A 57,671-nucleotide genomic window follows, 5' to 3' on the forward strand; every position below is an offset into this window, starting at 1 on the left:
TCGATTTTTTCGCAGCAGCACCCGTGGCAGCGGTTCCGGAAATACCGACAGCGACGGGTGTCGAGATCCGGCCGTTCTCCACCCGGGCAACCCGGAACCGCGAATCGACTCCGGCATACGGCGTGTAAATATAAATTTCCTTCACGTAGGCAGGAAGCGCCAGCGGTTGGTTGTAGGAGCCTTTGGAATCCGTAAAGCCCTTTTCGATAGGTTCAACGCCCTTTTTCAGAACTGCCTGGCCATCGCCATCGGTTTCAAAGGGGTTCTCAGCATAGACCTCAAAACCGACGACATAGCCCGCAGGCGTATCGTAGCTGAAGTTCAGATTGGAAGTCGAGACAGTCTCAAAATTGAAGACAGGACCATTTACTTTTTCGGACGGGCCTGTGCCGACCGAATTGTCCTTCACACAGCCGAATTGTACAAAAGCGGCCGCTAAAAGCGACAGTAGAGACGCAACTCTCATAAATAATTAGTTTTTAGTAAATAACGCCACGTCGATAATACGATATCGACCGGGCAAATGTAAATATAATTTTGCCAATTCCGCTCTTTTTCTGATCACATCCGATAAATATTTTTACCGATAGCGCTATCAATTTTACTTATACCCCGCTGCAATGCATTCCGGGGCAGAAAACTCCGATTCTGAGCCATATCCGCGATCTATACCTGCCGACGGTACGAAATAAATGCGGCTGACAGGGTCCGAATCCTCAATTTAGGCCTTTGGGCCGCACTTTTTGCCAAAAAATTCCGTTATCTTTGAACAATGTTCGTTCGGTTTTGCATATTCGTTCTGATCCTGGCTGTTACGGAAACCGTTGTTTTTGCCCGCACAGCAGGTCCCGGTATGCACACGCCCGACCGTTTTACGCCGGACAGCGCGCGCGTGGCGAATCCCGACGCATCGGCACGCAACCAGCGCCTGTACGACAGTATCCAGTCGAAAACCAGCCGCCGTGCCGTACCCCGCATGCTCTACCGGATGCTCTTCGTAAAGCCCGTGCTCGACACGACGATGAGCGGTCGCGTAACCGACGAAAGCCGCCTGCTGGAGCCCTACACCGGGAAAACCATCGGCGACATCACCATCGAGCGGGAACAGATCTTCGAACCCGGCGGCAACTGGCTCGAACGCACGGCCAACAAAACCCACATGCTCACACGCGACCGCGTCATCCGGCGCGACCTGCTGTTCAGTCCCGGCGACACGCTCAATCCGCAGCTCATCGTGCGCAACAAGCAGTTGATCCGCTCACGCGGCTACATCGCCGACATCGACGTGACGGTGCTCCCCGATTCGCTGGACTCGACGCGTGTAAACCTCCACATTACCACACGCGACAGTTGGACCATCTCCGTCGACGGAGGAATCCACTCCGAAGGACGCACGATGGTCGGCCTCTCGGACGCCAACATCTTCGGCTCGGGCAACAAACTCAAATTCATGACCAACTTCAGCCGCAAGGACTTCTCCTACGGCGGCAACATGGTCGAATACGAAATCCCCAACCTGCTCGGAACCTTCTACACCGCAGAGTTCGGCGCCGGGCGCGATTTTTACAACTCGACGCTCAACATGGGGCTGCGCAAGGAGTTCCTCAAGCCCACGGACTACGAAATCGGCCTTACGTACAGCGACATCAAGGCCAAGCGTTACATGATCGAGCAGGACACGTCGCTGCTGGTGAAGGAGCGCAACCTCGACGCCTGGGGCGGCTATTCGCATTACCTGCGAAGGATCAAATCGAGCGTTTACCTCTCGGGACGCTACAACTACCGCCGCGTCAGCCGCAGGCCGCTCGTGGCCCCGGATTTCAACCCCGCGCTGCACGACCAGGACGCCCTGCTGGTCAGCGGAGGTCTCTACCGCGAGAAATTCTACACAGCCAACATGATCTACGGATTCGGTACGCGCGAGTACCTCGCGGCGGGTTACAAAGCCGAACTGACGACGGGCTATTCGTGGGGCGAATTCAACGACGCCCTGTACCTCGGCACAAGTTATGAAACGGGCGGATTCAGCAAACTGGGGTACATCATGGGCGGCTTCACGCTCGGAAGCTACATCGACCTCGACAACGGCATGTGGCAGCGCAGCGCCATCGATATCGACCTGAGGTGGTTCTCGAACCTGTTCCTGTTCAAACGCAGCCGTATCCGCCAGTTCCTCGCCTTCAACTACACGCAGGGCTGGAACCGTTCGACGGGCAGCGACGAGAGCATCCGCTTCACGCGCGTCGACGGACTGCAGGCCCTCAAAGAGTATATCATCGGAACCAACCGCATGATCCTCAACACCGAAACGGTGGTATTCACCCCCTATCAACCGTTGGGATTCCGCATCGCCGTCTTCGGATTCGCCGACTTCGGACTGATCGGCTACTCGCCCAACATCTTCAAGAACGACTTCTTCACCTCGTTCGGACTGGGCGTGCGGCTCAGAAACGAACGGTTGGTGTTCAACACCATCCAGATACGCCTGGGCGTGGCCTTCGGCAAACGCGGGCTGGTCGAGAGCGAGTATTTCCGGCTCTCGAACTCGACGCGCATGGAACAATACCGCTACCGCCCGACGCGGCCCGAAATCGTCGAATTCAAATAAAAAGGCACAAAAAAGGGGAGGGATCAAAATTTGATCCCTCCCCTTTCGTGAACTTTTTATTTTGCTTATGGTATTGGTTATAAGCCTTTCCTATTTGCGGGCGCGAATCTCGACTACGCCCTTATGCCCCTTTTCGCCGTAACGTTTCACGGCCTCATCGCCTTTATAGACGGTCATCCGCTTGATCCGGCCCGGCTTCAAAGCGTCGACATCGGCCTGCGCGGCCTCCTTGCCATTGATGTAGATCAGCGCGCCTTCGGGGAAAGCGCCGCTGACCGTTACCCGGCCCGTGGTGACCGAAACCGAATTCTCCGGTTTCCCCTGGACGGTTATCTTTTCGACACTCCCGGCGGTTTCATCCAGGGCTTTCCGCGTTTCGGACAACTGCGAGGCTGTCTCTTTTTGGGCCGCTTCGAGTTCCTTCTGGGCCTGGTCCAAAGCTTTCTGAGCCTGCTTCCAAGCGTCCGAATCCATGTACTTGCGGGCTTGCTTCAGCCCCTCACGGGCGGCTTCTATTCCGGCGGTCCCGGTAGAGAGGGCGGCATTTGCCGTTCGCACAGACATCTCCTTTGCATCGGCGGCACGCTTGGTCGTAATCGTTATTACGCCGTCGTAGCCCATGTCCGCATATTTCGAAGGCATCGAGTTCTCCTTAAGTACGGAGATATTTTCGATCTCATTCGGATCGACCGAGTCGATCTCATAAACCTGCACGCCGTCGACAATATAAGCCGGATTCGATTTCAGCGACGAGTTGCTTTTAACCGTAAACTGATACGACTTCGCAATTCCGTCGGTATTCAGTTCGACCGTTCCGCCTTTCGGCCTCGTACCGTAACCGATCACCCGCACGCCGTCCGCCCTGTCCTTTCCGGCAGTATCCGTCCGGATGATCTTCACGACTTTGCCCTTCAGCCCCGCAGCCTGCACCGCACCGCCCGGTTCGCCCGTTTTTTTGAGTTCTACAAGAATCACGCCGTCTTTGCCTTTATCGCCGTAAGTCGCTACAGCCGTCGAATCCTTGAGCACGGAAATCGACTCGATACGGTTGGCATCGAGGCTGTCGAGCGTCTTCACCTCCCGACCGTCGACCAGAATCAACGGCTGTTTCCCGTCGCCCGAAAATTTTACCCCCGAAACGCGGACCGTAACGGTTTCTTTTTTACCTTTGTCTTCCGGAAAGACATACGCGGTTCGGGCGAAGGCCCCGAGGGCGACGCCCATTAACGGCAGGAGAAGGAGCGCTTTGGCTCCGGCCCACCGCGACGATTTTTTGCACAACATCATGGTAATACGATTTTTAAGTTTACTGTGATTGAAGCTGTTGGCGACTGAGTACCACCTCCCGCCGGCAGCTTTCTTTATTAATAACAACTGATAACTCCGGGCATCGACGCCGCTGTCGAGCACGGCCTCGTCGGCTTCGTATTCGTGGATGGCCCGCAGTTCGCGGCGCAGCAGCCACATCGCCGGGTTGAACCATTGCAGGCAGCCCGCAACGTCGGTCACGATCAGGTCGAACGAATGACGCAGCCGCAGGTGGGCCCGCTCGTGGAGCAGGATCGCATCGCCGTTCTCGGCCAGGTCTTTTTCGGACATCACGATATAGCGTCCCCAACTGAAAGGCATTACGGCCTGTTCCGTACGCACCAGCACGGCCTTGTCCTCCAGCCGTTCACGGCGTCCGCTGCGGATCAGGCGCAGCACCCCGACGAGCGAACAGAGCGTCCACAGCAATGTTGCGGCGGCCCCGACAAGGAATGCCGCCCCGGCCAGCAGTTCCCACGGAAAAGGTTCGGGAAGCGGCTCCGCCACGGTTGTAGCCACAACCCCTTCTTCTGCCGGGAGTTCCGGGAGGACGGGCATTTCGCGATAGACCGTAATCACACACAGCGGCAGGACGAACGAAAGAACCATTGCCCCCAACACCACGATCCGGTTGAAGCGGTGGAATGTCTCACGGCTCAGCAGCAACTTGAAAAAGAGGTAGAAAACAGCCAGGCAAACGCCGACTTTCAGGCTGTAAATCATCAGGTCGTACATGGCTTTACCGGTTTTGGTTTTCGATACGGTCGATCAGTTCGCGCAGTTCACGGACCGAAATCTTCTCCTCTTCGACCAAGGCCGAGACGGCTCCGAGATAGGAATTTTCGAAATAACGGTTGATCACGCTGCCGAGCGTCGAACGCGAAAACTCCTCTTCGCTCACCACCGGGTAGTACTGGTAGGTGCTGCCGAACGAATTATGGCCGACGTAACCTTTGGTTTCGAGCGCGCGAACCATCGTCGAAAGAGTATTGAAATGGGGTTTGGGATCGGGAGAAAGAGCGACCAGTTCGCGTACGAACAGCGGTCCGTGCTCCCAGAAGCAGCGCATCAGTTCTTCTTCCCTGCGTGTCAGTTTTTCCATAGCGTCATACCGTTAATCTTGCATCGGGAAAGGGCGCATATCCGGCCCGGAAACCCGGAAACCTCCCATTACCCCCGTAACCCAACTCTTACATGAGCAAAGGTAACTAAAAAATATTCACATGCAACTATTCGACATAGTTTTTTAACTAAAAAATTTAGTTAATCTGTTTTTTCCGGATTTTCAAGATTAATACGTATATTTGAATCATGGTACTCATAGCAGACAGCGGATCGACCAAATGTTCGTGGATAGCCGGCGACGGCGCACACCCGGCGCAACTGCGCACGCGGGGAATCAACGCCGTGCAGCACACGGCCGAACAAATACGCGAAGTCCTCGGGGAACTGCCCCCATGCGACGGCGTGACGGCCGTGCGGTTTTACGGCGCGGGATGCGGCCCGACCTTTCCGGAAGCCAGCGAGAAATTGCGCCGGGAGTTGGAAGCACACTTCAAAACGGACGACATTGCGATCGAATCGGACCTGCTGGGCGCCGCACGGGCGCTCTGGGGCCACGGGGAGGGCATCGCCTGCATCCTCGGCACAGGGTCCAACTCCTGCTGGTACAGGGACGACCGGATCGTGCAGTACGTCTCCCCGCTGGGTTACGTGCTGGGCGACGAAGGCGGCGGAGCCGTATTGGGGCGTAACCTGGTGAACGGCATCTTCAAGGGGCACATTCCCCTGAAAGAGGAGTTCCTTGCGGCACACGGGCTGAGTTACGAGGAGATCATCCGCCGGGTCTACCGCGAACCTTACGCCAATCGTTTCCTGGCCTCGTTCGCACCTTTTATATATGCACACATAACCCGTCCCGATATCCGGGAGATGGTACTCGCATCGTTCCGCGACTTTGCGGCCCGCAACCTGAGCCGTTATCCGGCAGGACTCCCGGTATCGTTCGTAGGCGGCGTGGCGGCCCATTTCGAAGCGTTGCTGCGCGAAGCGCTGGAAGCGGAGGGTTACCGCGTGGAAACCATCGTAGAATCGCCCGCCGAAGGGCTTTTGAAATACCATCATGGAACATAGAATTACGGAACAGGCCTCGGTTTACGACGACCTGCAGCAGATGTCGGTACACGACATCCTCACGGGTATCAATCGCGAGGACGCCCGCGTGCACGAAGCCGTGCGACAAACCATTCCCGTCATGGAACAACTCGTCGAACGCATCGTCGAACGCATGCAGCGCGGCGGCCGGATATTTTACATCGGCGCCGGGACGAGCGGCCGGCTGGGCGTCACCGACGCTTCGGAACTGCCTCCGACCTACGGCGTGCCGTTCGATTTGGTGATCGGGCTGATCGCCGGAGGCGACGGAGCCCTGCGGCGGGCCGTGGAACATGCCGAGGACGACACCGAAGGAGCCTGGCGCGACATGGCGCCCTACCGCCCCACGGCCGACGATACGCTGATCGGCATTGCGGCATCGGGAACGACGCCCTACGTAATCGGCGGCCTGCGCGAAGCGCGTCGTCACGGGCTGCTGACGGGATCGGTCACCTGCAACCCCGCTTCGCCCGTAGCAGCCGAAGCGGAATATGCGCTCGAAGCGGTCGTAGGACCGGAGTTCGTGACCGGTTCGACCCGCATGAAGGCCGGAACGGCCCAAAAGTTGATGCTCAACATGCTGTCCACTGCCGTGATGATCCGCCTGGGACGCGTCGAGGGCAACCGCATGGTAAACATGCAGTTGACGAACGACAAACTCGTGGCGCGCGGCACGCGGATGGTGGCCGAGGCTTCGGGGCTCGACGAAGCCGAATCCCGGAAACTGCTGCTCCGCTGGGGCTCGGTGAAACGGGCATTGGAACACGTAACGGAATAGGTTAAAATGGCAAACCTCTTTTCCAACCGCGAAATACGCGCGATAGCGGTATTCCTGCCGCTGGCCGGGCTGCTGATCGCAGCCCTGCAACTCGTGCGCCCGGCGGCCGATCCGGCTGCGGCACGCCTCGCCGAAGCGGAGATGGAAGAGGCAATGCCCGCAGACAGCGTCGTAATGACGCACTTCGACCCCAACACAGCCTCGCTCGACGAACTGCGCCGGCTGGGGCTGACCAAACACGAAGCGGTAAGCCTGCTGAAATACCGCGCAGCGGGGAAGGTATTCCGCATTCCCGAAGACCTGACGCTCTGCTACGGCATCAGCGACTCGCTCTACCGGAAACTCGAACCGTGGGTCCGCATCGGCCGCAAATATGCCATTGCGCCCCACGAATACCGCACCGAACGCATCCTCCCCGAGCCGTTGGCTCCCCGTCCGTTCCGCATCGACACCGTGAGCGCCCGTTACCTGCGGGCCATCGGAGCCCTGTCGAAACGACAGGCCGACGTGTTCATCCGCTGGCGGGACCTGAGCGGCATTTACGACATGGAGGACCTGCGTGAATGCTATGTCGTGAGCGATTCCGTGGCCACGGCGCTGGAACCTTACGTCATCTTCCCCGAACGGAAGGTCTCCCCGATCGAACAGCCCGTCGAACTGAACACGGCCGATTCGGCGGCGCTGCGGTCGGTTACGGGCATCGGACCCAAAACCGTGGTGGCGATCATGCACTACCGCGAACGGCTCGGCGGATTCGTCCGCGCGGAGCAACTCGCAGAGGTTCCGGGAGTCAGGGAACGTAACTACGAAAGAATTTTGAAACAAATTTACTGCGATAGTTGCAAAATTCGGAAAATTGATATTAACTTTGCAAGCCCGAAAGTGTTGGGGAGACACCCCTATATAGCACCGCAGGCATTACGAAAATTGCTGAAAGCAAGACAGTTGAAAGGAGGTTGGAGTACCGCTGAAGAATTAGTAGAACAGAACATATTGACCCGCGGGGAGGCAGCACGGCTGGCTCCGTACCTGCAATTCGGGTCAGACAGCGGACCTGCCGACGAGTAAAACGACCATTTTCGGGGAAGATGCATCCAGGATGTACACCCCGCAATTTTCAGACGAAAAAACGAATTTAAAACAATAAAAAACAAAGAATATTATGATTATCATGCCGGTAAAAGAGGGCGAAAACATCGAGCGTGCCCTGAAGAAGTTCAAACGTAAATACGAGCGCACGGGCGTCCTGAAGGAGCTCCGCCGCCGCCAGTACTTCACCAAGCCTTCGATTGCGAAGCGCGAGGCGATGCAGCACGCCGTATACGTGGAACACATGTACCGCGACGAGGAATAGGCCCTACGGGCTTCCAAAAACGGACGACTCTTTTCTGAGTCGTCCGTTTTTCTTTGCGGCAGGATATCCCGACACCGGGAATCGGGAAGGCCTTACTTCAAAAAATCGGCCCGCAGGGGCGAAAAGATGTCGAGGATCGTCCCGGCTTCGAGACAAAGCAGTTCATGCGGCTCGTCCGGGGCGACATAATATCCGTCGCCGGGACCGAGCAGCCGCCGGTCCTCTCCGACACAGGCTTCGAAACGCCCGCTCACGACATAGGTAGCCTGGGAGTGGTAATGCGTGTGCCGCGCACCGACGGCGCCTTTTTCAAAAGCCACTTTCACCACCATAAGGTGCGGATCGTAGCCCATAATCTGGCGGCGGAGTCCTTCGCCGCAGGATTCCCACGCCGTTTCGCTTTCGGGAATAAAGGTGTTGCTTCGGGTTTTCATCGGTCTTGGTTATTTGCGAGCGATGCGATCAGCGTCGCCATGTTATCGATATAAGTCTTCAGGCAGACGCCTTCCACCGGTTCGGCGACCAGCGAAGCCGTGTTGTGCGGATCGCCGAGGGTCTGCTCGTAGGTATCGGGAACCGGATCGTCGGCATGCCCCGGTCCGATATAGGGGACCAGCACCCAGTTCAGCGGTCCGATCCAACGGCCCTCGCCGTCGAGCGAGGAGAGGATGTCGCCCACGCGCGCTACATCGGCGGCGGCAATGGCCGGGGTATGGTAGCGCGGCAGTTCCAGACGGCCGTTGCCCAGCAGCGGGGAGTCTTTGGTGGCTTCGGCGACGGGAAGTGCGCAAAGCGCATCGTACTGCCGCTGGAGATCGTCGATATTGATTACGACGAGCGCGGCGTAATGACCGATGACGTTGTGCGGATTCTGGTCGATATAGTAAGTTCCGTTATCCACGTGTAACCCTTTGCGGTGCATGTACAGCGGCGTAAGCGTCCCGGGCTTGACGAAACGCGGACAGAGCAGGCGTCCCTTCCCCGGCTTGCGGCCCAGATCGGCCGCCGAAGCCTCGTCGAGCGCTGCGGCACGCAGGAAATCAAACGCCGCGGGAATGCCGTCGAGGAATTTACGATCGCCGGTCAGGCGGTAGAAATCCATCAGCAGGCGGATGCAGTCGCGGGTGCGGACGGTGGAGACCGCCGCCGGCTCGAAGTCGCGCGCCTTGGCAGGCGTGAGGTCGAGGTAGTACTGATCGGCCCAGCCCGCCGCGGGGGTTCCCTGCTGAAGGGTCCGCACGCAGTTCATGGCGCGGATCAGCGGCTCCGTGGCCCGGGCGTCGCCCATCACATAGGCCACGTGCATCAGAATCTCGATGTTATTGGGAATTACGTCGTCGTTAAACGTGATGCAGGCCGAATAGTCGGGCGTGCCGTCAGCATCGGGATGGTCGTCCATCAACGGCCAGCGCTGGGGCCATCCCCCGACGGGATACTGGCTTTCGAAGATCATCCCGATAGCCTTGTCGAGGGCCGGCTTGAACTGCGGGTCGTACTTTTCGAGGTAGATACGCATCAGGAAATTAAGCGCCGAGGCTGTCACGTCGTCATCGAAGGTGGCATTGCCGTAATAATGGCCATGCTCGCCCATGCCCCACGCATTGCGGCCAATGGTCTCGAACCACCGCCGCTCGGAGGCCGCCCCGGCCAGATCGAACTTGTAGTTCCAGCCTCCGCAGGGAAGCTGCCCCCGGATAAGGATACGGGCCGAACGCACCGCCATGTCGTAATAGAATTCGTCGCCCGTAGCGTGATAGGCGTCGATCATCAACTGCCCCACTTCAGGCGTGCCCTTCTCGACCCAGACCATGGTGGGATAAGCCTCCAGTTCGCCCCAGCGGCGCGAAAGGTCCGTGGTGTAGTTCCAGACGAACCCGCCGTCGGTACTCACACGGTCGTACATGAATCGGGTGGCTTTTTTCATAGCCGGAAGCACCTTTCCGGAGTCGTTTTTCGGCGCAGCGACAACAGCCGACAGTCCGGCCGATAATAGGATCGACAATAGAATACGTTTCATTCGGTTCAGAGTTTTGCTTGGTTGTTCTGTGCATTGGCAATCGTTTCGACCAGGCTGTTCAGGTAACATTCGAGCCAGGTATAGCCGCTTTCGGAGTCAATTTTCGCAGCATCCGCAGGATCGGCTGGATCGAGTCCGTGCTGCTGCTCCCAGGCATCGGGAATACCGTCGCCGTCGCTGTCTTCCGGGACGGACGACTGCCGGTACTCGGGCCAGCCGCCGACGGCACGCTGCGTATCGACGAAGCCGCCCGTACTGCCGTTGCCGCCGTCCGTCACGGCAGCCGTTCCGGTACGCACGTCGCGGACAATGCGTTCGTCTACGGCGTCCCTCACATGCGAAGCTCCGGCCCACGCCAGCACGAGCGTATAGGCACGCTGCGCGTCATGCGTCGTGGTATGGCCTTCGCCGAGGCCATTGACGGGCATCGGTTCATCCAGCAACGCTCCCTTCTCGCCGCCGGTCTTCGCATAACGAACCCCGTCATAGTTCGACCGCGTGATCTCGCGGTTGCCCTCCATGACATTCCCGGACATGTAGAGCGCGGGATAAGCCGATTCGTAATAGACTTGTTCCTCCTTGTTATGAAGGTCCGGCGTACGTCCGTAAGCGGTGATAAATGCCGCCGGACCCTTAGCCGGGGTCGCCGGACCGGGCTTGTAATAGTTGCCTACCATGTTGAAACGCCCGCCTTCGCCGCCGTAGGTATTGTTGGAGCCCCAGTTGTAGACGACGTTGTTCCGGAAATCCACCACGCCGCGGAAATCGTCCAACGCTACGTTGGGCAGGTACAACAGCGGATGGTCGAAACGCGGATTGCGGCTGTCGTGCGAAGCGAGGAGATTATGGTGGAACGAGGCGTTCTTACCGCCCCAGATACCGCCGTAACCGTGACTGCCCTTGGCGTGCAGCGAGCGGCGCAGGCTCTCGGAGAGGATGCACCACTGCATCGTGAAGTTTTCGTTGGCATAAAAGGAGGCGCATTCGTCGGTGCTCCAACTGATCGAACAATGGTCGATGAGGATATTGCGGTGGTAACGGCCGCCGAGGGCATCTTCGTCGTGCGCAGCAACCCCCATTTCATCCCCCATACGGAAACGCAGGTAACGCAGGATAACATTGTCGGCCCGCACGGCCACACCGAAACCCGCGATGCAGATTCCATCGCCGGGAGCGCTCTGCCCGGCAATCGTCACATCGTTACCCGTGATATTCAATCGCTTCTGGAGACGGATGACACCGGAGACCCTGAACAGAATCGTCCGGGGATATTTGCGGGTCACGGCCCAGCGCAGCGATCCCTCCCGGTCGTCGTCATCCAGGCGCGTTACATAGAGCACGCGACCGCCGCGGCCGCCCGTGGTATACATGCCGCCGCCCTCCGCACCGGGAAAAGCCGGAAGCGACACGGCCGGCTGCGGAGATTCCGCAGCCGGAACGCCAGGCACGCAAACGGCCGGGGAGTCCGTCCGGGAATGCGACGAAGTCCGCCCGACAGCCTGCGGACCGATATCTTCCATGTGCCGCCACGAAATACCGGCCATCGAAACAACCGGAACGGTAAGCAGCAGGAACAGAAACAGTTTTTTCATATTTTTATCGGTTTTTCAGGTAGTTTCAGGCCTTTCGCGTCTTCGTTAACGTTAACGAAACAGGAAAACAAAAATACGACAATAAATCCGGTTTCCAAAAAATTCGGACCGGAACAGCTTTTTTTTTACTCTTCGGCGAGGTAGAAATCGACATTATAGCGTGTCAGGATATCGATCGTGCTGAAATTGTCGCGGCGACGCGGACGCTGCCGCAACACCAGAAAGTCGATCAATGACTTTACAGCTTTAAACGCCTCTGTATCTGTACGCTCTGCGATAAGCACAGAGATCGTACCATTCTTCAGAGCCCGTATATTTGCCTGAAGCATATCGAAGCCCAGCAACTTTTTGTCCCGGATTCCACGAATTTCCATCCAGTCCGAAATCAAATGCGCACGCGAATTGAACGTGATGATATGCTTTACATCGGGGTGTTCCTCGAAAAAAGCATCGAACAACCGCATGTTATAGAGGAAATCAAAGGGCGACATCGAACAGTCGGTGAGTGTGCAGCCGGGATTGTTGTCTTTCAAATAGGCCAAAAACCCCCGATGGCGGTTGAGCGTCGAATCGTTGGGAGGCGCCTCTCCGCGGTCGATATTGAAGCTGACAACCTCTTTTACGGCCGAATCATTACCCACAAGCAGGTCTGCGGCCAAATAGCCGCTCTCGAAAAGCGGCATGCCGAAATAAGCGAGGTAGTCGGTATTTTCCGGCTTCGTGTCGATATATGCGACCGGAATCGATAACGATGTCAACTGATGCACCAGACGGATGGTCTCTTCCTTATAAATAGGTGCAATGAAAAGGGCGTCGGGCTGCACGCCGATCGTATTGCGGCAGGCCCCGCGAAACGACTCCAACTCGAACTGGTTGTAGTAAAAAATCTTCAGGTCGATATTGAGCCCCTGCGACTGTTTTACGGCCCTGGTTATCCCATTATAGACCAGTTCCCAATACTCGCCGGTCTGGAAATAAGGGATGATGGCAACGATAGTGAACTCTTTCCTGCGCGACAGGATAGAAGCGTATATATTTGGTTTATAGCCTATTTCGTTAATTACTTTGAAGACCTTCTCCCGGGTTTTTTCCGAGACGCCCTCGCGGTTGTGCAACACGCGGTCCACCGTACCGATCGACACTCCGGCCGCCTGCGCGACCTGCTCCATCGTTGCTGTTTTATCCGATTCAATCATAGCCGACAACCTGATAGATTTGGGTTGAAAAAGTAGATTCTTTGAGTTTAACGAGTGTAAATATATCATTTTTTTTACGAAAAATTTGCATCTGGACTGAATAAATTATAGATTTGTAAACGTTAAAATATTCCAAAAAGCCTTTTACGCCCGACCACCAAAAAATCAACATATTTACAACCAACAATTTACACCACAATTAAACTCTAGAATAAAAACCGTGTACGTTAACGAAAATAAACCGAAAGAAACTTCAGTTCTATGAAAACCTCCCGATATTTCGGAATTCTCTTCGCCGCAGCCCTGCTATTTTCCGCAGGCGCATCCCGCGCCCAACAACGAATGCGGCTGTTCACCATCGGCGACTCGACCATGTCCTATAATAACAGGCCTTATGATCCGGCCTACGACCGGGGTTACGGCTGGGGCGACGCACTCAAACGGGTATTCGACACGACACGCCTCGAAATCCATAACTGCGCCCGCTCGGGCCGCAGTTCGAAAAGTTTTATCGACGAAGGGCTTTGGGACAAAGTGCTCGCACAACTGATGCCGGGCGACTGGCTGCTGATCCAGTTCGGCGGCAATGACCAGAAAACCGATCCCAAGCGCCATACCGACGCCGAGACCTCGTTCCGCGACAATTTCCGCCGCTTTATCCGCGAGGCCCGCGAAAAAGGCGCCCGGCCCCTGCTGGCAACGTCGGTCGTACGCCGCCGCTTCGACAAGGAGGGAAAACTGATCGACACTTACGGCTCCTACATCACGGCTGTCGAGGCCGTCGGAGCCGAATGCAACGTTCCGGTCATAGACCTCAAAACGGCTACGTGGGAGCTGGTCGAACAGGCCGGCGTCGAAGGTTCGAAGCGCTATTTCAACCATATCGAACCGGGCATTACCGAACGTTTCCCCGAGGGCAACGCCGACAATTCGCACTGGAACTACGACGGGGCCTACGAGGTGGCCCGGCTTTTCAGCGCCGAACTTACCGAAACACGGCATCCGCTTGCCGCCTACCTGCAGAAATAAACCGTATACAACTATGAAAACTCTAAAACTTTTCCTCTGTGCATTGCTGCTGCTCCCGGCAGTGAAGGTCCTGGCCGAAGGCCCGGCGACGCTCTACACCATCGGCGACTCGACGATGGCCGAAAATACCAAGTGCGACGAAGACCCGGGCGATCCGGGCCGCGGCTGGGCCGAACCCCTGCAACGATTCTTCGATCCTTCGCAACTCGTCGTGCGCAACTGCGCCGTTTCGGGCCGCAGCACCAAGAGTTTTATCGACGAAGGCCGGTGGCAGAAGGTTCTCGACCGCATCGCCCCGGGCGACCTGCTGCTGATCCAGTTCGGGCACAACGACGCCAAGAAAAGCGACCCGAAACGTTACACCGACCCCGAAACAAACTTTAAGGAAAACCTGCGCCGTTTCGTCAGCGAAGCCCGTGAAAAAGGCGCGACCCCGATCCTTGCAACCTCCGTCGTACGGCGGCAGTTCAACAGGGACGGCACGCTGCGCGATTCCCACGGACGTTACGTTCCGGCCGCCGCCGAAGTGGCTGCCGAACTGAACGTTCCGCTGGTGGATATGAACCGCCTGACGGGCAAACTCGTCCAGAAATACGGTCCCGAGGAGTCCAAGAAACTCTATCTCTATGTCGAACCCAACGTCGCCGAACGCTTTCCCGACGGCAATGCCGACGATACGCATCTCTGCGTCCGCGGAGCCGAGGAGTTCGCAGCGCTCTTCGTCGAAGCCTGCGCCGCCTCGCACAACCCGCTGGGCAAATACGTGAACCCAACCCCCAACCGATAACCAACCCCCAACCTGAAACCGCTATGACCAAATTTTACCTGACCCTGTGCTGCCTGCTGTCCGCCCTTCTACCAGCGGCGGCCCAGCAGTTGACGGGCGTCGTGACCGACATCAACGGCGAACCGCTGCTCGGCGCCGTGGCGGCCCTCAAAGGCAAAACCACAGCTACGACGACCGGAGCCCGAGGCGAATACGCTTTGCAGGGCGTGGACCTGCGCAGGGATACGCTCGTCTTCACCTACGTCGGGATGAAGAAACTCGAAGTGCCCGTCGCAGGCCGCACGAAAATCGACGTACGGCTCGAAGAAATGAATACGTCCATCAACGAAGTGGTCGTGATCGGCTACGGAACCGTGCGCCGCGCCGACCTCACCGGGGCCGTTTCGTCGGTTTCGGCCGAGGACATCGTCCGCACTCCCGTCAACAACATCGCCGAGGCCATTTCGGGTAAACTGGCCGGCGTACAGGTGCTCACCACCGACGGAGCCCCGGACGCCGAGGTGTCGATGTATGTCCGCGGGCGTAACTCCATCACCCAAAGCAGTTCGCCGCTCTACATCGTGGACGGCTTCCCCGTCTCGTCGATCTCCGACATCTCGCCCTCGGACATTCAGTCGATCGACGTACTGAAAGACGCCTCTTCGACAGCCATCTACGGCTCGCGCGGCGCCAACGGCGTAATCATGATCACGACCAAAAGCGCCCACCAGAACGGCGTCAAGGTGTCGTTCAACGCCTATGCGGGCCTGAAATACGTGACCCCGATGCCCGACATGCTCGATCCGTACGAGTACGCCCTCTGGCAGTACGAACAATCGGTCTACCGGAACGCCGTCGGTTCGATGTACGAGCCCTATTTCGGTGTCTACGAAGACATGCACCTCTATAAGAACTATGCAGGCAACGACTGGAAGAAGATCGTCTTCGGGCGCTCGGCCACCACGCAGAACTACAACGTGGCCCTCACGGGCAAAGGCGACAAGATGACCTACTCGGCCAGCTATACCCGCCAGATGGACGACGCGGTGATGATCACCTCGGACTTCGTACGCGACAATTTCACCTTCAAATTCCAGCACAAGCCCTCGCGCAAAGTCACGCTCGACTTCCAGACCCGCTTTTCAGACACGAAAATCTCAGGATCGGGCGCCAACGAGCAGAGCGGCGGACGCAGCAGCGACCCGCGCATGCGTTATGTCATGCAGTATTCGCCGATCCCGCTCAAAGGGCTCTCGATGGAGGGTTTCGACGACGACGAATTCTACAAGAACAGCGGCCTGTTCACCCCGACGGAATATATCCGCGACAACGACCGCATCCAGAAACGGCGCAATCTGGCGCTCTCGGGCGGTTTTAGCTGGACCATTGCCAAAAACCTGGTTTTCCGCTCAAACCTCAACTTCGAATTCAACTGGAACGAGAACCAGCGGTTTTTCGGCATCACGACCTACTATGCGCGCATGAACTCCGTGGTCAAGGACCATCCGGCCATCGAACTGACGAATACCGATTCGCGCCGCATCTCCAACTACAACACACTCAGCTACGACTTCAAGGACCTGCTGCCGAAGAAACACCGGCTCAGCGTGCTCGTCGGACAGGAACTGAACACGACCAAATCGCGGACGCTGACCACCGACATCGACGGATTCCCCGTCACCTTCTCGTCGCGGCAGGCGTTTCGCTTCACGACCGAAGGCACGGCCGTATCGACCAATAACTTCTATGCGACGCCCGACAACCTGTTCTCGTTCTTCACGCGTATCAACTACTCCTACGACGACCGCTACCTGGTGACCGGCACGCTGCGCGCCGACGGATCGAGCAAGTTCCAGAAGAGCGAGCCCTGGGGTTATTTCCCCTCGGGAGCCGTTGCCTGGCGCATCTCCGAAGAGTCGTTCCTCAAGGACGCCGAGTGGCTTTCGCAACTGAAGCTGCGCGCCAGCATCGGACTGGCGGGCAACGACAACATTCCCGGCGGCCAGACCCTTGCCGAATATACGTCCGACAACACACAGTTGCTGCCCTTCGAAACATCGGTCTCCTACTGGTCGCAGGGCAAGTACATGACCAATCCCGACCTGGTGTGGGAAACCACCGTATCCCGGAACGTGGGACTCGATTTCGGGTTCTTCAACAACCGCCTGAGCGGTAACCTGGACCTCTACCTGAACACCACGCACGACCAATTGATCCTCTTCCCCATCAAGGGCGCGGGCTACACGCACCAGTACCGCAACATGGGCAACACGCAGAACAAAGGTCTCGAACTGGCGCTGAACGCCGTGCTGGTCGACAAACGCGACTATTCGCTGCAATTCTCGTTCAACATCGCCATGAACCGCAACAAGGTGCTCGACCTGGGCGGACTGGACCGCATCGAAGCCTACTCTTCGTGGGCCTCGACACAGATCGACTACGACTTCGTAGTGATGCCGGGCCAATCGCTGGGGCAGATATGGGGATATGTCTCCGACGGCCGTTATCCGGCTTCCGACTTTACATGGACCGGATCCTCATGGCAGGCCAACGAAGGCGTGCTGGACAATTCCCACATCGCCGGCAACGGCTGGGGTCCGGGCGCCGTGCGGTTCCGCGACCTGGGAGGCGACCCCGACGCCATTTCGGCCGGAACCGACCGCACGGTGCTGGGCTGCACGCTGCCCAAGGCTACCGGCGGTTTCTCGCTGGCGGGACGCATCAAGGGATTCGACTTCAACGCCAACTTCACCTATACGCTGGGCAACAAGATCCTCAACGTCAACAAAGCCGAGTATACCTCGACGGCAGGCTACCGCTACCAGAACCTGCTCACGACGATGGATTCCCGCAACCGCTGGCAGAGCATCGACGCCGCAGGACAGCGCATCACCGACCCGGCTCTGCTGGACGAAATCAACCGCGGCACTTCGATGTGGACCCCCATGAGCGCTTATCGCTACGTCAGCTCCTACATCGTCGAGGACGGTTCGTTCCTGCGTCTCAACTCGGCTACGATCGGCTACTCGCTGCCCGACGCACTTCTGCGCAAAATGCGACTGAGCCAGTTGCGCATCTACGTCACGGGGACGAACCTCTTCTGCTGGACCGGCTACTCGGGCTTCGACCCCGAAGTAGACACCCGGCGCTCCACGCCCCTTACACCCGGCGTAGACTATTCGCCCTATCCCAAGACCCGGGGCTTCATTGTCGGACTTAACCTTACCTTCTAAAGATGAAAACGCTGAAAACAATCATACTCTTCGCCGCGGCGGTCTGCCTGAGTTCCTGCCTGAACGACTTTCTGGAAGCAGAGACCGAGTCGTCGTTCACAGGCGAGGCGATCTTCTCCGATCCCACGCTCGCCACGGGAGCCGTGATGGGTATCTACGAGTCGATCAACTACAACTCGTTCAACGGCCGTCTGTGGGCTTATCACGGGTATAACAACGACAGCGAACGGCATCTCAGTTCCACGTCGGGCGTCACGCCCGCCCAAAACGACAGCCATTCCGCCTATGCCGTCTACAAATACAGCGAGACGGACAACTACTTCGGCGACGCTTTCTCCTACGCCATGATCGCTATCGAGCGGGCTAACAACTGTATCGAGGGACTGCGCACCTACGGCAACACGGAACACAATGCCGACCTGGCTTACCTGCTGGGCGAGGCGCTCTTCCTGCGCGCCTGGATTTACTACGAACTGGTGGGTATCTGGGGCAACATCCCGGCCCGCTTCGACGCGCTCTCCAACACAAACCTGTATGCCGGGCGCGCCGACCGCGACGTGATCTGGAAACAATTGCTCACCGACCTGGAGGAATCCGCGCGGCTGATGCCGTGGCCCGGTCAGGGCGTCACGAGCACGGTATTGCGTCCCAACCGCGCCGCCGCCAAGGCATTGCGCGCCCGCATCGCCCTCACGGCAGGCGGCTATGCCTACCACCTCTACGGAGAGCTGAACACCGCGCAACTGAGCGCCGACCCCGAACTTACGGTCGAGAAGACCTACACCATCGCCCGCGACGAGTGCCGCGAAATCATGCAGCACGAAGGCAGCGGATTCATCCTCGAAAACGACTTCGCCAAGATATTCAAGGACAACTGCGCCGTGAAAGTCTCGGCCGGAGGCGAACCCCTCTGGGAACTGCCCTTCAAATACAATTCGCGCGGCAACTGGATGGTTGCGGCGGGCGTTTACCACCGCGGCCCGGGCGGCAGCGGGACCATCTCGTCCGACAGCGACCCTTATACCAGCGTCTACATGGGCGGCACGATGGGCGTCGTGCCCACGCTCTATTACGATTTCGACGTAAAGGACAAGCGGCGCGACATCTCGGTCGTAGCATTCCGCTGGGCCGACGGCGTACAGGAACTGACGCGCCCGAGCATGATGACCGGCGGCAAGCTGCGCGCCGAGTGGAAAGACCCGTCGATGGCCAAATTCTCGGCAAACGCCAACGACGGCATCACGCCCATCGTGCTGCGCTATGCCGATGTACTGCTGATGTTCGCCGAAGCCGACAACCGCCTCAACGGCGGTCCGACCGACGACGCAAAACAGGCACTCCAGCGTATCCGCGAACGCGCTTTCGGCACGTCGCAGGCCGAATACGTCGCCTCGGTCTCCGGCTCGGAAGCCGACTTCCTGAAAGCCATTCAGACGGAGCGGCGCCTCGAATTCGTCGGCGAGATGATCCGCAAACAGGACCTCATCCGCTGGAACCTGCTGAAGGCCAACATGGACCAGGTAAAGCAGGACATGTACGACCTCAGGACGCTCTCGGGCAGCTACGCCGACGTTCCGGCTTATGTCTTCTGGAAATACAAGAGCAACGCCGCCGGAGAGCGCGAAATCGTCTGGTACGGACTCAACCGCGGCGAAACAGCGCCCGGAACCGAAGGACAGCAGGTCACCGACCAGGCGGCACTCGACGCCTGGATGAAAGCCGGGGGCTGGCGCAACTGGAATCCTTCGGGCAATGCCGAAGCCGCACCCGCCACTCCGTCGCTGTGGATCACCTCGTCGCCCACGTCGGGTTACCTCTCCGACGCTTACATCGAAGCGCAGTACCACACCGACCCGGACCGCAGGCTCGACATGCCGCTGCCCTCGTCGGTCATCATGAACAGCCAGGGCCACCTGAACAATGCCTCACTGGGCTATAACAACTAAAACCGTGCGACCAACCATGAAAAACGCTATCCATATCCTGAAACTACTCGCCGCGGCCGTGCTGGCAACAGGACTCGGAGCCTGCCAGGATGCCGCCGTCGAGGTGTACGATGCTTCGCTAGGCAGCCTGCTCCGCCCCTCGGCAGTCAGGGCAATCGCCAACGATTCCGAAAACATCACCGTCTCATGGCGCGGCGCGGCCGGTTCGTTCCGGCTCGAATATGCCCTGAGCGCCGATTTCGCAGGCGACATCGCCGTCATCGAATCCATCGAAGGCAACAAATACACTGTCGGAGAACTTGCAGAAGCTACGAGTTACTACTTCCGCGTAAAGAGCCTGTCGGACAAAACGGGCGTCTCGTCGTCGGAATACTCCGCCGTAGCAACGGCCCGGACGCTCACCGAACCGAAGATACCGAACGTCAAAGCCACCTCGGAAATGGTTTACACCACTACGCCGTGGTCCGTAACCTGCACCGTGACGATGACCTGGGGCGACAGCGAAACCGAGCCGGAAGCCATCACCGAGGTACGCGCCACACCGACCGAAGGCGGCGAAGCGCTTCTCTTCCCCGTTTCGGAAGAGGAGGCCGCGGCGCAGCAAATCGCATTCAGCGAAGGCGTGCTCACCGACACGGAATACTCGCTGGAACTCTACGCCGGGAAGAAGATGCGCGGTTCGTGCACGCACCGCACCGTTCCGGGACCTGTTCCGGCGCTCTACGCCTCGGCACATCTCGACTTCACGACCGACCCCGTCAGCGCCTCGGCGGAAATTCGCTGGGAACTCTATTACGTCGAACCCGAAACGCTCTCCGAAATCGTCCTCGCGCGCAAAGGTTCCGAAACGCCCGAACAGCAGGTTCCCGTCACTCCGGCCGACATCACCGCAGGCTCGATGACCGTGACGAACCTCGCACCCGGCGCGGAATACACCGCTACATTGAAAGCCAAGGACGGGCAGGCGGTCGCCTCGTCCGAATTCACGACCCCCGCAGCACCGTCATCCGACGTGATCGTAGCACGGCCGGGCGATGACCTCGCCGCAATCATCAGCGATCCCGACCGCCAGCGCGACACCGTCTACCTCGTGGCAGGAGAATATACGTTCACCGAAAATGCGCCCGTAGTAACGCGCAACCTGGTGCTCACCTCGGACGATCCGTCGCGGACCGTCGTCAACGCCGGAACCGCTTTCCGCGGCTCGGGGACCTTCGATCGCCTCATATTGCGCAACATCCGCTTCAACTGCGCGACCTACCTGTGCCAGATCACCAACACCGATTACGACATCGGCCTCTACCGCATCGAAAACTGCATTGTGGACCTCAATTCGGGCGCCACGGGCAATTCGACGCTCTTCAGCACTTCGGGTACGGCGGCAAACGCCTCGCTGCAAATCCTGCGGACGTTCGAAGTCGAAAATTCGCTGGTCTTCGCCAACAAGGGACAGACGCAGAATATCGTCTACACGATGTCCTCGACCTCGGGTATCCCCCGGTTCGGCAAACTCCTGCTCCGCAACTCGACCTTCGCCAACTGTGCCCGCGGACTGGTGGCGAACTCCGGACCGGAAGACTATGCCTTCGAAGTCACCATCGAAAACTGCACGCTCTACAACATCGCGTGCGGCGGAAACTACGCGGTGGTCGACATTCGCAACAAAGGAAACGCGAACCAATCGAAACGCTCCGTCTCGCTGCGCAACTCGGTACTCTGGTTCGGCGGGGCGAACTATAAAATACTCCAGTTTGCCGGAAGCGGCGAGGGGCAGTATGTTCCCAAGGAGCAGATCGACTGCACGAACTTCTACCACTTCGCCGCGCAGACCCCGACGTTCGGATCGAGCGCCTACAACATCGCCGATCGGATGACCGCCTACAACGGCGCCCCCGCCGACCTGTGGCAGAACCCCATGGCCGACCCGTCGGCCGCCGGAGCCTCGTTCCGGATCAAGGACCAGTCGGTACGCGCCGCACAGGAAGCAGCCGGAACCACACTCGGCGATCCCCGTTGGGAATAAGCCGAGATGCAAAAACAGAAAAGGGCCGATCGCCACATTGGCGCTGCCCGCCGGAAAACAAAACAGTCATTCTTAAAAAATTGATAGTATGAATCGACATATTGCAAGCTACTCCGCACCGAGTATCGAGATACTGAACATTCAGATCGAACGGGGTTTCGCCCAAAGCGGCATTATAAATTACGACGAGACGGACGGTACAGAGGGAACCGGTTCGGATTACGGCTCCAGCGAAGATTGGTTCTGACAAACGACAGAAACCATGAAACGAATCACAGGCATCCCGATGCTGTTTGCGGCAGCCGCAATGGCATTCGTCTCCTGCTCGAAAGACCGGGCGGAGACCGACACACCGGAAAACAAGGTTTCGATCCGATTTGCCGCCATTGCCGACGAGCACGATGCAGGCGGCGCCGAATCGCGCACTTCGTTCGACGGCGAAAGTTACACGATCCGCTGGCAGGCTGCAGACCGTGTGGGAATCTACATCAACGCAGCCGCTCCGACAACAAACGCCGAGGCTGCGCCTAACCTCCAGACCGTACCGGTTACGTTCGAAGCGGCAGCCGGTTCCTACCAGAAAGGCGATTTGATTTATGCCTATTACCCCTACACCGCTGCGGCACAGGCCGATGCCAAGGCTGTCTGCCTGACAATTCCCCCGGTACAAACACAGGCGGCCGTCGGCAGCACCAATTTCAACGGGTCCTGCAATCCGCTCGTAGCTGTTCCCCGGCCTGCGGCCGGAGCGTCGGAAAACGGAGCGACAGAAGAGCTTCGGTTCCGGCAGACCGCCGCTATGGCCGAATACGACATCGTGACATCAAATCCGGCCTACGAAGGCGAGCAAATCAAATCCGTCGCCTATACCGCTAACGGCGAAGAGTATATCGCCGGAACGTTCCGGTACGACCTGACCGCCGTTCCCGAAACCGGCGCACTGCCTCCGGTAGACCGTACGACTCTATCCGAGGACAAGAGCAAGAGCATCGAAGTCGTCCTGACGACCGCAGGCACGGTAGGCGGAAAGAGCGCTACGGACACCAATCTGGTTTACATGGCGGCTATACCGGGGACCTACGAAGGAACGCTTACCGTAACCACCGACAAGGCGATTTATACCTTTCCTCCGAAAAAAGCACTCGAGCTACCGCGCGCCTTTGTCCGCCGCATCCTGCTCGACCTAGGGACCGTATTGCCGGAGAACCGGCAGGAAACCGGCGCGCCGGCAGGAATCGTCGTACATCCGGGAGACGATCTCGCCGCCATCATCGGCGATCCCGACCGCACGGAGGAGCGCATTTACCTCGAGGCGGGCGAATATACGTTGGATGCGACCGTCGCCCTTAAGTCCAATCTGGAACTCTACTCCGACGATCCCTCGCAAACAACGGTCACCATGGCCAAGAATTTCCTCCCCGAAGGGACGCTGGACAGGATCGTGTTCCGCAACATCCGCTTCAACTGCGCAACCTATTTGATGCAGACCAGAATCGACTACGATATCACACTGCTCCGCTTCGACAACTGCATCGTAGACCTCAATTCGGGCGCTACGGGTGGTGCTTCGACGCTCTTCAATACGACTACAACGAGCACAGCGACCAAACAGGTATTGCACAGGTATGAAGTGACCAACTCCATCATCTTCTCCAATGCGGCCCAAGCACAAAACATCGTTTACGGTTCGGCAACAGGCAGCATCGGCGAACTGGAGACGATCAGCATGCGCAATTCGACCTTCGCCAACTGCGGCCGCGGCCTGATCTACGTAACCAACACGGCCGACAACGCTTATGAGGTCTCTGTCGAGAACTGTACGCTCTACAACGTAGGCTCTACCGGCAGCAACGCGCTGATCGACATCCGCATGGCAGGTACAGCGAACGCCTCCGAACGCAGGATAGTGCTGCGCAACTCGGTACTCTGGTTCGGCGGGTCGAACTATAAAATACTCCAGTTTGCCGGAAGCGGCGAGGGGCAGTACGTTCCCAAGGAGCAGATCGACTGCACGAACTTCTACCACTTCGCCGCGCAGACCCCGACGTTCGGGTCGAGCGCCTACAACATCGCCGATCGGATGACCGCCTACAACGGCGTCCCTGCCGACCTGTGGCAGAACCCCATGGCCGACCCGTCGGCCGCCGGAGCCTCGTTCCGGATCAAGGACCAGTCGGTACGTGCCGCACAGGAAGCAGCCGGAACCACACTCGGCGATCCCCGCTGGGAATAAAGCATACAAAACGATGAAACGAACCTCTCTCATAGCCGCCATCTGCCTGCTCGCCGCCTGTACGGACGGCGGGCAGCGGCAGGGCGCTCCGCTGAGCGCCTCGCGCAACGACGAAGCCTCCTTCGAAGCGGTCGAAGGAACGACCGTGAGGCTGGAAGAATACCTGTGCGTCACGGGCGGCACGCCGCCTTACAGCTATGCAACCTCGCTGCAGGGAGATTTCACCCCCACACTCGAACGCACCGTACCGACGCCGGAACATTCCCCCGTCGAATACGGCGTCTACGCCTGCGACAGCGAAGGCAACCGTACGAAGAACCCGGTGGTCGTCTCGCTGCAAATCCGCCCCGCCGCCGGAGAACGGACACCGGCGTTCCCCGGCGCCGAGGGCGGCGGACGCTACGTCACAGGAGGCCGCGGCGGCAAAGTCTACTACGTCACCAACCTGCTCGACGCCTACCCCACGCCGCCCGAGGGATCGCTGCGCTGGGCGCTGACGCAGCCCGGCCCCAAAATCATTATGTTCAAGGTCTCGGGCGTCATCCCGCTCGCAGCGAAACTCTACATCCGCAACGACGGGCGTTACGCCGGGCAGGGATGCGACATCACCGTTGCGGGCGAGACCGCCCCGGGCGACGGGATTTGCCTGAAGAACTGGCCGCTGGCGATCACCTATGCCGAAAACGTCATCGTCCGCTTCCTGCGCTTCCGCCTCGGGGACGAATTCGACACCGGATCGGCGCAGGACGCCTGCGAAGGACAGAGCAGCGACGGCGTGATCCTGGACCACTGTTCGATGAGCTGGAGCGTAGACGAGTGCGCTTCGTTCTACCGCAACCGCAATTTCACGCTCCAATGGTGCATCCTCACCGAAAGCCTGCGGTTCTCGACCCACGAAAAAGAGTCGCCGCACGGTTACGGCGGCATCTGGGGCGGCCGCGACGCATCGTACCACCACAACCTCATCTCGCGTCACGACAGCCGCAACCCGCGCTTCGACGCCGCATCGAGCTATCCCGAGGCCTATCCGGCTTCGGAATGGCGGGGCAACGTCGATTTCCGCAACAACGTCGTTTACGGCTGGGGAGGCGAGGTCTCCTACGGCGGCGAAGGAGGGCACTTCAACCTGGTGAACAACTACTACAAGGAAGGCCCCCACTCTCCGGCCCGCAACCGGTTCCTGACGGCCTACGCTGCAACTTCGCTGACACCGGCAGGCATCCCGGCAGCCTATCCCGAGATTTATATCGACGGAAACCGATACATGACCCGTTCAGGCACGGGACTGTCCCGTATCGAAACGGACAACTACAACGGAATCGTCTGGTCGGGCGCCGGAGGCGAGGGAATGCCCTCACCGCCGGGGCGTATTGCGGAACTCCCCATCGGGGGCACGACGGGCCACACGGCGACGCAGCGCGCCGACGAGGCATTTCTCTCGGTCGTCGAAAGCGCAGGGGCATGGCCGCGCGACAAGGTGGACCTGCGGGCTGCGACCGATGCCCTCGACGGCACGTCGACAGGATATACAGCCTCGGCAGAACCGAGCAAGGCGGGGCTGATCGACACGCCGTCGCAGGTCGGCGGATACCCCGTCTACGAAACCGCCGAAGCCCCCGTGGACAGCGACGGCGACGGGATGCCCGACGCCTGGGAGCAAGCCCGCGGACTCGACCCGTCGGATGCGGCCGACGGCGCGGCCTACACCCTTTCGGAAACCTATACCAACATAGAGATATATCTGCACGAATGTGCCGCGGCACTGCTTCGCGGAAAACGCATCAACGAAAAATAAACAACAAACTTTTTAAACTATTCAACGACATGGTAACCCGATTGACCAAAGGACGACTCAAAGTCACGATTTCTGAAACCCGCGCCGAACTGGGCGAGGTGGCGGCCCGCGAGGTGGCGGCATACATCCGTTCACTGCTGGACACCAAACCCGAAGTGAACATCATCTTCGCTTCGGCCCCCTCGCAGAACGACTTTCTCGCCAACCTGCTGCTGGAAGAGATCGACTGGTCGCGCATCAACGCGTTCCACATGGACGAGTACATCGGCATCGACCCCCATGCCCCGCAGGCGTTCGGGCAGTTCCTGCGCGACCGCATCTTCTCGAAAAAGAACTTCAAATCGGTGAATTACATCGACTCGAAGGCCGCCGATCCGGCTGCCGAGTGCGAGCGTTACGCCGGATTGCTCAGGCAGATGCCCGCCGACATCGTATTCCTGGGCATCGGCGAAAACGGCCACCTGGCTTTCAACGATCCCCACGTGGCGTTCTTCGACGACCCGCTCTCGGTCAAGACCGTCGACCTCGACCCGACGTGTATCCGCCAGCAGGTCAACGACGGCTGTTTCAAGAGCATCGAAGAGGTCCCGACACATGCTTACACGATCACCATTCCCGAACTGCTGTTCGTAAAGAAACTCTACGCCATCGTGCCCACCATCGCCAAGGCAAACGCCATCAAGGGCACGTGCGACGGCCCGATCGTCACATCGTGCCCGGCATCGATCCTGCGTACGCACCGCGACTGCACGCTCTACGTGGACCGCGACAGCGCTTCGCTGGTAAACAAGTAACCTAAAAAGGTACAGAAAATGAAAAATTTATTAGTAACTTGCATCTGTGCGCTGCTGGCGTTTCCGGCAGGAGCCGCCACCCGGCACGTCGCCGCGGGCGACGACCTGGGACGGGCGATCCGCACGCTCAAAGACAATGACACGCTCGTGGTCGCGGCAGGCAGCTACACCATCGAAAGCACGCTGCCCGTAAAGCGTAATACGGTCATCGTAGGCGAAACGGGTGCACGCCCCCGCATCGCCATCGGATCGTTCCGTATCGGCATCGGGGCCGAGCGCCTCGTACTGCGTGGTCTCGCCCTGACGCTCGGCAGCAAATTCCTCGTCGACACCCCCTCGGAAGGGAGCGTGGAGATCGGCCTTGTCGCCATCGAGGATTGCACGGTCGACCTGGGCGGCGACACGGGCGCCGGACTGGTCGGCAGCCGTACGCCCGGCTCCGGACGCAACCGCATCGGAGAGATTCGCGTGAAGGACTGCGTGGTCTTCAACGGAGGATTTCCGCAGCACTTCGTCTTCTCGGCGGCCAGCACGTCGCAGACCGAGGTGGGAAAGATACTACTCACCAACAGCACTTTCGCCGATATGGCCCGGGGAGCCATCGTGACCAACGCCGCCATGCAGACCCGGATCGAGATCGACCGCTGCACGTTCTACGACATCAACCGCGCGGACAACAATGCCGGAACGATCCGGCTGAGCAATGCCGCGGCCGACATTCGCGTCACGGAATCGGTCTTCACCTTCGCAGGTCCCGCCAGCCGCTTCATCGTCGTGGGTCCCGGCAGCAAAGTCGAAGTGGAGAATAGTTACGCGACAGGCGAACTGGCCTCGATACCCGGTGCACGCGGACTGAAACGACTCGCCGCAAAGGCTGCCGAAGCCTACGAAGCGCCCGCCCGCAATCCGCTTGCGGAAGGGGCATCGCTACGCCTCGGCCAAGATATGACGCCCGGTCTCCAGATCGGGGATCCCAGATGGAACAAATAAATGAAACGAATATGAAAGTCAATGGATTAAGATGGATCATACTGAGCCTGATCATGCTCGTATCCATCATCAACTACCTCGACCGCGGTACGCTCAACTACATGTGGGTGGCCAACACCAAAAGCGAATACCCCGCCGACAGGGCAGTCTTCGATGCCGCAAGCGGCACGTACACACTGACCGCCGCAGACGGCACGACGATCGTCGCGGCTGCCGACCGCGTCGCACAACAGGCTGACGGCAGCTACGTCTACACCGCCGTAGGCGGCATCGCCGCCGAGCTGGGGATTCTCGACCCCGCCATGCCCGAAGCCGAATTCAAAGCGCAGTCCAAAAAACTGCTGGCCGACATCACGATCTTCTTCATGATCGCCTACGGCCTGAGCCAGCTTTTCTCCGGAAAACTCTACGACCGTATCGGCACACGCCGCGGCTTCGCCTTCTCGGCCCTGCTGTGGGGCGCAGCGGACGCCTTCACGGCCTTCGCCGCCGGATTCAAATCGCTCACGGCGTTCCGCTTCATGCTCGGGCTGGGCGAAGCAGGACCGTGGCCCGGCACGACCAAGTCCAACGCCGAATGGTTCCCGACCAAGGAGCGGGCCTTGGCGCAGGGGTTGTTCAATGCCTCGACCTCGGTAGGCTCGATCCTCGCCCCGATCGTCATTTCGTTCCTCTACCTCGCATTCGGCTGGAAAGCGACCTTCGCCGTAGTGGGTTCGCTGGCCGTATTGTGGATCATCCCCTGGCTCTGGGTCAACAAGAAGGGACCCAAGGAACACCCCTGGATCACCGACAAAGAGCGCGACTACATCCTCTCCGGCCAGCCCGAGGGACACAAAACCGAACCCTGCCGCTGCAAAAGCTGGGGCGAGCTGCTGCGCGAACGGAAAAACTACGCGCTGATCGTGGGCCGCTTCTTCATCGACCCCGTCTGGTGGATTTTCGTAACGTTCATCCCCATCTACCTGATCGAAGTCTTCAACCTCGACATCCGCGAAGTGGCCATGTCGGCCTGGGTTCCCTACGTGGGTGCAGCCATCGGAGCCTTTGCCGGCGGATGGTTCTCGGGATTGCTGCAAAAGCGCGGACGTTCGCTCAACTTCGCCCGCAAATGCTCGATGATCGTCGGCGTGTGCATCGCCCTGCCGGGCGTCGTGGGGGCTACGATGGCTTCGTCGGCAACCTTCGCCGTGGTGATGATGGCCCTGATCCTGGGCGGCTACCAGTTCGTACAGTCCAACCTGATGACCCTGGCCGCCGACTTCCACTACGGCCGTACGGTCGGCTCGCTGGCCGGCCTGGGCGGAGCCGCAGCCGTATTGGGAACCATCCTCGCAATGATCGTCGTGCCGATGATCACCCGCGCGGGCTGGGCTCCGTTCTTCGTTTTCGGCGGACTGCTCTTCCCCGTATCCATCCTGGCCGTATTCCTGTTCGGCGGACGCATCCAGAATATCGACGAAGAAAAACAGCAATAACATGAAAACCTTACTTTCCATTTTCGGACTGCTGGCATGCTGCCTTCCTGCGGCAGCCGAAGCGCCCCACCGGGTGAAGATCGTCAACGCGGCAGTGGTGATGCCCTCCCGAGTCGTGGAAAACGCGACGATCCTGATCGAAGACGGCCGCATCGCAGCCGTCGGAGTGGACCTCAAAGATGCATTCGAAGGCGCCGAGGTCATCGATGCGGCAGGCCGCTACGCCGCCCCCGGCTTTATCGACGTGCACTGCCACGGCGGCGGGGGCCACGACTTCTCGGACGGCACGGTCGAAGCGATGCTCGGCGCCGCCGAAATGCATGCGCAGCACGGCACGACGCTGATCTACCCCACCACCGCTTCGTGCTCCAACGCCACGCTTTTCAGCCTGTTCGACACTTACCGTAAAGCCGCGAAGCGGAACACGCGCGGCGCGGCGTTCGGCGGCATCCACATCGAAGGCGGCTATCTCTCGATGGAGATGAAAGGCGGACAGGACCCGCGCTACATCAAGAATCCCACGCCGGAAGACTATAACGCCATCCTTGCCAAAGGCGGCGACCTGATCGCCCGCTGGACCTTCGCGCCCGAACTGCCGGGCAGCGCGGCGCTGATCGGCGAACTCTCCCGCCGCGGCATCCAGATGTCGATGGGCCACACTTCGGCGCTCTACGACGAGGCCGTCGACGCCTACGACGCCGGCGTGAACAGCATCACCCACTTTTACTCGATGTGCTCGGGCGTCACACGCCGCAACGCCCTGCGTTACGCGGGCGTGATCGAGGCGGGCTACCTGCTCGACGGCATCTACGTCGAGACCATCGGCGACGGCATCCACCTGCCCGAACCGCTGCTCCGGCTGATCTGGAAAGTGAAAGGTCCCGACCGCATCGTCGGTATCACCGATGCCATGCGCGGCGCGGGTATGCCCGACGGCCCCACCATCCTGGGCAGCCTCGACGACGGCATGGCGGCCATCATCGAGGACGGCGTGGCCAAACTGCCCGACCGCAGTTCGTTCGCCGGATCGGTCTGCACGACGGACCGCGTGGTGCGCAACTACGTGACCAAAGCGGGCGCTTCGCTGCCCGAAGCGGTACAGGTGATGACGCTCTCCCCGGCACGGCTGATGCACATCGACGACCGCAAAGGCTCGATCACCCCGGGCAAAGACGCCGACATCGTGCTTTTCGACGAAGGGATCGACATTTCGCTGACGATGATCGGCGGGAAAGTCGTCTACCGAAAATAGGAACCGGAGAACACCCGATTGTTAAAATCAAAGAAGCCGGAACAGGGGAATACGCATGTATTCCCCTGTTCCGGCTTGTCGGTGTTATGCGGAAATCGCCGCTTACAAAGAAGCGGTTTTTGATTTCAGGGGAACAGGTTTGCGCTTAAACGAAATGTGGCACGGATGGGTAGTATCGAAATACGTCCCATTCGTGCCACACGAGAGCAAGCGTAAAGATGCCCGCTGAAATCGAAAACTATCGCAGGAAGAGCAGTTCGCGGTATTTCGGCAGCGGCCAGATCTGGTCGTCGACGATCTCTTCGAGCTTGTCGATATGGCGGCGGATCTCGTCGAAGCAGACCGCGACGGTATCGTGGTAAGCGATCGCTTTTTCACGCGGGTCTTCGATCCGGTTGGCCACCTTGCGGGCGTCGACCATCTCGTCGGTGAGTTTCTGGATCGAAGCCGTATGGTCCTGAATCCGCTTGATCAGTTCGATGTCGGGCGCAGCGTTCAAACCCGGAATCTGCGACATCTTATAGACTTTGTCAAGCAGCACCGCCTCGTATTTCGAGGCGATGGGCACGATGTGATTCATCGCCAGGTCGCCCAACACGCGGCCCTCGATCTGGATTTTCTTGGTGTAGGTCTCCCACTTCACTTCGGTACGGGCTTCGAGCTCGACTTTGGTGAAGACACCCATGTCGCCGAACATCTTGAGGCTCGCCTTGTCCAGGTAGCGGTCGAAGATCAGCGGCGTAGAGGTCTCGCAGTCGAGGCCGCGCTTCTTCGCCTCGGCCTTCCATGCGTCGGAATAGCCGTTACCGTCGAAACGGATGGGCTTGCAGGCCTTGATCATCTGTTTGAGCACCTCGTAAATGGCCTTCTCCTTCTTGGCGCCGGCCTCGATCTTGGCGTCCACAGCCTTCTTGAATTCGGTCAGTTCGTTGGCCATGGCCGAGTTGAGCACGATCATCGCCTCGGCGCAGTTGTCCGACGACCCCACGGCGCGGAACTCGAAGCGGTTGCCCGTGAAGGCGAACGGCGAAGTCCGGTTACGGTCGGTATTGTCGAGCAGCAGCGTCGGGATATGCGAAATACCGCTCATCTTGAAGACGTTCTTGGCATCGAACCGGATGGCATCGTCGCCCTTTGAAGCGGCCAGCTTGTCCAGCACGGCCGAAACCTGTGTCCCGAGGAAGGTCGAGATGATGGCGGGAGGCGCCTCATTGGCGCCCAGGCGATGGGCGTTCGTAGCGCTCATGATCGACGCTTTCAGCAGCCCGTTATGCTTGTATACCGCCGCGATGGCATTGACCAGGAAGGTGATAAACTGGAGGTTCTCCGAAGCGGTCTTGCCCGGGCCCATCAGGTTCACGCCCGTATCGGTTCCCAGCGACCAGTTGTTGTGCTTGCCCGAACCGTTGATACCCTTGAAAGGCTTTTCGTGGAGCAGCACCCGGAACTGGTGGCGGCGGGCGATCTTATCCATGATAGTCATCAGCAACTGGTTGTGGTCGTTGGCCAGGTTGGCCTCCTCGTAGACCGGAGCCAGTTCGAACTGATTGGGAGCTACCTCGTTGTGACGGGTCTTGACCGGAATACCCAGTTTCAGGCACTCGTATTCGAGGTCCCGCATGAAGGCCATCACGCGCGTCGGGATCGCCCCGAAATAGTGGTCTTCGAGCTGCTGGTTCTTGGCCGATTCGTGGCCCATGAGCGTACGGCCCGTAAGCATCAGGTCGGGACGCACGGCCCAAAGGCTCTCGTCCACAAGGAAGTATTCCTGCTCCCAGCCCAGGTAGCAGAAGACCTTCTCGACATTCTTGTCGAAGTAGCGGCACACCTCCGTGGCGGCCTTGTCGACGGCCGTCAGCGAACGCAGCAGGGGGACCTTGTAATCGAGCGCCTCGCCCGTATAGGCGATAAAGACCGTGGGGATGCAAAGCGTCGTATCGACGATGAAGGCGGGCGACGTGGGGTCCCAGGCCGAGTAGCCGCGGGCCTCGAACGTATTGCGAATGCCGCCGTTGGGGAATGACGAAGCGTCGGGCTCCTGCTGCACGAGCAGCTTGCCGGAGAACTCCTCCAGCACACCGCCCAGGCCGTCCGGCTCGGCAAAGGCGTCGTGTTTCTCGGCAGTACCGCCCGTCAGGGGTTGAAACCAGTGGGTATAGTGGTCGGCGCCGTGCTCCAGCGCCCACTGGCGCATGCCGGCTGCGATGCTGTCCGCAACTTCACGCGTAAGCGGAGCGCGTTTTTCCATCGTTTCGAGCAGGACCGCATACGTGCGCTTGTCGAGATACTTCCGCATGGCCGCACGTCCGAATACCTTCTTCCCGAAATAGTCGGAAGGGCGTCCCTCGGGGATTTTCACTTCGACGGCCGTGTGATTTATGGCCGCATCGACCATCTTGAATCTGAGTAATGATGACATATACCTGACTGATTAAGGATTAGTGTTCGTAAGAAAAACCGCGCGGGGAAGAACCCAATAATTGCAAACTAAAACCTAACCAAAATTCAACCGGACAACTGCCTCTCGGCAGAACATGCCGACCTGACTATCCGGGGCGCTCCCCCGCTGCGGTACAACTTTTGTTCCGGTTACAAATGTACGAATAATTCCAGAATATTCATTTTACAAAATCACTATTTTTTCGAAAAACAGTCTATTTTTTCATCATTTTCGCGAAAAATAACTCATTTTTCACGCATACACCTCGAAATTTTCAGCATTTTTCGGAAAAATACATCTATTTTCACGCCAATCACCCAAAAATCGCAAATTCTGTTTTTTCAGAAAATAGAGGATATTTAAACCAAAATTACACCAAACAGCCTCTAAAATATTAATCCCGGTTTTGAAATGCCCGAAAATAAAACAGACACCGGAATCGACAAAAAATCCGGCGCACTGTTATTTTAGTAACAATTTCTTGTTACAATTAAGTAATTAATTTGTACCTTTACGTGCAATTTTGAAACATATCGAAACTATACTCATACTAATCTCTAAATAGTCATGGCAAATACCAAACGTGAAAAGCTGTTCACCGAGTTCCCGCCGGTTCCGACCGAGAAGTGGGAGGAGGTGATTACAGCCGACCTGAAAGGAGCCGATTACGAGCGTAAGCTGGTGTGGCGTACGGGTGAAGGATTCAACGTCCGCCCCTACTACCGCGCCGAAAACCTCGAAGGCATCCAGTTTCTGGGCTCGCAGGCAGGCGAGTTCCCGTACGTCAGAGGTACGCGCAGCCACAACCGCTGGAACGTACATCAGACCGTCGAGGTAAAATGTCCCAAGGAGGCCAACGCCGAAGCGCTGAAGCTCCTCAACTCGGGCGTCGACTCGCTGGGCTTCTCGATCGCGAAGGAAGGCTTCACGGCCGAAGAGCTCGACCAGTTGCTCGACGGAATCTCGATCCCCGCGATCAAAATCACCTTCTGCGGCGTGCAGACGGGCAGCATCGCCGATCTGGTGATCGCAAAACTCGAAAAGGAGGGCCTTGCAGCCGACGCGCACGTGGCGTTCTCGATCGACCCGCTCGTAAAGGGGCTTTCCCAGAAGGGCGAATTCTGCTCGCCCAACGGCGAGAAGTGCTTCGCACGCATCGCATCGCTGATCGAAAAGACCCGGGAGTACAAGCACATCCGCATCGTGACCGTTTCGGCCGGCATCTTCTCGAACGCCGGATCGACCATCGTCGAGGAGCTCGCATTCGCACTGGCCGCCGGTAACGACTACATCGCCCGCCTGACGGACGCCGGTGTAGACGCCGAACTGGCCGCCCGCAAGCTGCGCTTCTCGTTCGCGGTGACTTCGAACTACTTCCTCGAAATCGCCAAGTTCCGTGCGGCACGTATGCTGTGGGCCAACATCGTCAAGGGTTACAATCCCGCGAAGAACTGCGCCTGCAAGATGCACATCCACGCCCGCACGGCGGACTGGAACCAGACCGTTTACGACCCCTATGTAAATATGCTCCGCGGCACGACGGAGGCTATGTCGGCCATCATCGCCGGTGTACACTCGCTGGAGGTTACGCCGTTCGACAACGCCTTCGAAACCCCGACGGAATTCTCGAAGCGCATCGCCCGCAATGTCGAACTGCTGCTCAAGCACGAGTCGCACTTCGACCAGGTCGTAGACCCCGCAGGCGGTTCGTATTACGTCGAGAACCTCACGCAGTCGATCGCCGCCGAGGCCTGGAAGCTCTTCCTCGAAATCGAGGAGAAGGGCGGCTACGCCGAGGCATATAAGGCCGGCTTCATCAAGGAGCGCGTAGCCGCTTCGGCCGCCGCCAAGGACAAAGCGATCGCAACGCGCCGCCAGACGCTGCTCGGCGCCAACCAGTTCCCCAACTTCACGGAGGTCGCCCCGAAGGAGATCACGGCAGAAGCCGTTACCCGTCCCGTTGCCGAAGGCAATGTCCTCGCGCCCTACCGCGGCGCCATGGCCTTCGAGGCGATGCGTCTGCATGTAGACCGCTCGGGCAAGCAGCCCAAAGCGTTCATGCTTACCTGCGGCAACCTGGCTATGGCCCGTGCCCGCGCCCAGTTCTCGTGCAACTTCTTCGGCTGCGCCGGAATCCGCGTACAGGACAACACGTTCTTCAAGTCGATCGAGGAAGGCGTAAAAGCCGCACTCGAATCGAAGGCCGAAATCGTGGTAGTCTGCGCTTCGGACGACGACTATGCAGAGGCCGCGCCGAAGGTGAAGGAATTGCTTGCAGGCAAGGCCATCCTCGTGGTTGCAGGCGCTCCCGCATGCACGCCCGAACTGGAGGCCCAGGGCATTACGAACTTCATCAACGTGAAGTCGAACGTCCTCGAAACACTGAAGTTCTACCTTAAAGAGATGGGAATCTAATCATGAGAGCTAAATTTTCAGAACTGACATACGAAGCAGGCGGGCAGAAAAGCTGCTGCGCCTCGAAAGGCTGCGGACAGGTAGAGCCGTGGCTGACGGCCGAGCGTATTCCCGTCAAGGGCGCTTACACGGCCGAAGACCTCGAAGGCATGGAGCACCTGAACTATGCGGCAGGTATCGCCCCGTTCCTGCGCGGCCCCTACTCGACGATGTACGTGATGCGTCCGTGGACCATCCGCCAGTATGCCGGCTTCTCGACCGCCGAGGAGTCGAACGCATTCTACCGCCGCAACCTCGCCGCAGGCCAGAAGGGCCTGTCGGTAGCCTTCGACCTCGCTACGCACCGCGGCTACGACGCCGACCATCCGCGCGTGGTGGGCGACGTGGGTAAAGCCGGTGTGTCGATCTGCTCGGTGGAGGACATGAAGGTGCTGTTCAACGGCATTCCGCTCGACCGGATGTCGGTGTCGATGACCATGAACGGAGCCGTGCTGCCCGTACTGGCCTTCTACATCGTGACCGGACTGGAGCAGGGCTGCACGCTCGACCAGTTGGCCGGTACGATCCAGAACGACATCCTCAAGGAGTTCATGGTGCGTAATACCTATATATATCCGCCCGAGTTCTCGATGCGCATCATCGCCGACATCTTCGAGTACACGTCGAAGAACATGCCCAAGTTCAACTCGATCTCGATTTCGGGTTACCACATGCAGGAGGCAGGCGCCACGAACGACATCGAGTTGGCTTACACGCTCGCCGACGGTCTGGAGTACCTCCGTGCCGGCGTCAACGCAGGTATGTCGATCGATGCCTTCGCACCGCGTCTGTCGTTCTTCTGGGCTATCGGCATGAACCACTTCATGGAGATCGCCAAGATGCGCGCCGCGCGTATGCTATGGGCCAAAATCGTCAAGCAGTTCAACCCGAAGAACCCCAAATCGCTGGCTCTGCGCACCCACTCGCAGACCTCGGGATGGTCGCTCACGGAGCAGGACCCGTTCAACAACGTGGCCCGTACGGCTATCGAAGCCATGGGCGCCGCCCTGGGTCACACCCAGTCGCTGCACACCAACGCCCTGGACGAAGCCATCGCCCTGCCGACCGACTTCTCGGCGCGTATTGCGCGTAACACGCAGATTTACATCCAGGAAGAGACCAACATCTGCCGCGAGGTAGACCCGTGGGCCGGTTCCTACTACATCGAAACGCTGACCAACGAGATCGCCCAGAAAGCCTGGGAGCGCATCGAAGAGGTCGAGAAGCTGGGCGGTATGGCCAAGGCCATCGAGACCGGCATTCCGAAGATGCGTATCGAGGAGGCTTCGGCCCGCAAGCAGGCCCGCATCGATTCCGGCGAGGAGAAGATCATCGGTATCAACGAATACCGCCTGGAGAAAGAGGCTCCGATCGACATTCTCGCCGTGGACAACACGGCCGTGCGCGAAAGCCAGATCAAGCGTCTGCAGGAGCTGCGCGCCAACCGTGACGAGGCCGCTGTGAAGAAGGCGCTGGCCGCTATCACCGAGTGCGTGAAGACCAAGCAGGGCAACCTGCTCGAACTGGCCGTCGAGGCCGCCAAGGTCCGCGCGTCGCTGGGTGAAATCTCCGATGCCTGCGAGGTTGTCGTAGGCCGCTACAAAGCTGTTATCCGTTCCATTTCAGGTGTATACTCTTCAGAAGTGAAAAACGACAAATCGTTCGAGCGCGCCAAGGAGCTGTGCGCCGAATTCGCCAAGAAAGAGGGCCGTCAGCCGCGCGTCATGATCGCCAAGCTCGGCCAGGACGGACACGACCGCGGCGCCAAAGTGGTTGCCACGGGTTATGCCGACATCGGCTTCGATGTCGACATGGGTCCGCTGTTCCAGACTCCGGAAGAGGCCGCCAAGCAGGCCGTCGAGAACGACGTGCATGTTGTCGGCGTATCGTCGCTGGCCGCCGGCCACCTGACGCTCGTGCCGCAGATCATCGCAGAGCTCAAGAAGCTCGGCCGCGAGGACATCATCGTCATCGTCGGCGGCGTGATTCCCGCACAGGACTACGAACAGTTGTACAAGGACGGCGCTGCCGCCATCTTCGGCCCCGGTACGCCGATCGCCACGGCAGCTATCAAGATGCTCGAAATCCTGCTTGCCGAATAACTCCCGGCAACAACTGAGAAAACTCCCGAAATCCTCCCGGCTGAAAAACCGGGAGGATTTTTTTTGCATGTTCGGTTCGGAAAATTGTCGAAAAAGTTGTCACAAAAGCTGGTAATTTCTATATTTGTGCGACTAAACGCCTTTTTACAATTCTGATTATGAAGAAACTTTTCTGTACAGCCCTTTTCGGGCTGCTTCTTGGCAGCGCCTTCGCGCAAACGCCCGCAATCGCCGAACCCGATTTCATCGGGGAGGTCGTCACCATCCTGCCCGACGGCAGCAGTTCCAAACTCGAAAAGGAGACCGTCCTGCTGCGAACCCGCGCAAACGCCAGCGCCCAGATTTTCGGCATCGGCAAGGCCAAGACGAAACTCATCATCGACACGCCCGAAGCTGCCGTCCGCCTCAAAGGCGATAACGAGATCCGGTTCATCGTCAAGGCCGTGGACAATGCCACCGACCCGATCTCGATCATCAATGTCTTCCGGTTCGAGACCAGCAAGAAGAAACGCCTTGCCGAATTGTCTTCGGTCAGTTCCTTCGGCAGCGTGAAATCCAATAAATTGGAGCGTCTCCGCTTCTCGGCCGAGAAATACGGCGAGAAGTCCTATCTGCTCACCCTGATCGACAAACCCGCCGGAGAATTCGGCATCACGGTCAGCAACCCGAACAGCCTCGACGAAAAAGGGACCATCGTCTCGACCTTCGCCATCGAATAAACGCCCGTCCGCAGCACAACGGAGAACCCCGCGCCTTCCGGTGCGGGGTTTTTCGTGCGAAGCGATCGAATTTTCCGGATATTTTCCCGCCTTAAATTTGCGCGGAGAGACGATTTGTCCTATCTTGTGACGTCAATTTACCCCGCTATGAAAAAGTTTTTATTGCTGTTTGCCGCCTGCTGCGCCGCGACCGTCGTTTTTGCACAGGCTCCGGAATTTCCCGAGCCCGAATTTGTCGGTCAGGCCCTGGCCATCCGCCCCGGCGACAAGACCGAACAACTCGTCCAGGAGAGCCTGACACCCCGCCACCGTTCATCCACCGGCCAAAAATTATTCGGCATCGGAAAGGACCATATCGACGAAATGACCCTGAAGGGTCCCCGGGCCTTTGTCCGGTTCAAAAAAGACGACGGCATCGCATTTATCATCCGCGTTCCGGACAACCAGATCGACCCGATGTCGGTAATCAGCGTCTTCCGGTTCAAGGTCAAAAAGAAAATGCGGATCGCCGAATACGCGTCGGTCGGAACCTTCGGCGACCAACAGAGCAACACGCTGGAGCGGCAGCCCTTCACATCGCGCCGCTTCGGGGGCAGTTCCTACCTCATCATCCTCAAAGATGTACAGGCAGGCGAATACGGCATTACGGTTGATGCGCTCGGCAGTCTGAACGTCTCGACATTCGGTGTCGACGAATAAAACACAATTACGAAAAAGCCCGCGTCCTGTTATACAGGACGCGGGCTTTTTCGTTGAATGGCTCCGATCAGAGGCAGGCTTCCAGAATCCGGCGGGCCATGGCTCCGTCGACATTCTGCGCCTCGCCGAACTTGTCGCCCGCAGCATTGAAGCGGCGTTCGACCTCGGCAATCGTCTGCTCGCCGATCCCCTCTTCCGAAAGGCGCGTCGAGAGGCCCAGCGAACGGAAGAACGCTTCGTTGGCCGCAATCGTGCGGTCGATGCGCTCCTCGTCCGATCCCTCGGTGATGCCCCAGATGCGTTCGCCGTATTGCAGCAGTTTGCCGCGTTTCTGCTCACGCAGCACCCGCAGGGTCCCGTTGATAACGATAGCCAGCGTCGCGCCGTGTGTAAGCCCGTGCAGCGCCGTCAGTTCGTGGCCGATCATATGCGTCGCCCAATCCTGCGTCACTCCCATGCGGATCATGTCGTTCAAGGCCAACGTCGCCGAAAGCATGTATTCCGACATTACGTCGTAATCGCGCTCGTCGGCCAGCGCCTTGGGAGTGATCTCGACCACTGTATGCAGGATGCCTTCGGCCCAGCGGTCCATCAGGCGCGACTGATCGGGCGTAGTCATATACTGCTCCAGCACGTGCACGAAAGTATCTGCAAGTCCGCAGGCTACCTGACGCTTCGGCAGCGAATAGAGCGTCTCGGGATCTAGAATCGAAAAGACCGGGTAATCGCCGTAGAAAGCGTATTTTTCCTTGGTTTCGTAGCGTGAAATAACTGCTCCGGAATTCATCTCGGAGCCCGTAGCCGCCATGGTGAGGACCGTAGCCAGCGGCACGGTCTTTTCGGCCTGCCCCTTGAGCACGATATCCCACGCATCGCCGTCGTAGAGAAGTCCCGCAGCGATGAGTTTCGTACCGTCGATAACCGATCCGCCGCCGATCGCCAGCAGGAAATCGACCTTCTGTTCCTTACCCAGTGCAATGGCTTCGCGCAGGGTCTCGACGGAAGGATTCGCCTCGATACCCCAGAACTCGACGAAGTCTCGGCCTTCGAGCGCGGCAACGACCTGGTCGTAGACACCGTTGCGCTTGACGCTGCCGCCGCCGAAAGTCAGCATGATGCGCTTTCCGGCGGGAATAAGTTTCGGCAGACGGGCAATCTGGCCCTTGCCAAAAACCAGTTTGGTAGGATTGTGATAGATGAAGTTATTCATGGCGAATATGTTTAAGTGATACAAAGCAGTGTGCATGCCGGACGCAAACCGGATTTACCGGAGTTTCATCCGTCCAAGCCGAAATATACCTTCGACAAAGATACGAAAAAGCCGGACAGATACAAGGCCGGATTGCATGCGGCCCGGCAAAATCCTCCGACCAAAAAGCGTTGTCACGACACCAAAGATAGCAAAAAGAACGCCGGAACGGAAGAAATCATCCGACATTTGCCAGCGATGCCTCCGAGAGTTCGATCTAACGCTCTTACGGCCAACGTTTCCCAAATCATCACCTTCTATACACAAATAAGGTTGTAACTTAAAAAGTTACAACCTTATTTAAGATGAGTATTCCATCGGGTATGCGGCAGGTACACCGCAATCACTCCAAATTAAAAGTACTTGCCGCGCAGGTCCTGAATTTTTGCCATCTGCTGGATCGCCGGAATAGCGAACTGCTGGGCTACGCCCTCAGCCATAGCCTGAGCACGAACCTTCTCGCCTTCGGCGGTCTGCTTGTCATCGGCCGTGATATCCTCGACTTCGAAGACATAGACACCCGAAAGGCCCTTCACGGGAGCAGACAGCGCACCCTTCTCAGCCGATGCGATAGCGCCGACCAAACGGGGCTCCATGCCTACGCCGTTCACGTAGAACGATCCGAAGGTCACATCCGAAAAGTCTTCCACCTCCGAACCGAGGCTTGCGGCCTGCTCGGCGAGGGTCGAACCCGAAAGGTTCTTGACGATATAGTCGTATTTTTTGTCACGGAGCAACTGCGCACGGATCTGGGCCGCAACCTTATCTACCGGAGCATATTCGTTGTCGTCGATCTCAGTCAGCGTAGCGATCACGTAGTCCTTGCCTACATTGAAAATCGCCGAAAGGTCGCCTTTCTTCGCGCCATGCGCCCAGCGGGCTACCTCACGCGAATCCTCCAGACCGCGGATCGTACGGTCGCTCTGGGCGATCGAAGCGATGCGGGGAGTCACGGCAGCCGTCGAAGCGGCATCCGCAAACGCGCTGGGTGCACCTTTGGCGTTGACCATGAAGGAACCGGCCTGGTTGTGCACGTCGCGGCGCGTAGCGGCCGAAGCCTCCACGGGATAGGTGATCGTAGCCACCTGCACATGCTTCGAAGGCTTGTCGGCGCGGTATACCTGCATCAGCTGAATAGCGTCGCCGGAAGCAATCTTCACGATATCGCCCTGCTTGGCATTGGCAAGGGCTGCGGCAAACTCGCCCGAGAAGGCCGAGAAAGGCAGCACGCCCACTTCACCGCCATTGGCAGCCGTCGCATCGTAAACCGAATACCGGGCAGCAGTCTGTGCGAAATCAGCACCGTTTTTCAGCACCGTCAGCAGGCTGTCGGCAAGCGCTTCCTGCGTATAGGGCAACACGATGTGGCGCACGCCTACCGAGTCGGGAACCATCTTCGTATCGAGTACGCGGGCCATCGTCCATTCGTTGTTCTTCAGCACGGGACCGTACATCTCACCGTTCATCAGCGCCTTGGCCTCCTCGTCGGAAAGCTGGGCCGCCGTAACATAACCTTCGGCGATCTTGCCGTTGCGATTACCGCGAACGAAGGTTTTCACCTCCTCGGCGGCGGCAAACTCCCGGCCTACCTCCATGACGTTCTTCTCGAGCGCCAGCATATCGTCTTCCGTAGGAGCTACCTCGAATACAACGTATGAAATCGTACGCGACGGGGTCTGCTTGAACTGGTTCTTATGGCTGTTGTAATAAGCCTTCACGTCGCTCGACGAAACGTTGACCAGCGAGTCGGGAACAGCCGAGAACTTCTTGCCGGCCCATTTGCCCGAAAAAGTCTTGTTGGCAGCGTCGACACCGCGGGCAACCTCCAGCGAATTGACGTAAACACCACCCTTCACCAAGCCGAAGTATTTCTGCACCTCACGCTCCAGACGGGCCTGCTCGTTGAGCTGCGCCCATGCACTGGCAGCCTCCCGGTTGGTCTCGGCCTGCGCGAGGAACTGGCTGATGGCAGCCACGTTGTACTCACCCGTACGCGGATCGGCAAAAGCGTTGTAGAAAGCCTGCGAAGGTTGCTGACCGCTGACCATCGCCAGGCGCTCGGGCTCCGTAACGCGGAGACCCATCGCATCGAAACCGGGCGTAAGCACATGCTTGGCGATCAGCGACTGCCACGCGGCATTGGCCAGCATAGCCGACTGCTGTTCGTCGCTCTCCTGCACGTTGTTCTGCGACTTGATCTGCTCGTACTGCTCGTAGTACTCCGAATAGTTGATCTTCTCGCCGTCGATCACACCGACACGCGGGTCGTTACCCGAGAAACCCATTTCGGTCTTCAGAGAGAGGATGAATGCCAAGAGGGCCAGTGCGATAATGATAGAAAGCACGATGCCGAACTTGGTTCGTAAAGTGTTTAAACTTGCCATATAAATTGTTAATTATTCGTATTGTTTCGAATTATCAGCCAAAGGTAGTAAAATTAATTGTAAAACGAACAGAATAAAAGTAAAAATATACGTACGACGTGCAGCCGCGATTACAAGCCCGAGCCGCCCCAAACCGCCGTTCAGGCGGGGACTCGCCGAAGAAGCCCGGCAACGCGGCGGAAAGCGGCTGCCGCTACAATTTTTTCACCCGCGCCAGTTCGATGCGCGAACGCGTCGTGCGAAGAATCCGCAGTTGCAGGCCGCCGATGAAAACCGTCTCCCCGGCGGTGGGAATACCTTCGTAATTATAGATGATGAAGCCGGCGAGCGTATCGTATTCCTTGCTCTCTTCGATACCCAAGCTGTACTTCTCGTTCAGGTATTTCACCTCCAGGCGGCACGAGAGAACATACTCGTCGGGGCCGACCTGCTTTTCGGTGAGGTCCGGGATGTCGTGCTCGTCCTCGATTTCGCCGAAAATCTGCTCCAGCACGTCTTCGAGGGAGATGACGCCCGCCGTACCGCCGAACTCGTCGATCACGACCGCGATATTCGAGCGGTGCTTGATGAAATTCTCCAGCATCAGTTGCAGAGGCATGGTCTCGGGGACGAAATTGACCTCCATCATCACGTCGGCGATCTGCCGGGGCCGTGTAAAGAGACTTTTCGAATTGACGTAACCGACGATGTTGTCGATCGACTTACGCCAGACGAAGATGCGCGAATACTTCGAATCGACGAAGCGCGCCGTGAGTTGCTCGATCGAGGTGTCGTCAATGTCCACGGCCTCGACATCCACACGCGGAACCATGCAGTCCCGCACGCGCAGGTCGGCGAAATCCAGCGCATTCTGAAAAAGTTTCAGCTCGTTGTCCGGCTCGGAATGCTGCTCCGAATTGTTCGAGTCGAGCAGCGCCGCAAGGTCCTCGCGGTCGAAACTCGGCGTGATGTTCTTCTCCTCGACACGACGGCCCAGAAGGCGCAGGATGCCGTGGGAAAGCAGCGTCGTGAAACGCGCTACCGGGTAGAGGACGATGTAGAAAAAGTAGATTACCGGCGCCAGTGCACGGTAGTAGAAATTGGGGTTGTTTTTGAAGATCGACTTGGGCAGGAACTCGGCGCAGAAAATGATGATGATGGTCGAGATGGCGGTATCCACGGCGACCGAACCACTCCGGGCGAGTTGTTCCCACCCCAGCGAAGCGTAGATTCCGCGCAGGAGCATCGACATCGACAACGAGTAGACGACCAGTGCGATGTTGTTGCCGACGAGGATCGTGGTGATATACTGCCCCGGATGGCGGGCGAAAACCTCGGCGATCTGGTCGAACATGCGGTTTTGCTTGCGGTCGATCTCCAACTTGAGGCGGTTCTTGCTCGTGAAGGCAATCTCCATCCCCGAAAAAAAGGCCGACAACAGCAGCATTACGACGATCAGGATGACGGTAGTAAGCATCGCGTTCAGTTTTTGGATTTTCCGGACTGCGGTTCGGCGGAAGCCTTCACATCGTGCGAAGCCGGACGGGCCTCCGCCTGGAAGTCGTCCATCTTTCGCAACGACTTGACCGGAGCCGGAGCATCCGCCCTTTCAGCCCGCTTTTCGGCCATCCCGTCAGGAACATCCCGGGCAGGAACGGTCTCAGGCGATACCGAAGGAGCCTTCGCGGGCTCAGGTTTTACATCCGCAGGGCGGGATTCGGCCGGCGGACGCACGGCCGTGGAATCGGAAGCCGTGGAATCGGCGTTCTGCTTCATCTCGACTTCCATGCGGCCCTTCATGCGGCGGAAGCGCCAGTCCTTGAACTCTTCGTCCGATTCGAAACCTTCGCCGATGAAGACATCGCGGCCGTTGTTCTGCACGATCTTCGAATCGACGTTCGAATAGATTTTCTTGGTCCGCGCATTCCAGAACAGTTGCTGGGTGTAAAGGGTCTTACCGTCGGATTTTTCGACGACAACGTTGCCTTTGGCCTCCCACAATTCGCGATTCTCGTAGTAAATGGCGTAGTTGGCTGTCAGCACAGCGTCGACAGTCGTCAGCGAGTCGTTTTGGTAGGTGGTGATTTTCACCCCCTTGCGGAACTCACGGTAAGGCTCGCGGCCCAGTGAATATCCTTCGAGCAACGGCGTCACGAAATGGTAAGACCGGCGGCCGTTCTGCGACATCACGACCGAAAGGTCCTCGCTGTATTCGGTCATCAGGGCCTCGTCGGAGCCCGACGTATGGCCCGCATCCTTGCCCGCACATGAGAATAGCAAGATAGCACTCCCCGTCATGGAGAGTGCTACCCTGATCATTCTTATCATGCGTTTTCCCATCGAAAAACCCTATCGGAAGCGATTTAGCGGGGACGAACGGTAGTCGAGATACCGGCAGCGAGTCCACAGGTCACCGTGTAACGCGCACCCTCCTGCAGCTCGTTGAAGAAGCAGTCCTCCGAGCTGGGGAAAGCCGAACGGAACTTGCCGAGAGCGCTCTTGGCATGCTCCATATACTCCGAATCGCTCGGCAGCAGCTCGACGGCTTTGGCCATCGTATCGTATGCGGCCCAGTAGGTAGCCAGACCGGCAAAACCGCTGCACGAACCGGCCGACGATGCGTAGCACTGCGCCAGGATGAAGTAAGGAACACCGTCCTCGGGATTGAGGTCGCGGGCCTGGCGTGCAGCATTGGCAGAACCCGGGAGGTCATTGGACACAAGGCCGACCAGTGCGATGCGCACGAGCAGTTTCTGACGCTCGGCGGGGTCCGTCTCGACGGCCAGCGCTTCGTTCAGGTAAGTCTTGGCCTTCACATAGTCCTTCTTGTTCTGGAAAGCCTGGGCCAGGAACATCGCCGTCTCCGACGACGGTTTCACCTGGTAGTATTTCTCAGCGAGCGAAAAGTAGAAATCACCGTCGCACTTGGCACGCGACATCAGGGCCACGGCCTGCGAAAGCAGCGCCTCGTCGTCAGGAGCAGCAGCCAGCTTGCCGCGGAAAAGTTTCTCCAGGTTCTCGCAGCTTGCGGCGCCGCTCAATCCGAATGCAGCGTCGAACTGGCTCTTATACTCGGCGGCAGCGGGATTTTTCTCGAAGAACGGCGTCAGGCGATCGTACTCGGCGATGATCTCGTCGGGCATCACCTCGTCGGTATTTTTGTAGTCGTCGCAAAGATTCGAGAAATAAGCCACGACAGTCTCGGGATCGGTGTTGTCGCCACCGGCTTCGATAGCCGCGCGGAACGCCTCACGGATGCCTTTACGGTCGCTGGGCTTATACATCAGGTACTCGCGGGCCTTGCGGTCGAGGATATACGGCGTGCCGTACTTTTCATGATCGCCGAAATACTGGTTGCGAAGATCGTAAACGATCATCAGCGAGTCGGTGTACATGTTCTTCTCGTCGATGCTCTTGGCGCGGGCGATCTTGTTCTTGTAAAGCGTGATACCGCGCACGAAAGTGTTCTGCGAGGCCTTCGGGCACTTGTCGAGCAGCTCTTTGAGGTAATGTGCGGCGGCATTGTAATCCTTGTTGTCGAGCGACTCCTTGAGGAAATTGCTGTTCAGGATATTCTGCTCCCGCTCCTGAGGAGTATCACCCCAGACCGCGTACTTCGGATCACTGAAATCTTGCTGTGCCATCGCCGCGACTGCAAAAAGCGCACACGCAGCAGAAAGCAGGAATTTAACGTTTTTCATCGGTCAGATCAATTTTTGTGTTGTCTATCTTAAGTGTTTTGCCTGTCTCATCAATCGAACTTGGAGCGCATGAACCAATATTCGCCGTTCTCCAACTGCCCTGCAAAGAGCGTAAAGCCGACCGCAAATTTGAAATACTGCTGCCGGACCAGTCCCACACGTTCGGCGACGTTATAGCCGCGGCGTCCGTATTCGATACCGATATCGATCGCCGAAAAGGCTCCGCGCCTCACGGGAATACCGATACCCGCCGTCACGGCATACTGCGCAAGCTTATCGCCGTTGAAGGTCTGGTTATAGGTCCCGTAGCGGAAACCCGCACGGTAGGACCAGCGCTTCAGGAAGTGGCGCGCATCGTAACGGTTCGGGGTGTATTCCACGCCCATCTTGATCGTACTCGTATTGGTATACGCCACTTTGTAAGCCGTCGTGTTCTCCCCGCTGCCGCTGGTTCCCGTCATCTCGTAGCCCGAGTTGCGGCCGCCCCAGTTCTGGTAGGCGTAATCCACACCGAGGGCCCACCGGCCCGTCTGGTAGAAGACACCCACAGCCAACTGCGTAGGAAGTACCAGTTTCAGGTGCGTCGTATCGCCCTTGACGATCGTATTGTAGAGGTCCCCGATGTAGAGGCTTTTGGTCACCTCCGGATTCAGGTCGCCGCCGAAATCATACGTCGCACCGACGGTCAGGATGCGCTTTTGATTCCAAATCGCATTCCACTGCACGCCGAGTTGCCCCTTGATGCTCGAAATACTGTAATTGTCCTGTCCCACCGTCGAGGTGAAGGTTCCTTCGCCGGTAATTGCAGTCGGGGTCATCACGAACGTACGGTCGATGTCGCCCCAGTAGTACTGCGCGGCGATACCCACCGAGAAATTCTTGAACGGCTCCCAGCCCAGGCCGACCTTGACCTCCGTTACGTCGCCCTCGCCCTGGTAGTTGTACTGAATGTTACCCACCTCGGAGTAAACCGGGTCGTTGGGGTCGAACGGGTGGTAATACTTGGTCCGGTAACCCACCGAACTGTAAGGCGTGAGACTGAAACCGAGTCCCAGCCGCTTTGCCACGGGCATCTGGAACGCGATGTCGTGGAAGTTGAACGTATTGTAAGCCGTTCGTTTCCCGACGCCTTCGACCGTCTGCGCATTGTAGTAGTTCTGCCCCTCCAATCCGAAGTTGAAGAGGAAACTCTTTTGCGGAGCGGCGCTGTAAGCCGCAGGGTTGAGCAGGTTGATCGTGCTCACCGAACGCATAGCTACACCCACGCCGCCCATCGAGCGCATCTGCAGCGTACCGGGGGTGTTCTGTTCGCCGATGCCGTACATCGTATAGGGCGAGAATGCGTTAATACTGCTTGTCTGGGCCGAAACGGCAAAAGGAAACATCGCTGCAGCCGCGACAACCAGCTTAATTAAGGTGTTCTTCACTTGCATTGTACTCTAAAATTCGATCCAATCCGCAAAAGACCAGATTACAATTTGCAAATATCGTATTTTTAATTCTTTTCACAAAGTATTTCGCGTCTCCTCCGGTAAAAATAACACACAAATCGTCGATTTTCGCCTCCATGCGGGCCATATAGCCCTCGATTTCGAAGGCCAGCGAGTTCATTACCCCCAGGCGGATGGCCTCTTCGGTGGTGAGTCCCTGCAATTCGTCGCTTTCGGTCGGCCCGCACAACGGCAGCTTGGCCGTATAGTCGTGCAAGGCCCGGAAACGGGTTTTCATCCCCGGCGAGATGCACCCGCCGCGGAAGGTATTGTCGGCCGTTACCAGATCGATCGTGACCGCCGTACCGAAATCGACGATCAGCACGTTACGCCCCGGATAGAGCACCGTAGCGCCCACGGCGGCGGCCAGCCGGTCACGCCCCAGCGTTTCGGGCGTAAGGTAGGCATTGCCGATCGGCACGGGGGTCTGCGAGGTGAATTCCAGCACGTAATCGGCGCGCGAACGGACCATCTCCGTCACGTCGTCCGCTTCGCCGCGCGTCGAGGCGACAACGGCTTTCGCGGCCCTGCGGCCCTCCAGCAATTCGTCGAGCATCGACGGATGCAACCGCTCCACGCAGCGCTGGGCAACAATCTTCCCGCCGTCGGAAACGGCCAGTTTGACAAGGGTATTGCCTATGTCTACGATCAGATTCAAAGTTGCTGCAGCGTTTTATATGCGTCTTCCACGTCTTTGACATTCCTAACGGTCATCGCCAAACTATTATTGTGCTGTTTCAGCACAAATCTGTCAGGGTGTTTCGTAACCCGCTGCAACAACGTCATAAAGGCCTCGCTCTTGTAAAACGGCGAATTTTCCTCACCCACGAAATGCACGATCATCAGGCCGTTTTTGACCTTCACGCGCTCCATGCCCAGGCGGATAGCCTCCCACCTGAGGCGCACGACGTTCAACAGTTCCTTCGCGGCACGCGGCAAGGGACCGAAACGGTCTGCAAGACGGCTCTCAAAGGCCTGCAAAGCCTCCTCGTCTTTCGTGGAATCGAGTTCGCGGTAGAGTTTCAGACGCTCGGCCTGCTGGGCCACATAGGCGTCCGGCAGCGCCGCCTCGACCTCGATGTCGATATGCGCGTCGTCGATGAAACGCATCTGCTCCACGACCTCCTGTTCATCGTCGCTCAGACCCGGAACATGCAGGCCCTCGGCACGCAGTTCGGCGACGGCCTCGTTCATGATCTTCTGGTAGGTCTCGAACCCGATGTCGGCGATGAATCCGCTCTGCTCGGCCCCCAGCAGGTTGCCTGCGCCGCGGATGTCCAGATCCTGCATGGCGATGTTGAAACCGGAACCCAGGTCGGAGAACTCCTCGATGGCCCGCAGTCGCCTCCGCGCATCGGACGACAGCATCTCCTCGGGCGGCGAGAGCAGGTAGCAGTAAGCTTTCTGGTTCGAACGCCCCACGCGGCCGCGCAACTGGTGCAGATCGCTCAGACCGAAATTCTGCGCATTGTCGACAATGATCGTATTGGCATTGGGGATGTCGATGCCGTTCTCGACGATGGTCGTCGACACCAGCACATCGAACTCCCCGTAGATGAAGTCCATGATGAGTTTTTCCAACTGCTCGGCGGGCATCTTGCCGTGCCCCACGGCCACACGGGCCTTCGGACAGAGGCGCGTGATCAGCCCCTGCAACGTCACGAGGTCTTCGACACGGTTATGGACGAAATAGACCTGTCCGCCCCGCGCGAGTTCCGCCTCGATGGCGTCGCGGATAATCTCCTCCGAGAAGGCGTGCGACTCGGTGAGGATCGGCTGACGGTTGGGCGGCGGCGTAGATATGACGGATAAATCACGGGAACCCATCAGCGAGAATTGCAGCGTACGCGGGATCGGCGTGGCGGTCAGCGTCAGCGTATCGACCGAGACGCTCATCTGCGTGAGTTTCTCCTTGGCCGCAACGCCGAACTTCTGCTCTTCGTCGATGATAAGCAACCCCAGGTCGCGGAAAACGATCTGCTTGCCCAGCATCTTGTGCGTGCCGATCAGGATGTCGATCCGGCCCGAAGCCAGCTCCTCGCGGATACGGTTGACCTCTTTGGCCGATTTCGTCCGGTTGATATACTCTACCCGTACCGGGAAATCGCGCAGGCGCTCGGTAAAAGAGCGGTAATGCTGCAACGCGAGGATCGTCGTCGGAACCAGCACGGCGACCTGCTTGCCGTCGACGGCGGCCTTGAACGCCGCACGGATCGCCACCTCGGTTTTTCCGAAGCCCACGTCGCCGCACACCAGCCGGTCCATCGGCTGGTCCGACTCCATGTCCTTCTTGACGGCCGCCGTGGCAGACTGCTGGTCGGGGGTATCCTCCCAGCGGAACGAAGCCTCCAGTTCGTGCTGCAAATAGCTGTCGTGCGAGAAAGCGAACCCTTTCGAGGCTTTGCGCTTGGCATAGAGGGCGATCAGCTCGCGCGAAATATCCTTAACGGCCTTCTTGGTTGCATTCTTGAGTTTCTGCCAGGCCCCGTTGCCCAGTTTATAGACCTTCGGCGGTTCGCCGTCGCCCGATTTGTAGCGCGAAATGCGGTGAAGCGAGTGGACGTTGACAAACAGCACGTCGCCGTCCTTGTAAACCAGTTTGATCGCCTCCTGCATCCGGCCGTCGCCCGCGGCGATCTTCACCAGTCCGTCGAAGCGGCCCACGCCGTGGTCGATGTGGACCACGTAGTCGCCCGGACGCAACTGGTTGAGTTCGGCGACGGTCATCTGCTCGTCGCGCCGGATTTCGCCGTTGATGCGGTAACGCTGGTAACGGTCGAAAATCTGGTGGTCGGTGTAAAGGCACAGTTTCAGGTCGTTATCCACGAATCCCTCGTGCAGGGTCGTCGACAGCGACCGCACGACGGCCTGCCCGCGACCGATCTGGTGGAAGATATTTTCGAGACGCTCGACCTGCGCCTTGTTCTCCGAAAGTATATAGGTATCGTAGCCGCGCAGCGCATTGCGGATCATATCGTCGGCCAGCATCTCGAAATTCTTGTTAAATTTCGGCTGGGGCGCTGTCGAGAACTTTACATTCACCTCCGCAGGCCGCTCCGGAAGGTTGTCGCGCAGGGTGAAAATCCGACTTTCGGACAGGTCGGTCAACAACGAGTTGCGGCTCGTGAGCAGCGAGTCGATCTCCTCGGGATGCTCCATGTCCGAGAGCGTCTTGCGGCGGATATCGTTGACCCTGCGCAGGACGAAATCGGCATCGTAAAACCAATAGGAAGCATCCGCCCCCGCAAACCGGGCGAAGGAGACCTTCGCCGAAGCGGGAATTCCGGCGTTCAGGTCGGGAATGATCTCGACCCGGTCGAGTTTATCCGACGAAAGCTGGCTCGAAATGTTGAACCGGCGGATCGAGTCGACCTCGTCGCCGAAGAAATCGAGTCGGTAGGGCTTGCTCTCCGAGAAGGAAAAGACATCGACGATACCGCCGCGCACCGAGTACTGACCGGGCTCGTAGACGAAATCGACGCGCGTGAAAGCCGCATCGACGAGCGCCTGTTCGAGCACTTCGATCGAGATTTTATCGCCGATCTTTACGGCGATCGTCTCCCGCCGCAGGGCTTCGGCGTCGGCGACCCGTTCGGCCAGCGCCTCCGGACAGGTGCAGACCACCAGGTAGCCCTTCCCGGAAAACCCACGCACGGCCTGCATCGTCGCCGTACGCTGCACGACGCCCTGCGCGTCCTCGGCTCCGTAAGCCGCCGAACGTTTATAGGAGGACGGAAAAAAGTAAACCTGCTTCTCATCCAGCAGGTTATAGAAATCGTTGAGCAAATAGGCTGCGGCATCGCGGTCCTCGGCAACGAAAACGTGCACGCCCCCGGATTCCGCTACGGCAGCCGCGGCATAAAACGAAAGAGCACCGCCGACCAACTCTTCGAGGTGGACGGTAGCACTCCTGTTTTTGTATTCGCGGCACAGTTTGCCGAGGGCTTTCGACCCGGCAGCGAACTGCGCCAGTTGCTCACGGGCTGTTGCCATAGCTTATTTCTGAATCAGGTCGTTATCCTTCTTATCGTGGTAATGCACCTCTACGATGCCGACACTCTGATCCTCGCTGATCTGCAGACGCACCTTGTATTTCCACTCCCAACGGCGGCGCAGCGACCAGAAACCCTTTCGGAGGAACGCCGCCACATAAGGACTGACGACCAGTTTGATAAACTTATGTCCGCGATCCTGCGTAAGGAACGAAATCTGGTTCTCGATCTTCTTATCCAGCAGCACCGTAGGTTCGATCTTACCCGTACCGTTACACGTCGGGCAAACGTCCGAAACACTCTCGACGGCCACGGGACGCACCCGCTGGCGGGTAATCTGCATCAGGCCGAACTTCGTGAGCGGCAGCACCGTGTGCTTGGCCTTGTCGTCGGCCATCAGCTTCACCATTTCGTCGAACAGCGCCTGCTTGTTCTGCGCCTTGTGCAGGTCGATGAAGTCGATGATGACGATACCGCCCAAATCGCGCAGGCGCAACTGGCGGGCGATCTCCTTCGCCGCGGCGAGGTTCACATCCATGGCAGTCTGCTCCTGGTTGTCCTCGGCCTTGGTACGGTTGCCCGAGTTCACGTCGATGACGTTCATGGCCTCCGTGTGTTCGATGATCAGGTAGGCGCCGCGCTTGAGCGACACATACTTGGCGAACAGCGACTTGATCTGCTTCGAAATATCGAAATTATCGAAAATGGGCACGTTGCCCCTGTACAACTTGACGATCTTCTCCTTCTCGGGGTCGATCTGGCGGATGTAACTGCGAATCTCCTCGTACATCGCCTCGTCGTCGACGGCAATCTGTGAGAAAGAACCGTTCAGCGAGTCGCGGATGATCGTATTGGCACGGTTCATTTCGCTCATCAACTGCGCCGGGGCCGCGCTTTTCTTGATCGCCGCGCAGGTTTTGCGCCAACGGTCGATCTGGGTCTGAATGTCGTGTTCGATATCCTCGTCCTTGGCCTCCATAGCCGCCGTACGGATAATGACGCCGAAATTCTTGGGCAGCACCGCCGCAGCGATACGTTTCAGGCGCTTCTTCTCGTCCGTCGAGCGGATTTTCTGCGAAAGGAAAACCTTCGAGGTGAAGGGAACCAGCACGACATTGCGGCCGGCCAGCGAAATGTCGGCCGTCAGGCGCGGTCCCTTGGTCGAGATGGCCTCTTTGGCCACCTGAACCATGATCTGCTGCCCAACCTGGAGGTATTCGCCGATCTTCCCCGTCTTCTCGACGGCGGCTTCGAGCTTCATGCTCTCGACCCTCAGGCCCCGTTTTCCGGGCTGCTGCGAGGCGACGAGTTTCTGCAACGAAGGAAACTGCGGCCCCAGGTCGAGGTAGTGGATAAAGGCATCTTTTTCGTGCCCTATGTTGACGAACGCCGCGTTCAGGCCCGGCATGATCTTACGAACCTTCCCGAGGTAGATATCCCCTACGGCGAATCCCGTCTGGCACTGCTCCTTGTTGAGCTCGACGAGCACCTTATCCTCGCACATGGCGATGGATATTTCGGTCGGGTTTACATTTACAATTAATTCTTTGTTCATCTATCGTGTGTCGCGCACCGGGGAGCCGGGCACGGTATGCTGAAATTAGTACTGAGCCGCATTTTGCTGTGAAGTGGCGGCGAACTCCAAAGGGAAAATGGATGCCGGGGAAGGCCGGCTGAACGCAGGGAATCCGGCGTCCGGAAAACCTGCGAAAAGGGCGGAAAATCCGCCTGAAAAATCGGAAACCCGAAAACAGGTAAAGCTAAAAGAACCCCTGGGCCCCTTTAGCTTTATCTATCGTTAGCACGAAGGTGCTACCCTACTTTTTCTTATGGCGGTTCTTACGAAGACGTTTTTTCCGCTTGTGGGTAGCCATCTTGTGACGCTTATGCTTCTTTCCGTTTGGCATAGTCCTTAAATTTTAGAGGTTCTTGATTTATCCGTTATTTCACCTTCGCCGCGAAGCTCTTGGCGGGCTTGAAAGCGGGGATGTTGTGCTCGGGAATGGTAATCGTCGTGTTCTTCGAGATGTTGCGGGCAACCTTCTTGGCACGCTTCTTCACGATGAAGCTGCCGAAGCCACGGAGATACACGTTGTTCTTCTGGGTGAGCGACGTCTTGATGCTGTCCATGAAAGCCTCGACGATAGCCTGCACCTGCACCTTCTCAACGCCGGTGCTCTTAGCGATTTCGCTTACGATATCTGCCTTTGTCATGTTTATATTGTATTTAAAATTAAGTTCATCCAAATGATTCGGACTGCAAATATACGCTTTATTTACATATCCGCCAACAATCGGCTATTTTTTTTCATTTTTTTCCGGCAACCGTGTAGTTTGCAGGTTCACAATGTGATAACAAACATCGGGCAAAACCCGGGCCAAAATTAAAATATTCTATATCAGTTGTTTATTCGGGAGAGCAAAACGCCTGCCAAAACCGTGTCCGGCAATATGACCGCAGGACGGATAAATATCTAATTCGAGCCAAGCCACGTCAGGCGATGCCAGAGGCTTTCCAGCGGCCCCTGCCGGTGGTTGCGCAGCCACCGGCGGCAAAAAGCCACCTGCAAAACGAAGACCGCAAGGCCGACGAGCAGGCTCAGCGTATATCCGCACCGGGAAGCGAGGCCCAAGCCGAACGGGAAGAAGATCAAAGCCCCGGCGACGGACTGTACGATATAATTCGTAAGACTCATGCGCCCGTAAAAACGCAGGCTGTCGGTCGCCCGGCGGAAACGGGCCGTCCGGTAGAGCAGCACGAACGAAGCCACGAGCACGGCCGTAAAGGCGAACTTCTGCCACATGTCCAGCACCGTCGCAGCCATACGGGCCGCCGTTGCTTCGCCGAAAATCCCGTGCAGGGCCTGGAGCGGCACGAAGGCAACGGCCCCGACGATCAGCGTCCGCACCCAGAAGCGCACATTCGCCGCCGAATCGAGGAACAGCCCCCGGCGACCGAGCAGCAATCCCAGCAGGAAAAGGCCCGCCGTCTGGCTGTACCGTCCGGCATTCACAGCCCACAGCAGGCTGGCTTTCTGCCCGAGGGTGACATTTCCGGCAACAAACTGCCAGAAACTACCGTCCTTCGTATAGGCCGCAACCTCGCCGTACATGGCCCCGACGCCCAAATCGGGCGGGGCGAAACCCGTGTCAACCAACGCGCGGAAGCAGTTGTACCATTCGACGGGCTGCAACAGGAACAACAGCGCCAGGATCAGCACGGTCCGGTCATTCAAACGCCGGACAACGAAAAGCACGACCCCGACGATGCTGAACAGCAGCAGCACGTCCCCGGCGGGAAAGAAGGCGGCATTGAGCGTGGCAAAACCCGCCAGCAGCAATAACCGCCAGAGGAACCTCCATCCGAAGTCCTCCCCGCGGCTCCGCCGGGCGGCGTATTGCAGGTGGAAAGTGAAACCGAAAAGCAATGCGAAGATCGCATAGGCCTTGCCCGCGAAAAGGGCGAATACGACGGCGAAAACGCCGTCGTCGAGGGCGGCGAGCCAGGCGGGAGACGAAGCCGGATAAACCGGAAAGATAAAGTGTTCGAGGCTGTGTACCAGCAGGATCGCCATCACGGCAAAGCCGCGCAGGGCATCCACCGCGTCGATACGGGACTTTTCTGTTTTAAGCACGATTGTCGTCATTTTGTCATTTATCGGAGTAAAGATAGTATTTAATCGGCGGCCGGGCCAATAAACCGTGCGGTTTTTGCGTTTGATAATAAAATCACTAATTTTGTAAACTCTAAATCCGAATAACGGTATGGTCAAAATACTCTGGGTCGACGACGAAGTCGAACTGCTCAAACCCCACGTGCTGTTCCTGCAGCAGAAGGGGTACGAAGTGGACACCTGCAACAATGGATACGACGCGATCGACATGGCCTCCGAAGGAGCCTACGATTTGATCATCCTCGACGAAATGATGCCCGGCATGACGGGGCTCGAAACCCTTCCCAAGATCAAGGAGGTGCGTCCGACAACGCCCGTGATCATGGTCACCAAGAGCGAAGAGGAGAACATCATGGACAAGGCCGTGGGATCGAAAATCGCCGACTACCTCATCAAACCCGTCAATCCCAACCAGGTGCTGCTTTCGATCAAGAAGAACGTACACCAGCAGCAGCTCGTGACCGAGCAGACGACGGCCGACTACCGTTCAGAGTTCGGACGCATCTCGTCCTCGCTGCAAATGGCCGATACGTTCCAGGACTGGTGTGCGCTCTACCGCAAACTCACCACCTGGGAGGTCGAACTGTCGGAATCCACCGACCAGAGCATCCAGGAGGTGCTGACCTACCAGAAAAGCGAAGCCAACCAGGAATTCTGCAAATTCGTACGCCGCAATTACTACAACTGGATCAACAAGCGCTCCGACGACACCCCCGTGATGTCGCACACGCTCATGCGCACCAACATTTTCCCCGTTGCCGACGAAAACGAGAAAACCACGCTGCTGCTGATCGACAACTTCCGCTACGACCAGTGGCGGTCGATCTCGTCGCTGCTGAGGGGTTACTACGACGTGGCACTGGACGATTTCTACTGCGCCATCCTGCCCACGGCCACGCAGTATGCCCGCAACGCCGTCTTCGCAGGACTGATGCCGCTCGCGATCGACAAACTGATGCCCAACAAATGGCTCAACGACAACGAGGAGGGCGGCAAAAACCAGTACGAAGAGGAATTCCTCAAGCGACTGATGGCCCAGAACGGCAAAAACTGGAAGTTCTCGTTCGACAAACTGGTGCGCGCCGAGCAGGGCCGCAAGCTGGTCGACAATATACAAAAGGTCTACGACGCCGATTTCTCGGTCATCGTCTACAACTTCCTCGACATCCTCTCACACGCACGTACCGAAACCGATGTCATCCGCGAACTCACCGAGGACGATGCGGCGTTCCGCTCGCTGACGCGCTCGTGGTTCGAACACTCGGACCTCTTCACCATCCTCAAGCTGCTGTCCGAGCGGGGGCACACCGTCGTCATCACTTCGGACCACGGCACGATCCGCGTGGACAACCCGGTGAAGGTTACCGGCGACCGCGAGACCTCGGCCAATCTGCGCTACAAGACGGGCCGCAACCTGGCCTACAACTCCCGCGAAGTCTACGAAATCCTGAAACCCGAGGACGTGCAACTGCCGTCGAGCAACCTCACGTCGAGTTACATCTTCGCCTACAACACCGATTTCCTGGTCTACAACAACGATGCGAACCGCCACATCCGCTACTACCGCAACACGTTCCAGCACGGCGGCATTTCGATGGAGGAGATGATCGTACCGTATATCGTTTTAAAGCCTAAGCAATAAATGAAAACCATTCACATCACCTCGCAGGACGAGCTCCCGCAGGTCGCCGGGGCGATCATCCGGTCATTGGGCCGCCGTACGGTGGTCGCCTTACGCGGCGAGATGGGCGCCGGAAAAACCACGCTCATCCGCGAAATCGCAGCCCAGCTCGGGGCCACGGACACCGTAACCAGCCCCACTTTCGCCATCGTCAACCAGTACAAGGGCGAAGGCAACCGGCGTATCCACCACTTCGATTTCTACCGCATCAACGACCTGCGCGAAGCCTTCGACTTCGGCTACGAGGAGTATTTCTACTCCGGAGACCTATGCCTGGTGGAGTGGCCCGAAAAGATCGAGCAACTGCTTCCGGACAACGTGATGACGGTGCGCATCACCGTCGACAGCGACACGGCCCGGACTTTCGAGATCGACTAAACGCCTCTCCGATGAGCGAATTCCGCATCGCGTTCTGCATCATCTGCCACAAGTACACGCCGGTTTTGCAGGAACTCATCGACAGGCTGTCGGTCCCGGGCAACGGGATTTTCGTACATGTGGACCGCAAAGCCCGGATGAAGGATTTCGCCGCCCTGAGCGGCAAAGTCCGCTTCGTAATGC

At 58.2% G+C, this 57,671-nt stretch carries 43 protein-coding genes (2 of these 43 running past the window's edge); 24 read left to right on the top strand and 19 right to left on the bottom strand.

Annotated features, from left to right (window positions below):
* A protein-coding gene (locus KG007_RS02715) for an LruC domain-containing protein (RefSeq protein WP_213347264.1) crosses the window boundary here: on the bottom strand, positions 1-466 show its 5' end (the start). 1,658 nt of this gene lie to the left of the window's left edge; 466 of the gene's 2,124 nt are visible here — the first part of the coding sequence; the start codon lies at positions 464-466; its stop codon lies beyond the left edge, outside the window.
* A gap of 306 nt (positions 467-772) precedes the next feature.
* Between KG007_RS02715 and KG007_RS02720 the strand changes: the two genes are divergently transcribed.
* Complete coding sequence (locus tag KG007_RS02720) at positions 773-2,608, top strand: POTRA domain-containing protein (RefSeq protein WP_195458482.1); 1,836 nt, start codon at positions 773-775, stop codon at positions 2,606-2,608.
* Positions 2,609-2,698: 90 nt separating this feature from the next.
* Here KG007_RS02720 and KG007_RS02725 read toward each other — a convergent pair whose 3' ends face one another.
* Both KG007_RS02725 and KG007_RS02730 read right to left on the bottom strand, forming a co-directional pair.
* Positions 2,699-4,651, bottom strand: coding sequence for a M56 family metallopeptidase (locus tag KG007_RS02725; RefSeq protein WP_213347265.1), 1,953 nt, complete (start codon positions 4,649-4,651; stop codon positions 2,699-2,701).
* A gap of 4 nt (positions 4,652-4,655) precedes the next feature.
* A complete protein-coding gene (locus tag KG007_RS02730; RefSeq protein ID WP_195458484.1) occupies positions 4,656-5,018 on the bottom strand; it encodes a BlaI/MecI/CopY family transcriptional regulator in 363 nt (120 codons plus the stop codon).
* 209 nt (positions 5,019-5,227) lie between these two features.
* Between KG007_RS02730 and KG007_RS02735 the strand changes: the two genes are divergently transcribed.
* The 4 genes from KG007_RS02735 to rpsU all read left to right on the top strand — a co-directional run bounded on the left by KG007_RS02735 (position 5,228) and on the right by rpsU (position 8,202).
* Positions 5,228-6,049 carry an ATPase gene (locus tag KG007_RS02735; protein ID WP_213347266.1) on the top strand — a complete coding sequence of 274 codons (822 nt, stop codon included), beginning with the start codon at positions 5,228-5,230 and terminating at the stop codon, positions 6,047-6,049.
* Positions 6,039-6,848: an N-acetylmuramic acid 6-phosphate etherase gene (locus KG007_RS02740; RefSeq protein WP_213347267.1), complete on the top strand. Its 810-nt coding sequence runs from the start codon at positions 6,039-6,041 to the stop codon at positions 6,846-6,848. Before KG007_RS02735 ends, KG007_RS02740 begins: the two co-directional genes overlap by 11 nt.
* 6 nt (positions 6,849-6,854) lie before the next feature.
* Positions 6,855-7,916, top strand: coding sequence for a helix-hairpin-helix domain-containing protein (locus KG007_RS02745; RefSeq protein WP_213347268.1), 1,062 nt, complete (start codon positions 6,855-6,857; stop codon positions 7,914-7,916).
* Between the two features lie 94 nt (positions 7,917-8,010).
* A complete protein-coding gene (gene rpsU / locus KG007_RS02750; RefSeq protein ID WP_010263190.1) occupies positions 8,011-8,202 on the top strand; it encodes a 30S ribosomal protein S21 in 192 nt (63 codons plus the stop codon).
* 92 nt (positions 8,203-8,294) lie between these two features.
* Here rpsU and KG007_RS02755 read toward each other — a convergent pair whose 3' ends face one another.
* The 4 genes from KG007_RS02755 to KG007_RS02770 form a co-directional block, all read right to left on the bottom strand.
* Entirely contained in the window at positions 8,295-8,636 is a 342-nt protein-coding gene (locus tag KG007_RS02755; protein ID WP_195458488.1) for a cupin domain-containing protein, read from the bottom strand.
* Entirely contained in the window at positions 8,633-10,219 is a 1,587-nt protein-coding gene (locus tag KG007_RS02760; protein ID WP_213347269.1) for a pectate lyase, read from the bottom strand. The genes KG007_RS02755 and KG007_RS02760 overlap by 4 nt, the downstream gene beginning before the upstream one ends.
* A 5-nt stretch (positions 10,220-10,224) precedes the next feature.
* The gene (locus KG007_RS02765) at positions 10,225-11,811 is read right to left on the bottom strand and encodes a pectate lyase (protein WP_213347270.1); all 1,587 of its coding nucleotides are present in this window, start codon (positions 11,809-11,811) and stop codon (positions 10,225-10,227) included.
* Between the two features lie 125 nt (positions 11,812-11,936).
* Entirely contained in the window at positions 11,937-13,007 is a 1,071-nt protein-coding gene (locus tag KG007_RS02770) for a substrate-binding domain-containing protein (RefSeq protein ID WP_195458491.1), read from the bottom strand.
* Between the two features lie 261 nt (positions 13,008-13,268).
* On the opposite strand from KG007_RS02770, the gene KG007_RS02775 reads away from it, so the two are divergent.
* From KG007_RS02775 to nagA, 12 genes are all read left to right on the top strand, one after another.
* Positions 13,269-14,036, top strand: a complete 768-nt coding sequence (locus KG007_RS02775) for a rhamnogalacturonan acetylesterase (RefSeq protein WP_213347271.1) — start codon at positions 13,269-13,271, stop codon at positions 14,034-14,036.
* 13 nt (positions 14,037-14,049) lie between these two features.
* Entirely contained in the window at positions 14,050-14,823 is a 774-nt protein-coding gene (locus KG007_RS02780; RefSeq protein WP_213347272.1) for a rhamnogalacturonan acetylesterase, read from the top strand.
* Positions 14,824-14,846: 23 nt separating this feature from the next.
* Positions 14,847-18,035, top strand: coding sequence for a SusC/RagA family TonB-linked outer membrane protein (locus KG007_RS02785; protein WP_195458494.1), 3,189 nt, complete (start codon positions 14,847-14,849; stop codon positions 18,033-18,035).
* A gap of 2 nt (positions 18,036-18,037) precedes the next feature.
* Positions 18,038-19,981, top strand: a complete 1,944-nt coding sequence (locus KG007_RS02790) for a RagB/SusD family nutrient uptake outer membrane protein (RefSeq protein WP_213347273.1) — start codon at positions 18,038-18,040, stop codon at positions 19,979-19,981.
* Between the two features lie 16 nt (positions 19,982-19,997).
* Positions 19,998-22,004, top strand: a complete 2,007-nt coding sequence (locus KG007_RS02795; protein WP_213347274.1) for a fibronectin type III domain-containing protein — start codon at positions 19,998-20,000, stop codon at positions 22,002-22,004.
* 88 nt (positions 22,005-22,092) lie between these two features.
* Positions 22,093-22,251 carry a hypothetical protein gene (locus KG007_RS02800; RefSeq protein WP_213347275.1) on the top strand — a complete coding sequence of 53 codons (159 nt, stop codon included), beginning with the start codon at positions 22,093-22,095 and terminating at the stop codon, positions 22,249-22,251.
* Positions 22,252-22,266: 15 nt separating this feature from the next.
* Positions 22,267-24,237, top strand: a complete 1,971-nt coding sequence (locus tag KG007_RS02805; protein ID WP_213347276.1) for a hypothetical protein — start codon at positions 22,267-22,269, stop codon at positions 24,235-24,237.
* Positions 24,238-24,250: 13 nt separating this feature from the next.
* Positions 24,251-26,032, top strand: coding sequence for a pectate lyase (locus KG007_RS02810; RefSeq protein ID WP_213347277.1), 1,782 nt, complete (start codon positions 24,251-24,253; stop codon positions 26,030-26,032).
* Positions 26,033-26,061: 29 nt separating this feature from the next.
* A complete protein-coding gene (locus tag KG007_RS02815) occupies positions 26,062-26,826 on the top strand; it encodes a glucosamine-6-phosphate deaminase (protein WP_195458498.1) in 765 nt (254 codons plus the stop codon).
* A gap of 18 nt (positions 26,827-26,844) precedes the next feature.
* Positions 26,845-27,816, top strand: a complete 972-nt coding sequence (locus KG007_RS02820; RefSeq protein WP_213347278.1) for a right-handed parallel beta-helix repeat-containing protein — start codon at positions 26,845-26,847, stop codon at positions 27,814-27,816.
* 11 nt (positions 27,817-27,827) lie between these two features.
* Complete coding sequence (locus tag KG007_RS02825) at positions 27,828-29,294, top strand: MFS transporter (RefSeq protein ID WP_195458500.1); 1,467 nt, start codon at positions 27,828-27,830, stop codon at positions 29,292-29,294.
* 1 nt (position 29,295) lies between these two features.
* On the top strand, positions 29,296-30,546 hold the full coding sequence (gene nagA / locus KG007_RS02830; RefSeq protein WP_213347279.1) for an N-acetylglucosamine-6-phosphate deacetylase: 1,251 nt from the start codon (positions 29,296-29,298) through the stop codon (positions 30,544-30,546).
* 238 nt (positions 30,547-30,784) lie between these two features.
* Here nagA and KG007_RS02835 read toward each other — a convergent pair whose 3' ends face one another.
* The gene (locus tag KG007_RS02835; protein ID WP_195458768.1) at positions 30,785-32,941 is read right to left on the bottom strand and encodes a glutamine synthetase III family protein; all 2,157 of its coding nucleotides are present in this window, start codon (positions 32,939-32,941) and stop codon (positions 30,785-30,787) included.
* Between the two features lie 612 nt (positions 32,942-33,553).
* On the opposite strand from KG007_RS02835, the gene KG007_RS02840 reads away from it, so the two are divergent.
* The 4 genes from KG007_RS02840 to KG007_RS02855 all read left to right on the top strand — a co-directional run bounded on the left by KG007_RS02840 (position 33,554) and on the right by KG007_RS02855 (position 38,960).
* Positions 33,554-35,401: a methylmalonyl-CoA mutase family protein gene (locus KG007_RS02840; protein ID WP_213347280.1), complete on the top strand. Its 1,848-nt coding sequence runs from the start codon at positions 33,554-33,556 to the stop codon at positions 35,399-35,401.
* Between the two features lie 2 nt (positions 35,402-35,403).
* Positions 35,404-37,542, top strand: coding sequence for a methylmalonyl-CoA mutase (gene scpA / locus KG007_RS02845; protein ID WP_213347281.1), 2,139 nt, complete (start codon positions 35,404-35,406; stop codon positions 37,540-37,542).
* A gap of 158 nt (positions 37,543-37,700) precedes the next feature.
* Entirely contained in the window at positions 37,701-38,261 is a 561-nt protein-coding gene (locus tag KG007_RS02850) for a hypothetical protein (RefSeq protein ID WP_213347282.1), read from the top strand.
* A 147-nt stretch (positions 38,262-38,408) separates the two neighbouring features.
* Positions 38,409-38,960: a hypothetical protein gene (locus KG007_RS02855; RefSeq protein ID WP_213347283.1), complete on the top strand. Its 552-nt coding sequence runs from the start codon at positions 38,409-38,411 to the stop codon at positions 38,958-38,960.
* Between the two features lie 67 nt (positions 38,961-39,027).
* Here KG007_RS02855 and KG007_RS02860 read toward each other — a convergent pair whose 3' ends face one another.
* From KG007_RS02860 to KG007_RS02910, 11 genes are all read right to left on the bottom strand, one after another.
* On the bottom strand, positions 39,028-40,170 hold the full coding sequence (locus KG007_RS02860; RefSeq protein ID WP_213347284.1) for an iron-containing alcohol dehydrogenase: 1,143 nt from the start codon (positions 40,168-40,170) through the stop codon (positions 39,028-39,030).
* Positions 40,171-40,562: 392 nt separating this feature from the next.
* Entirely contained in the window at positions 40,563-42,593 is a 2,031-nt protein-coding gene (locus KG007_RS02865; protein ID WP_213347285.1) for a peptidylprolyl isomerase, read from the bottom strand.
* Between the two features lie 193 nt (positions 42,594-42,786).
* Entirely contained in the window at positions 42,787-44,049 is a 1,263-nt protein-coding gene (locus KG007_RS02870) for a hemolysin family protein (RefSeq protein WP_195458507.1), read from the bottom strand.
* Positions 44,050-44,054: 5 nt separating this feature from the next.
* A complete protein-coding gene (gene lptC, locus KG007_RS02875) occupies positions 44,055-44,891 on the bottom strand; it encodes an LPS export ABC transporter periplasmic protein LptC (protein ID WP_317194909.1) in 837 nt (278 codons plus the stop codon).
* A 44-nt stretch (positions 44,892-44,935) separates the two neighbouring features.
* The gene (locus KG007_RS02880) at positions 44,936-46,273 is read right to left on the bottom strand and encodes a tetratricopeptide repeat protein (protein ID WP_195458509.1); all 1,338 of its coding nucleotides are present in this window, start codon (positions 46,271-46,273) and stop codon (positions 44,936-44,938) included.
* 50 nt (positions 46,274-46,323) lie between these two features.
* Positions 46,324-47,706, bottom strand: a complete 1,383-nt coding sequence (locus KG007_RS02885) for an OmpP1/FadL family transporter (protein WP_229095330.1) — start codon at positions 47,704-47,706, stop codon at positions 46,324-46,326.
* Positions 47,681-48,421, bottom strand: coding sequence for a type III pantothenate kinase (locus KG007_RS02890; protein ID WP_213347287.1), 741 nt, complete (start codon positions 48,419-48,421; stop codon positions 47,681-47,683). The genes KG007_RS02885 and KG007_RS02890 overlap by 26 nt, the downstream gene beginning before the upstream one ends.
* A complete protein-coding gene (mfd, locus tag KG007_RS02895) occupies positions 48,418-51,756 on the bottom strand; it encodes a transcription-repair coupling factor (RefSeq protein ID WP_213347288.1) in 3,339 nt (1,112 codons plus the stop codon). Before mfd ends, KG007_RS02890 begins: the two co-directional genes overlap by 4 nt.
* 3 nt (positions 51,757-51,759) lie before the next feature.
* Positions 51,760-53,310, bottom strand: a complete 1,551-nt coding sequence (locus tag KG007_RS02900; protein ID WP_195458512.1) for an Rne/Rng family ribonuclease — start codon at positions 53,308-53,310, stop codon at positions 51,760-51,762.
* Positions 53,311-53,696: 386 nt separating this feature from the next.
* The gene (locus tag KG007_RS02905; RefSeq protein ID WP_019149670.1) at positions 53,697-53,969 is read right to left on the bottom strand and encodes an HU family DNA-binding protein; all 273 of its coding nucleotides are present in this window, start codon (positions 53,967-53,969) and stop codon (positions 53,697-53,699) included.
* 260 nt (positions 53,970-54,229) lie between these two features.
* Positions 54,230-55,393 (bottom strand): DUF418 domain-containing protein, encoded by a 1,164-nt coding sequence (locus KG007_RS02910; protein WP_394369652.1) that lies wholly within the window; start codon positions 55,391-55,393, stop codon positions 54,230-54,232.
* 127 nt (positions 55,394-55,520) lie between these two features.
* Between KG007_RS02910 and porX the strand changes: the two genes are divergently transcribed.
* The 3 genes in view from porX to KG007_RS02925 are tightly spaced (at most 11 nt apart) and all read left to right on the top strand, a layout consistent with a single transcriptional unit that may run on beyond the window.
* A complete protein-coding gene (gene porX / locus KG007_RS02915; protein ID WP_195458514.1) occupies positions 55,521-57,071 on the top strand; it encodes a T9SS response regulator signal transducer PorX in 1,551 nt (516 codons plus the stop codon).
* Positions 57,072-57,488: a tRNA (adenosine(37)-N6)-threonylcarbamoyltransferase complex ATPase subunit type 1 TsaE gene (tsaE, locus tag KG007_RS02920; RefSeq protein WP_195458515.1), complete on the top strand. Its 417-nt coding sequence runs from the start codon at positions 57,072-57,074 to the stop codon at positions 57,486-57,488. It abuts the gene before it with no gap.
* Positions 57,489-57,499: 11 nt separating this feature from the next.
* On the top strand, positions 57,500-57,671 hold the 5' end (the start) of the coding sequence (locus tag KG007_RS02925; RefSeq protein WP_213347290.1) for a beta-1,6-N-acetylglucosaminyltransferase. It continues 719 nt past the right edge of the window; only the first 172 of its 891 coding nucleotides appear in the window; its start codon is at positions 57,500-57,502; the stop codon falls past the right edge of the window.

The organism is Alistipes montrealensis (genome assembly GCF_018362775.1).
GTDB lineage: Bacteria > Bacteroidota > Bacteroidia > Bacteroidales > Rikenellaceae > Alistipes > Alistipes montrealensis.

Bases quoted from the DNA above. Each gene is read 5' to 3' on its own strand.
- KG007_RS02720 (WP_195458482.1), top strand. From the start codon at position 773: ATGTTCGTTCGGTTTTGCATATTCGTTCTGATCCTGGCTGTTACGGAA.
- KG007_RS02725 (WP_213347265.1), bottom strand. From the start codon at position 4,651: ATGTACGACCTGATGATTTACAGCCTGAAAGTCGGCGTTTGCCTGGCT.
- KG007_RS02730 (WP_195458484.1), bottom strand. From the start codon at position 5,018: ATGGAAAAACTGACACGCAGGGAAGAAGAACTGATGCGCTGCTTCTGG.
- KG007_RS02735 (WP_213347266.1), top strand. From the start codon at position 5,228: ATGGTACTCATAGCAGACAGCGGATCGACCAAATGTTCGTGGATAGCC.
- KG007_RS02740 (WP_213347267.1), top strand. From the start codon at position 6,039: ATGGAACATAGAATTACGGAACAGGCCTCGGTTTACGACGACCTGCAG.
- KG007_RS02745 (WP_213347268.1), top strand. From the start codon at position 6,855: ATGGCAAACCTCTTTTCCAACCGCGAAATACGCGCGATAGCGGTATTC.
- rpsU (WP_010263190.1), top strand. From the start codon at position 8,011: ATGATTATCATGCCGGTAAAAGAGGGCGAAAACATCGAGCGTGCCCTG.
- KG007_RS02755 (WP_195458488.1), bottom strand. From the start codon at position 8,636: ATGAAAACCCGAAGCAACACCTTTATTCCCGAAAGCGAAACGGCGTGG.
- KG007_RS02760 (WP_213347269.1), bottom strand. From the start codon at position 10,219: ATGAAACGTATTCTATTGTCGATCCTATTATCGGCCGGACTGTCGGCT.
- KG007_RS02765 (WP_213347270.1), bottom strand. From the start codon at position 11,811: ATGAAAAAACTGTTTCTGTTCCTGCTGCTTACCGTTCCGGTTGTTTCG.
- KG007_RS02770 (WP_195458491.1), bottom strand. From the start codon at position 13,007: ATGATTGAATCGGATAAAACAGCAACGATGGAGCAGGTCGCGCAGGCG.
- KG007_RS02775 (WP_213347271.1), top strand. From the start codon at position 13,269: ATGAAAACCTCCCGATATTTCGGAATTCTCTTCGCCGCAGCCCTGCTA.
- KG007_RS02780 (WP_213347272.1), top strand. From the start codon at position 14,050: ATGAAAACTCTAAAACTTTTCCTCTGTGCATTGCTGCTGCTCCCGGCA.
- KG007_RS02785 (WP_195458494.1), top strand. From the start codon at position 14,847: ATGACCAAATTTTACCTGACCCTGTGCTGCCTGCTGTCCGCCCTTCTA.
- KG007_RS02790 (WP_213347273.1), top strand. From the start codon at position 18,038: ATGAAAACGCTGAAAACAATCATACTCTTCGCCGCGGCGGTCTGCCTG.
- KG007_RS02795 (WP_213347274.1), top strand. From the start codon at position 19,998: ATGAAAAACGCTATCCATATCCTGAAACTACTCGCCGCGGCCGTGCTG.
- KG007_RS02800 (WP_213347275.1), top strand. From the start codon at position 22,093: ATGAATCGACATATTGCAAGCTACTCCGCACCGAGTATCGAGATACTG.
- KG007_RS02805 (WP_213347276.1), top strand. From the start codon at position 22,267: ATGAAACGAATCACAGGCATCCCGATGCTGTTTGCGGCAGCCGCAATG.
- KG007_RS02810 (WP_213347277.1), top strand. From the start codon at position 24,251: ATGAAACGAACCTCTCTCATAGCCGCCATCTGCCTGCTCGCCGCCTGT.
- KG007_RS02815 (WP_195458498.1), top strand. From the start codon at position 26,062: ATGGTAACCCGATTGACCAAAGGACGACTCAAAGTCACGATTTCTGAA.
- KG007_RS02820 (WP_213347278.1), top strand. From the start codon at position 26,845: ATGAAAAATTTATTAGTAACTTGCATCTGTGCGCTGCTGGCGTTTCCG.
- KG007_RS02825 (WP_195458500.1), top strand. From the start codon at position 27,828: ATGAAAGTCAATGGATTAAGATGGATCATACTGAGCCTGATCATGCTC.
- nagA (WP_213347279.1), top strand. From the start codon at position 29,296: ATGAAAACCTTACTTTCCATTTTCGGACTGCTGGCATGCTGCCTTCCT.
- KG007_RS02835 (WP_195458768.1), bottom strand. From the start codon at position 32,941: ATGGTCGATGCGGCCATAAATCACACGGCCGTCGAAGTGAAAATCCCC.
- KG007_RS02840 (WP_213347280.1), top strand. From the start codon at position 33,554: ATGGCAAATACCAAACGTGAAAAGCTGTTCACCGAGTTCCCGCCGGTT.
- scpA (WP_213347281.1), top strand. From the start codon at position 35,404: ATGAGAGCTAAATTTTCAGAACTGACATACGAAGCAGGCGGGCAGAAA.
- KG007_RS02850 (WP_213347282.1), top strand. From the start codon at position 37,701: ATGAAGAAACTTTTCTGTACAGCCCTTTTCGGGCTGCTTCTTGGCAGC.
- KG007_RS02855 (WP_213347283.1), top strand. From the start codon at position 38,409: ATGAAAAAGTTTTTATTGCTGTTTGCCGCCTGCTGCGCCGCGACCGTC.
- KG007_RS02860 (WP_213347284.1), bottom strand. From the start codon at position 40,170: ATGAATAACTTCATCTATCACAATCCTACCAAACTGGTTTTTGGCAAG.
- KG007_RS02865 (WP_213347285.1), bottom strand. From the start codon at position 42,593: ATGGCAAGTTTAAACACTTTACGAACCAAGTTCGGCATCGTGCTTTCT.
- KG007_RS02870 (WP_195458507.1), bottom strand. From the start codon at position 44,049: ATGCTTACTACCGTCATCCTGATCGTCGTAATGCTGCTGTTGTCGGCC.
- lptC (WP_317194909.1), bottom strand. From the start codon at position 44,891: ATGATCAGGGTAGCACTCTCCATGACGGGGAGTGCTATCTTGCTATTC.
- KG007_RS02880 (WP_195458509.1), bottom strand. From the start codon at position 46,273: ATGAAAAACGTTAAATTCCTGCTTTCTGCTGCGTGTGCGCTTTTTGCA.
- KG007_RS02885 (WP_229095330.1), bottom strand. From the start codon at position 47,706: ATGCAAGTGAAGAACACCTTAATTAAGCTGGTTGTCGCGGCTGCAGCG.
- mfd (WP_213347288.1), bottom strand. From the start codon at position 51,756: ATGGCAACAGCCCGTGAGCAACTGGCGCAGTTCGCTGCCGGGTCGAAA.
- KG007_RS02900 (WP_195458512.1), bottom strand. From the start codon at position 53,310: ATGAACAAAGAATTAATTGTAAATGTAAACCCGACCGAAATATCCATC.
- KG007_RS02905 (WP_019149670.1), bottom strand. From the start codon at position 53,969: ATGACAAAGGCAGATATCGTAAGCGAAATCGCTAAGAGCACCGGCGTT.
- porX (WP_195458514.1), top strand. From the start codon at position 55,521: ATGGTCAAAATACTCTGGGTCGACGACGAAGTCGAACTGCTCAAACCC.
- tsaE (WP_195458515.1), top strand. From the start codon at position 57,072: ATGAAAACCATTCACATCACCTCGCAGGACGAGCTCCCGCAGGTCGCC.